This is a genomic window from Kribbella sp. NPDC050470, from assembly GCF_044458365.1.
Lineage (GTDB): Bacteria > Actinomycetota > Actinomycetes > Propionibacteriales > Kribbellaceae > Kribbella.
In genome coordinates, this window is record NZ_JBITHV010000018.1 from 55,784 (window position 1) to 110,362 (window position 54,579).

54 protein-coding genes and 1 pseudogene are annotated in these 54,579 nt (G+C 68.9%); 39 read left to right on the forward strand and 16 right to left on the reverse strand.

The features are described 5' to 3' along the window. Positions 1–95: 95 nt before the first annotated feature. The 4 genes and pseudogenes from ACIBGM_RS41555 (at position 96) to ACIBGM_RS41570 (ending at position 4,507) form a co-directional block, all read left to right on the forward strand. A complete protein-coding gene (locus tag ACIBGM_RS41555) occupies positions 96–887 on the forward strand; it encodes a class I SAM-dependent methyltransferase (protein WP_396388679.1) in 792 nt (263 codons plus the stop codon). Between the two features lie 168 nt (positions 888–1,055). Further along, positions 1,056–1,451: a hypothetical protein gene (locus ACIBGM_RS41560; protein ID WP_396388680.1), complete on the forward strand. Its 396-nt coding sequence runs from the start codon at positions 1,056–1,058 to the stop codon at positions 1,449–1,451. Between the two features lie 2 nt (positions 1,452–1,453). Next, complete coding sequence (locus ACIBGM_RS41565; RefSeq protein ID WP_396388681.1) at positions 1,454–3,904, forward strand: DUF4132 domain-containing protein; 2,451 nt, start codon at positions 1,454–1,456, stop codon at positions 3,902–3,904. 13 nt (positions 3,905–3,917) lie between these two features. Beyond that, positions 3,918–4,507, forward strand: a pseudogene (locus ACIBGM_RS41570) (DUF4259 domain-containing protein). 124 nt (positions 4,508–4,631) lie between these two features. On the opposite strand, the gene ACIBGM_RS41575 reads toward ACIBGM_RS41570, so the two are convergent. Beyond that, positions 4,632–5,594 carry an NmrA/HSCARG family protein gene (locus ACIBGM_RS41575; RefSeq protein WP_396388682.1) on the reverse strand — a complete coding sequence of 321 codons (963 nt, stop codon included), beginning with the start codon at positions 5,592–5,594 and terminating at the stop codon, positions 4,632–4,634. Between the two features lie 93 nt (positions 5,595–5,687). Here ACIBGM_RS41575 and ACIBGM_RS41580 point away from each other — a divergent pair, with 93 nt between their 5' ends. Continuing rightward, the gene (locus tag ACIBGM_RS41580; protein WP_360530962.1) at positions 5,688–6,179 is read left to right on the forward strand and encodes a MarR family transcriptional regulator; all 492 of its coding nucleotides are present in this window, start codon (positions 5,688–5,690) and stop codon (positions 6,177–6,179) included. A gap of 9 nt (positions 6,180–6,188) precedes the next feature. Here the strand turns inward: ACIBGM_RS41580 and ACIBGM_RS41585 are convergent, their stop codons facing one another. Further along, entirely contained in the window at positions 6,189–6,557 is a 369-nt protein-coding gene (locus ACIBGM_RS41585; RefSeq protein WP_396388683.1) for a hypothetical protein, read from the reverse strand. Between the two features lie 24 nt (positions 6,558–6,581). On the opposite strand from ACIBGM_RS41585, the gene ACIBGM_RS41590 reads away from it, so the two are divergent. The 4 genes from ACIBGM_RS41590 to ACIBGM_RS41605 all read left to right on the forward strand — a co-directional run bounded on the left by ACIBGM_RS41590 (position 6,582) and on the right by ACIBGM_RS41605 (position 13,178). Beyond that, positions 6,582–7,268, forward strand: coding sequence for an NADH-ubiquinone oxidoreductase-F iron-sulfur binding region domain-containing protein (locus ACIBGM_RS41590; RefSeq protein ID WP_396388684.1), 687 nt, complete (start codon positions 6,582–6,584; stop codon positions 7,266–7,268). Then, positions 7,265–7,474 (forward strand): ferredoxin, encoded by a 210-nt coding sequence (locus tag ACIBGM_RS41595; RefSeq protein WP_360530977.1) that lies wholly within the window; start codon positions 7,265–7,267, stop codon positions 7,472–7,474. The genes ACIBGM_RS41590 and ACIBGM_RS41595 overlap by 4 nt, the downstream gene beginning before the upstream one ends. Positions 7,475–7,601: 127 nt before the next feature. Next, positions 7,602–12,467, forward strand: a complete 4,866-nt coding sequence (locus tag ACIBGM_RS41600) for an NAD-glutamate dehydrogenase (RefSeq protein WP_396388685.1) — start codon at positions 7,602–7,604, stop codon at positions 12,465–12,467. A 36-nt stretch (positions 12,468–12,503) separates the two neighbouring features. Beyond that, positions 12,504–13,178 carry an IMP cyclohydrolase gene (locus ACIBGM_RS41605; RefSeq protein ID WP_396388686.1) on the forward strand — a complete coding sequence of 225 codons (675 nt, stop codon included), beginning with the start codon at positions 12,504–12,506 and terminating at the stop codon, positions 13,176–13,178. On the opposite strand, the gene ACIBGM_RS41610 is transcribed toward ACIBGM_RS41605, so the two are convergent. After that, the gene (locus ACIBGM_RS41610; RefSeq protein ID WP_360530989.1) at positions 13,167–13,910 is read right to left on the reverse strand and encodes a GntR family transcriptional regulator; all 744 of its coding nucleotides are present in this window, start codon (positions 13,908–13,910) and stop codon (positions 13,167–13,169) included. The genes ACIBGM_RS41605 and ACIBGM_RS41610 overlap by 12 nt on opposite strands. A gap of 291 nt (positions 13,911–14,201) precedes the next feature. Here ACIBGM_RS41610 and ACIBGM_RS41615 point away from each other — a divergent pair, with 291 nt between their 5' ends. The 12 genes from ACIBGM_RS41615 to ACIBGM_RS41670 all read left to right on the forward strand — a co-directional run bounded on the left by ACIBGM_RS41615 (position 14,202) and on the right by ACIBGM_RS41670 (position 27,568). Then, the gene (locus ACIBGM_RS41615; RefSeq protein WP_360524539.1) at positions 14,202–15,188 is read left to right on the forward strand and encodes a Gfo/Idh/MocA family oxidoreductase; all 987 of its coding nucleotides are present in this window, start codon (positions 14,202–14,204) and stop codon (positions 15,186–15,188) included. Between the two features lie 29 nt (positions 15,189–15,217). Beyond that, positions 15,218–16,102, forward strand: coding sequence for a sugar phosphate isomerase/epimerase (locus ACIBGM_RS41620; protein ID WP_360524536.1), 885 nt, complete (start codon positions 15,218–15,220; stop codon positions 16,100–16,102). After that, on the forward strand, positions 16,099–17,079 hold the full coding sequence (iolC, locus tag ACIBGM_RS41625; protein WP_396388687.1) for a 5-dehydro-2-deoxygluconokinase: 981 nt from the start codon (positions 16,099–16,101) through the stop codon (positions 17,077–17,079). The genes ACIBGM_RS41620 and iolC overlap by 4 nt, the downstream gene beginning before the upstream one ends. Beyond that, on the forward strand, positions 17,076–18,038 hold the full coding sequence (locus ACIBGM_RS41630) for a deoxyribose-phosphate aldolase (protein WP_360524530.1): 963 nt from the start codon (positions 17,076–17,078) through the stop codon (positions 18,036–18,038). Before iolC ends, ACIBGM_RS41630 begins: the two co-directional genes overlap by 4 nt. Beyond that, positions 18,035–18,928 carry a 5-deoxy-glucuronate isomerase gene (iolB, locus tag ACIBGM_RS41635; RefSeq protein WP_396388688.1) on the forward strand — a complete coding sequence of 298 codons (894 nt, stop codon included), beginning with the start codon at positions 18,035–18,037 and terminating at the stop codon, positions 18,926–18,928. The genes ACIBGM_RS41630 and iolB overlap by 4 nt, the downstream gene beginning before the upstream one ends. A gap of 63 nt (positions 18,929–18,991) precedes the next feature. Further along, positions 18,992–20,905, forward strand: a complete 1,914-nt coding sequence (gene iolD / locus ACIBGM_RS41640; RefSeq protein WP_360524524.1) for a 3D-(3,5/4)-trihydroxycyclohexane-1,2-dione acylhydrolase (decyclizing) — start codon at positions 18,992–18,994, stop codon at positions 20,903–20,905. 1 nt (position 20,906) lies between these two features. Further along, a complete protein-coding gene (locus tag ACIBGM_RS41645) occupies positions 20,907–21,803 on the forward strand; it encodes a TIM barrel protein (RefSeq protein WP_360524521.1) in 897 nt (298 codons plus the stop codon). Between the two features lie 82 nt (positions 21,804–21,885). Next, complete coding sequence (locus tag ACIBGM_RS41650) at positions 21,886–22,881, forward strand: sugar ABC transporter substrate-binding protein (RefSeq protein WP_360524518.1); 996 nt, start codon at positions 21,886–21,888, stop codon at positions 22,879–22,881. Between the two features lie 9 nt (positions 22,882–22,890). Then, positions 22,891–23,934 carry an ABC transporter permease gene (locus tag ACIBGM_RS41655; protein ID WP_360524515.1) on the forward strand — a complete coding sequence of 348 codons (1,044 nt, stop codon included), beginning with the start codon at positions 22,891–22,893 and terminating at the stop codon, positions 23,932–23,934. Beyond that, a complete protein-coding gene (locus tag ACIBGM_RS41660; protein ID WP_360524512.1) occupies positions 23,931–24,788 on the forward strand; it encodes an ATP-binding cassette domain-containing protein in 858 nt (285 codons plus the stop codon). Before ACIBGM_RS41655 ends, ACIBGM_RS41660 begins: the two co-directional genes overlap by 4 nt. A 217-nt stretch (positions 24,789–25,005) precedes the next feature. Then, positions 25,006–26,016, forward strand: a complete 1,011-nt coding sequence (locus tag ACIBGM_RS41665; RefSeq protein ID WP_396388689.1) for a Gfo/Idh/MocA family protein — start codon at positions 25,006–25,008, stop codon at positions 26,014–26,016. Between the two features lie 55 nt (positions 26,017–26,071). Further along, entirely contained in the window at positions 26,072–27,568 is a 1,497-nt protein-coding gene (locus tag ACIBGM_RS41670) for a CoA-acylating methylmalonate-semialdehyde dehydrogenase (RefSeq protein WP_360524506.1), read from the forward strand. 27 nt (positions 27,569–27,595) lie between these two features. Here ACIBGM_RS41670 and ACIBGM_RS41675 read toward each other — a convergent pair whose 3' ends face one another. Then, positions 27,596–28,477, reverse strand: coding sequence for a LysR family transcriptional regulator (locus ACIBGM_RS41675; protein WP_396388690.1), 882 nt, complete (start codon positions 28,475–28,477; stop codon positions 27,596–27,598). 75 nt (positions 28,478–28,552) lie between these two features. On the opposite strand from ACIBGM_RS41675, the gene ACIBGM_RS41680 reads away from it, so the two are divergent. After that, complete coding sequence (locus ACIBGM_RS41680; RefSeq protein WP_396388691.1) at positions 28,553–29,311, forward strand: hypothetical protein; 759 nt, start codon at positions 28,553–28,555, stop codon at positions 29,309–29,311. Here ACIBGM_RS41680 and ACIBGM_RS41685 read toward each other — a convergent pair. Continuing rightward, entirely contained in the window at positions 29,266–30,267 is a 1,002-nt protein-coding gene (locus ACIBGM_RS41685; RefSeq protein ID WP_360524497.1) for a Gfo/Idh/MocA family oxidoreductase, read from the reverse strand. The two genes, ACIBGM_RS41680 and ACIBGM_RS41685, sit on opposite strands and share 46 nt — an antisense overlap. A gap of 217 nt (positions 30,268–30,484) precedes the next feature. Then, positions 30,485–31,618 carry a phytanoyl-CoA dioxygenase family protein gene (locus tag ACIBGM_RS41690; RefSeq protein WP_396388692.1) on the reverse strand — a complete coding sequence of 378 codons (1,134 nt, stop codon included), beginning with the start codon at positions 31,616–31,618 and terminating at the stop codon, positions 30,485–30,487. 116 nt (positions 31,619–31,734) lie between these two features. Here ACIBGM_RS41690 and ACIBGM_RS41695 point away from each other — a divergent pair, with 116 nt between their 5' ends. Then, entirely contained in the window at positions 31,735–32,748 is a 1,014-nt protein-coding gene (locus ACIBGM_RS41695; protein WP_360524491.1) for a LacI family DNA-binding transcriptional regulator, read from the forward strand. Here ACIBGM_RS41695 and ACIBGM_RS41700 read toward each other — a convergent pair. Next, positions 32,745–33,707 carry a LacI family DNA-binding transcriptional regulator gene (locus ACIBGM_RS41700; RefSeq protein ID WP_360524488.1) on the reverse strand — a complete coding sequence of 321 codons (963 nt, stop codon included), beginning with the start codon at positions 33,705–33,707 and terminating at the stop codon, positions 32,745–32,747. The genes ACIBGM_RS41695 and ACIBGM_RS41700 overlap by 4 nt on opposite strands. Positions 33,708–33,808: 101 nt before the next feature. Between ACIBGM_RS41700 and ACIBGM_RS41705 the strand changes: the two genes are divergently transcribed. The 12 genes from ACIBGM_RS41705 to ACIBGM_RS41760 all read left to right on the forward strand — a co-directional run bounded on the left by ACIBGM_RS41705 (position 33,809) and on the right by ACIBGM_RS41760 (position 43,077). Continuing rightward, positions 33,809–34,846: a Gfo/Idh/MocA family oxidoreductase gene (locus ACIBGM_RS41705; RefSeq protein ID WP_360524485.1), complete on the forward strand. Its 1,038-nt coding sequence runs from the start codon at positions 33,809–33,811 to the stop codon at positions 34,844–34,846. Continuing rightward, positions 34,843–35,616, forward strand: coding sequence for a TIM barrel protein (locus ACIBGM_RS41710; protein ID WP_396388693.1), 774 nt, complete (start codon positions 34,843–34,845; stop codon positions 35,614–35,616). The genes ACIBGM_RS41705 and ACIBGM_RS41710 overlap by 4 nt, the downstream gene beginning before the upstream one ends. A gap of 53 nt (positions 35,617–35,669) precedes the next feature. Continuing rightward, the gene (locus ACIBGM_RS41715; protein WP_360524479.1) at positions 35,670–36,413 is read left to right on the forward strand and encodes a GntR family transcriptional regulator; all 744 of its coding nucleotides are present in this window, start codon (positions 35,670–35,672) and stop codon (positions 36,411–36,413) included. Positions 36,414–36,522: 109 nt separating this feature from the next. Further along, positions 36,523–37,800, forward strand: coding sequence for a CpaF family protein (locus ACIBGM_RS41720; protein WP_396388694.1), 1,278 nt, complete (start codon positions 36,523–36,525; stop codon positions 37,798–37,800). Further along, positions 37,800–38,660, forward strand: coding sequence for a type II secretion system F family protein (locus ACIBGM_RS41725; RefSeq protein WP_360524473.1), 861 nt, complete (start codon positions 37,800–37,802; stop codon positions 38,658–38,660). Before ACIBGM_RS41720 ends, ACIBGM_RS41725 begins: the two co-directional genes overlap by 1 nt. A gap of 28 nt (positions 38,661–38,688) precedes the next feature. Continuing rightward, positions 38,689–39,618: a type II secretion system F family protein gene (locus ACIBGM_RS41730; protein ID WP_396388723.1), complete on the forward strand. Its 930-nt coding sequence runs from the start codon at positions 38,689–38,691 to the stop codon at positions 39,616–39,618. Positions 39,619–39,632: 14 nt separating this feature from the next. After that, on the forward strand, positions 39,633–39,830 hold the full coding sequence (locus tag ACIBGM_RS41735) for a hypothetical protein (RefSeq protein ID WP_360524470.1): 198 nt from the start codon (positions 39,633–39,635) through the stop codon (positions 39,828–39,830). A 44-nt stretch (positions 39,831–39,874) separates the two neighbouring features. Continuing rightward, positions 39,875–40,225 carry a TadE family protein gene (locus ACIBGM_RS41740; protein ID WP_396388695.1) on the forward strand — a complete coding sequence of 117 codons (351 nt, stop codon included), beginning with the start codon at positions 39,875–39,877 and terminating at the stop codon, positions 40,223–40,225. Beyond that, on the forward strand, positions 40,222–40,686 hold the full coding sequence (locus ACIBGM_RS41745) for a hypothetical protein (RefSeq protein ID WP_396388696.1): 465 nt from the start codon (positions 40,222–40,224) through the stop codon (positions 40,684–40,686). Before ACIBGM_RS41740 ends, ACIBGM_RS41745 begins: the two co-directional genes overlap by 4 nt. Then, the gene (locus tag ACIBGM_RS41750) at positions 40,683–41,105 is read left to right on the forward strand and encodes a pilus assembly protein TadG-related protein (protein WP_396388697.1); all 423 of its coding nucleotides are present in this window, start codon (positions 40,683–40,685) and stop codon (positions 41,103–41,105) included. Before ACIBGM_RS41745 ends, ACIBGM_RS41750 begins: the two co-directional genes overlap by 4 nt. 93 nt (positions 41,106–41,198) lie before the next feature. Then, positions 41,199–42,320 (forward strand): peptide chain release factor 2, encoded by a 1,122-nt coding sequence (gene prfB / locus ACIBGM_RS41755; RefSeq protein ID WP_360524458.1) that lies wholly within the window; start codon positions 41,199–41,201, stop codon positions 42,318–42,320. Then, positions 42,304–43,077 carry a pentapeptide repeat-containing protein gene (locus tag ACIBGM_RS41760; RefSeq protein ID WP_396388698.1) on the forward strand — a complete coding sequence of 258 codons (774 nt, stop codon included), beginning with the start codon at positions 42,304–42,306 and terminating at the stop codon, positions 43,075–43,077. Before prfB ends, ACIBGM_RS41760 begins: the two co-directional genes overlap by 17 nt. On the opposite strand, the gene ACIBGM_RS41765 is transcribed toward ACIBGM_RS41760, so the two are convergent. The 4 genes from ACIBGM_RS41765 to ACIBGM_RS41780 form a co-directional block, all read right to left on the reverse strand. Continuing rightward, complete coding sequence (locus ACIBGM_RS41765; protein ID WP_396388699.1) at positions 43,055–43,540, reverse strand: hypothetical protein; 486 nt, start codon at positions 43,538–43,540, stop codon at positions 43,055–43,057. The genes ACIBGM_RS41760 and ACIBGM_RS41765 overlap by 23 nt on opposite strands. A 24-nt stretch (positions 43,541–43,564) precedes the next feature. Further along, a complete protein-coding gene (locus ACIBGM_RS41770) occupies positions 43,565–43,933 on the reverse strand; it encodes a hypothetical protein (RefSeq protein ID WP_396388700.1) in 369 nt (122 codons plus the stop codon). A 63-nt stretch (positions 43,934–43,996) separates the two neighbouring features. Next, on the reverse strand, positions 43,997–45,520 hold the full coding sequence (locus ACIBGM_RS41775) for a cellulase family glycosylhydrolase (protein ID WP_396388701.1): 1,524 nt from the start codon (positions 45,518–45,520) through the stop codon (positions 43,997–43,999). Positions 45,521–45,669: 149 nt separating this feature from the next. Beyond that, a complete protein-coding gene (locus ACIBGM_RS41780) occupies positions 45,670–46,578 on the reverse strand; it encodes a LysR family transcriptional regulator (protein WP_360524440.1) in 909 nt (302 codons plus the stop codon). A 73-nt stretch (positions 46,579–46,651) separates the two neighbouring features. Between ACIBGM_RS41780 and ACIBGM_RS41785 the strand changes: the two genes are divergently transcribed. Next, positions 46,652–47,554, forward strand: a complete 903-nt coding sequence (locus tag ACIBGM_RS41785) for an EamA family transporter (protein ID WP_396388702.1) — start codon at positions 46,652–46,654, stop codon at positions 47,552–47,554. Here the strand turns inward: ACIBGM_RS41785 and ACIBGM_RS41790 are convergent. Next, complete coding sequence (locus ACIBGM_RS41790) at positions 47,540–48,175, reverse strand: flavin reductase family protein (protein WP_360524434.1); 636 nt, start codon at positions 48,173–48,175, stop codon at positions 47,540–47,542. The two genes, ACIBGM_RS41785 and ACIBGM_RS41790, sit on opposite strands and share 15 nt — an antisense overlap. 33 nt (positions 48,176–48,208) lie before the next feature. Between ACIBGM_RS41790 and ACIBGM_RS41795 the strand changes: the two genes are divergently transcribed. Both ACIBGM_RS41795 and ACIBGM_RS41800 read left to right on the forward strand, forming a co-directional pair. Further along, a complete protein-coding gene (locus ACIBGM_RS41795) occupies positions 48,209–49,306 on the forward strand; it encodes a serpin family protein (protein WP_396388703.1) in 1,098 nt (365 codons plus the stop codon). A 16-nt stretch (positions 49,307–49,322) separates the two neighbouring features. After that, positions 49,323–50,426, forward strand: a complete 1,104-nt coding sequence (locus tag ACIBGM_RS41800; protein WP_396388704.1) for a serpin family protein — start codon at positions 49,323–49,325, stop codon at positions 50,424–50,426. Here ACIBGM_RS41800 and ACIBGM_RS41805 read toward each other — a convergent pair. Next, entirely contained in the window at positions 50,410–51,114 is a 705-nt protein-coding gene (locus ACIBGM_RS41805) for a TIGR03943 family putative permease subunit (protein WP_396388705.1), read from the reverse strand. The genes ACIBGM_RS41800 and ACIBGM_RS41805 overlap by 17 nt on opposite strands. Beyond that, positions 51,111–52,136 carry a permease gene (locus ACIBGM_RS41810; protein WP_360524422.1) on the reverse strand — a complete coding sequence of 342 codons (1,026 nt, stop codon included), beginning with the start codon at positions 52,134–52,136 and terminating at the stop codon, positions 51,111–51,113. Before ACIBGM_RS41810 ends, ACIBGM_RS41805 begins: the two co-directional genes overlap by 4 nt. 195 nt (positions 52,137–52,331) lie before the next feature. Here ACIBGM_RS41810 and ACIBGM_RS41815 point away from each other — a divergent pair, with 195 nt between their 5' ends. Continuing rightward, the gene (locus ACIBGM_RS41815) at positions 52,332–53,519 is read left to right on the forward strand and encodes a serpin family protein (protein WP_396388706.1); all 1,188 of its coding nucleotides are present in this window, start codon (positions 52,332–52,334) and stop codon (positions 53,517–53,519) included. On the opposite strand, the gene ACIBGM_RS41820 is transcribed toward ACIBGM_RS41815, so the two are convergent. Then, positions 53,500–54,048, reverse strand: coding sequence for a TetR/AcrR family transcriptional regulator (locus ACIBGM_RS41820; protein ID WP_396388707.1), 549 nt, complete (start codon positions 54,046–54,048; stop codon positions 53,500–53,502). The genes ACIBGM_RS41815 and ACIBGM_RS41820 overlap by 20 nt on opposite strands. 66 nt (positions 54,049–54,114) lie before the next feature. Next, positions 54,115–54,534, reverse strand: coding sequence for an SRPBCC family protein (locus tag ACIBGM_RS41825; RefSeq protein ID WP_360524413.1), 420 nt, complete (start codon positions 54,532–54,534; stop codon positions 54,115–54,117). Positions 54,535–54,579 lie beyond the last annotated feature (45 nt).

Genomic DNA, 54,579 nt, shown 5'->3' on the forward strand with positions numbered 1-54,579 from the left:
AACGATCAGCGGTCACCTTCCAGAACGGCCGACAGGCGTTATGCCGGTGGCAGAAGCCCTGTCGGATCATCGACGTGAGGAGGCATTCTGAGACGATGGATCTGGGGTTCGGCGGCGAGGTTGCTGATCTGTATCGCCGATACCGCCGCGGTTATCCGTCAGGGTTGATCCGCGCGTGCGTCGATGCGTTCTCGTTAAAGGGCGACGATCTCGTGATCGATCTCGGTTGTGGCACGGGGCAACTGGCGACACCGATCGCCCCGCATGTTCGGGCCGTGATAGGGGTCGATCCCGAACCAGACATGCTGGCCCACGCCCGCTCAGCCGCCCAGGACCAGGGTGTCACGAATGTGGCGTGGATGGTCGGCAGCGACTCCGACCTTCCGCTGCTGCGATCGCTGTTGGCTGAACAGTCGGTTGGTGCTGTGACGATCGGGCAAGCACTGCACTGGATGGACCATGAGGCGCTGTTTGCCGCGGTCGGTCCGCTCCTAGGTCCTGGAGGTGGTGTCATGGTCGTGGCCAACGGGATCCCGCTGTGGCTGCAGGACTCGGACTGGTCACGGGCGTTACGCGAATGGCTGTCCGACTGGTTGGGCGCGCGTCCAGCCAACAGCTGCGGCACCGACAACGCAACGCAACAGCGCTATCGCCAGAGCCTGACGGCCAATGGCTTCGAGGTCAGCAAGGTCGAGCTCGACTATGCCGACGAGCTCGACTTCGATCACCTACTCGGCGGGATCTACAGCGCGCTACCGGTCGACCGCCTTCCCTCGCCCAAGGAGCGTCCACAGATCGCAGCGGAGCTCCGGGAAGTGCTTCATCCCTATCGGCCGTACATCGAGCAGGTCCCGGTGCGAGCCCTCCTCGGCACGAAGGTCGCGTGAGCAACCAACCAGCCATCTCCTCCCATGGATATCTCGTCGGCTCCGCCAACTGGACATCTCCGCATCAGGTGCCCGGGCGTGACGAGCCCATTTGCAGCAAGTTGCATCTGCCGAGTTCACTGACCGTGGCGCGGGGTGGGTGAACGGTTGGGTGGCTATGCTGCCGCGATGTCGATCACCGTGAAGATCATCGATGTGTCGGGGGCGGGGCGGGTCGGTGCGACGACGCTACTGGAAGGTGTGGCTAGTAGCATCACGCTTCGCGATCTGGTGCGAACGCGCGTGCGGGACGAGGTGGCGCGCTTCAACGTCGTTCCACAGGAAGTGTTCCAGGGGCTGGTGATGCCCGAAGGTGCGCTGCCGACCGCGGCGGGGTTCCGGCTGCCGAAGCAGCGGCGCCTCGACTGGGAACAGCAGGCCGATCGTGCGGTCGAAGCGTTCGGGCGCAACGGCTTCTTCGTGCTTGTCGACGACCGCCAGGTGACCGACCTTGACGAGGAGCTCGCGTTGACCGCGGACTCCGACATCCGTTTCGTCCGGCTCGTGCAGTTGGTCGGAGGCTGAGCGTGGACCAGGCAAGTGACACCGCATCCGGCCAGGTCGACGACGTGGCGTCCCTGCTGGACGCAGCGATGCGCGCGATTCAGGGCCGATCTTGGATCGGGGACAGCGACGCACGGACGCTCCCGCAGGTTCGGGCCATCACCCAGGCCCCGGAAGACGTACGCCGCGAGTGCATCCTGAGGGCCTCCGAGCGGGTCGACAGCCACTACTGGGTCGACTTGATCTCGATCACCGCGCGCAAACGCGTCAAGTTCTCGGCGGACGACATCGACCGACTGCTGACGCTGCGCCTTGGCGTCTCCGATGACCTCAACTTCTGGTGGAACAGTGAGGCGCTCCGTGCCGTCAGCCGCCAGATCGAGCACACCTTCCCCACCTTGACCGATGCGGAACAAGCACGACTCGAGCCTCTCCTCCTGCAAGCCGTCGACAGGGCGCGAGACGCAGCCACCGCTACCAGGCTTCGGCAGCTCGTCACCACCGCCGACGGCATCCGGCTCGACCTGATCGACGCAGGCGATGCCATCGGTCCGCGACTGCGTGCCGCGTTCGAGCAGGCAGACGACCAGGTCGACAAGCTTGCGACAACGCTCGACCTCCTGGCGGCGTATCCCACCAAAGGCCGGCCCTCGAAGAAGTGGCTCACCGAGACCGAACAGATCATCAGCCGGCTGTCCCGGCCCGCGGAGCTGATCGGCGCTCTCCTCGACGCGGCCCTCGACGCCGAGGACAGCGAGGCCTCGTACACCCACAACGACCGCACCCACACCTACCCGCGCTACATCACCAGCAGCAACGAAGGATTCCTCGGCGGCACAGTCGCGGCCGCTGGACTCCTGCGCGACTCAGCACTGCTGCCGCGGCTGCGACGCCTCGCGACCAAGACCGTGACGGTCATCGGAGGACAGTTTGGCAACCCACGCAGCCTGCGTCTGGCCAACCTGTCGACACAGGCGATGGCCGATATCGGCGCCCCGGCATCGATCACCGAGTTGCTCGCACTCGAGCGATCCGTCCGGCATGGGACGTTGCTGAAGCAGGTCCGCAAGGCCATCGAAGCGCTGGCCTCCGCGCAGGGCATGACGCGGGACCAGTTGCTGGAGCGCGCGGTCGAGACGCACGACCTCGACCCGGACGGAATTCGCACGCAACCTCTGTCGAGGGGATCCGCCCAGATCGTCGTGGACGGACGAGCCGCAGCCCTTCTATACGTCGACGAGAAAGGCACGGCACGCAAGTCCATCCCCGCTGACGTGAAGCAGGCTGACGCCGACGTACTCGTTGCGGTCCGCAACGACCTCAAAGCCGTCCGGAAGACGATCGCCGGCGAGCGCGTACGGCTGGACGGCCTGATGGCCCTTGAGCGCAGCTGGCAGCTCGACGAGTGGCGCACCTGGTACCTCGACCACCCGATCACCGGCCGACTGGCACGGACACTCGTGTGGGCCTTCGAAACCCAGCACACGCCGGTGGTGGTCGGCCTGCCGCTGGACAGCACGACCGCGATCACGGCTTCGGGGCAACACGTCGGGATTCCGCCGGATGCGCGAGCGCGTCTTTGGCACCCCGTCCACGCGACCAGTGACGAGGTCCGGGCCTGGCGGCAATGTCTGCTCGACCAGCAGATCGTTCAGCCCTTCAAGCAGGCGTTCCGCGAGATCTATCTGCTCACGCCCGCCGAGGAACAGACCCGCGAGTACTCCAACCGGTTCGCCGGCCACGTCTTCGGGCAGGTCCAGGCCCGCGCCCTGATGAAAGGGCGAGGCTGGGCACCGGTCGCCGTCGCGTGGTGGGACGACGGCATCGACCAGGGCATCGCCCGGCGAACGTTCGACTCGGCCGGGATCCGCGCCGAGTTCTACTACGACCCGATCCTCGAACAGGAGCCAACGGCCAGCGACCTCTACCCGTACTGCACCAGCGACCAACTCCGGTTCGTCGACGCCACCAGCGACGAGACGATCGCATTGGCCGACGTACCGCCGCTCGTCCTCACCGAGGCCCTGCGCGATGTCGACCTGTTCATCGGGGTCACCTCGATCGGCGCAGACCCTGAGTGGCTCGACCGCGGCACCCAGCGCCAATTCGACACCTACTGGCACACCTACGGCTTCGGTGAACTGTCCGCAGCCGGACAGATCCGCCGCGACATACTCTCTCAGCTCGTCCCACGCCTGGCCATCGCCGACCGATGCGAACTCGATGACCGCTACCTCACCGTGCGCGGAGACCTCCGCACCTACCGCATCCACCTCGGCAGCGGCAACATCCTCATGTCACCCAACGACCAGTACCTCTGCATCGTCGCCGCCCGCAACGGACAATCCCAGAAGCTCTTCCTACCCTTCGACGACGACCCCGTCCTCAGCCTCATCCTCAGCAAAGCGTTCCTACTCGCCGACGACACCGCCATCAAGGACCCCACCATCAGCGCCCAGATCAACCGTCGCTGAATCTCCGTCAACGGTGTTCGGAAACGACGATGCAGCCGACTGGGCTGGGAACCTGGTCGACGCCGATCAAGAGCAGTTGATCGCTGATGCGCTGGAGCGCGCGACCGGCTCAGCTGGAGTTGAGTACTTGGAGGCCCCGAGGGCGCCGAGGCGCTGGCTGCAGCTGAGATCGCCGCAGCCGCAGCCGCAGCCGGGGCCCCAATTGATGCAAATGCCTCCACCGAGCGAGCGCTCGCATGGGCGTCTGCCCGCGCCGGGTTGGCCGAGTTGATCCCGGTCGCGATCCGCGCGGTCGACCGGGTGGTCGCGGACGACTCCGAGCTGTGGACCGAGGGAGACGATCTGGCTTGGTTGAAGGCCACCGACGATCTACGGACACGGCTACGGAGCAGGGCTGAAGCTGGACGGCGGCCGGCGTGGCCGCCGCGCCAGCTTGCGACTCCCGTCACTCCAACACCCGGTGGTACCAGTCTCGTGTGTTCGGATGTGCCGCCTGGTGCTTTCCCGGGCGAGGCGCGGACGGCTCCGAAGGACGCGGCCAGCCGGTATTTCAGCGGGGTTGCACGGCAAGTCAGCGGGCTGGGTCAGGCCTCCCGGTACTGAGCATGCGACCGGTTTGCTCCGTCACTGCTCCGTGGGGAGCGCTAAACGATGGTCGTTGTAGCGAAATTGTGATCACAGATGCAAGTTTGGGCGGCGGATCGGTGGGGCCGATCCGCTGTACAGATCACTTGATGGAGATGGCGTCTTTGTGCTTGGTGAGCCAGTCGGTGAAGGACTGGAGGGATGGGTTCAGCTTGCGCACCTGGTCGAGGTCGCGGTCGCCGGTGAACTGTTCGTGGTTCTCGGCGTAGTACTGGAACATGTTCGAGAACTCGACGGCGTAGGGGAAGCCGAGGGTGCGGTAGGTGGGCCAGGGGAGGGGGCGGTAGGCAACCTTCTCGCCGAGGGCTTCGGTGAGGGCGGCGGCGTACTCGTCGCCGGTCAGGTGGTCGCCCGCGATGCTGAGGGTGGTCCCGATCAGGCCGGCGTCCTTGAAGACGGCCAGGGCGGTACGGCCGATGTCGTCGGCGGCGATGCCGGACAACGGCTTGTCGGCCATCGGCATCGAGATCGTCAGCGTGCCGTCCTCGCCGCGGACCGGTTCCATCCCGCCGGCGAACGCGTCGAAGTAGAACGTCGTGCGCAGGAAGGTCGTCGGTACGGCGTACTTCGTGAACAGCTCGTCCGCCTCGGCCTTGGCGTCGAAGTGCGGGACGGTGTAGCGGTCGTCGTCCAGCCACGGCACGTCGTCACGCCCCTCGAAGAACGGGCGGGTGTCGTCGAGCGTCGACCAGACGACATGCTGTACGGCGGCATCGCGAGCGGCCCGCGCTGCGGTCTCGGCCTGGAACAGCTCCATCTCCGCGGCCGTCCGCGCGGCCTCCTCCTCGGGGCTGCGCGGAGCCCAGTAGTTCGTCACGACGAAAGCGCCGTACGTGCCCTCGAAGGCCGCGCGCACGCTCGCCTCGTCGTCCAGGTCGGCGGCGACCACCTCGGCGCCGGCCGCCGCGAGGGCCTGCGCCTTGGCGGACCGCGGGTCCCGGGTCAGCGCGCGGACGGCGAACTCGCCGTCCGCCAGGATCGCCCGGGCGAGCCCGCCGCCCTGTGCTCCGGTGGCGCCGACGACTGCGATCAGCTTCTTGCTCATATCACTCACTCCACGATTTCGGTTGATGTGTCAACTCGCGGCCAGCTTAGCGCGCTAGGTTGATGTGTCAACCAATGCAGGTAGGATGGGTGCGTGAGCAAGGGACCGTGGCTCGACGACGACGAGCAGACCGCATGGCGCAGCTACCTGCTGATGAACAAGACGCTGACGACGCACCTGGAGCGTCACCTGCAGCGGGAGTTCGGCCTGTCCAGCTCCGACTTCGAGATCCTGGTCAACCTGTCCGAGTCGGAGTCCGGCCGGATGCGCGCCTTCGAGCTGGGCCGGGCGACGCAGTGGGAGAAGAGCCGGATGTCGCACCACCTGACCCGGATGGAGAAGCGCGGCCTGATCCGCCGCGAGGCCTGTGACTCCCGCTACCCGGAGATCGTGATCACCGAGGACGGCATGGCCGCGATCAAGGCCTGTGCCCCGGCACACGCCGCGCGGGTCCGCGAGTTCTTCGTCGACGTCCTCGGCCCCGACCGCATGGTCGCCCTCGGCGAAGCCTCGGACGAGATCCTCGAAACCATCGGCAAGCACTGCGGCACCGACTGCCCGCCGGAGGTCAGCGGCCTGGGCTGAGAAGGGTTCTCAGAGAGCTTTCAGGAGAACTTGATCGTCGCTTGACGTTCTCTTGGAGTGCGGCTGAGGAGCCTCCCGGGAGGCTTGCAGCATGGTCACCACAGATGCGTTCGAAGCGTCCCACTCCTTCCGCCGGCGCCGGCTGCGCCGGGCCTCGGCGGCTGCGATCGCGACGGCGGTGCTCGGGATCGGCGGCACCGGGTTGTCGGTCGCCGTCGTGTCCGCCCGGCAGGCCGACTCCGGCAGCAGCGGCACCACGGTGAGCTCCACGAGCTCCGACGACTCGGGCTCCAGCAGCTCAGGCAGCAGCAGTTCCAGCAGCTCGAGCTCGGACGATTCGGGCAGCAGCGGTCTCGGGTCGGCGTCGTCGGGTTCCACCTCGCAGGGTGGGAGCAACGGATCATGAGCGCGTTCCGGACCTGGACCGCCTGGAGTTGCACGGTCCGGCTGACCGTCGATGACCCCGCCGTACTCGGCGCCGCCTGTGGTGAGCTGAAGGCGCTGATGGACCGGGTCGACAAGGCCGGGCTGATCAGTGAGCCGGGGACGCAGTTGCTGACGATCGACGGGGCTGTGCAGCGACCAGGCGTGATCGAGACGCCGATCGGCGTACCGCTGGAGGCCGTACTGCGGTTTGCCGGTGCCGAGGCCGGGCCGGTGCTGCTCGGTGGGTATCACGGCCGCTGGCTGCCGCATGGCGGCGGTGTGGTCCTCAAGCGACCGGAGGTGTCCGCCGGCATCATCCTGGCGCTCGGCACGGACACCTGCCCGCTCGGTGAGGTGCACCGGGTCTCGCAGTGGCTCGCAAGCCAGTCGGCCGGGCAGTGCGGTCCGTGCGTGTTCGGGCTGGCGTCGCTGGTCGACGACTTCGACAGGCTGGCCAAGGGCGACCCATCCGGGTGGCATGACGCTCAGCGGCACCTCGGTCTGGTCCCGGGGCGAGGGGCGTGCGCCCACCCCGACGGCTCGGCGCGTTTTCTTGCCTCGGCGCTCGAGGTGTTCGGCGAGGACGTGCGGCTCCACCTCGCCGGCGGCGGGTGCGGGCGACAGGTCAGAGGTGTGTTGCCGGTGCCAGGAGGTTCGTGGTGAACAAGGTAGAGATCGACTGGACCCGGTGCGACGGCCACGGCCTCTGCGCCACCCTGCTGCCGGACGACGTGGCCCTCGACGAGTGGGGTTTTCCGGTCCTGCGAGGCCGTGAGATCACCGCGGGTGAGCTGCCGCATGCGCGCCGCGCAGTACTGGCCTGCCCGGCTCTGGCACTGCGTCTCGACGCACCTGTCGAACGTGATTGATCAGCCTGCGGACAGGCCCGTCCCGACAGCACACCAGTGACCAAGGTGGACTAGTCTCTGAGTTGTCGCACAACGTCGTGCGGCCGGTGCGAACAGCGCCGTTGGCACGCGTTGGAGACGGTGGGGAATGCAGAGCAAGCTGGACGTCCAGAAGGCGGAAGTGCTCGCCAAGGCGGTGGCCGCCGGAACTCAGGGGCACGACAAGTCGATCGATCCGTCCAGGCTGAAGACCTTCCTCGAGCGGTACTACCGGCACGTCGCGGCGGAGGACGTCGCCGAGCGGGAGCCGACCGACTGCCTGGGCGCCGCGAAGCACCACTACAAGTCCGCAATGGCGCGGCCGCAGGGTACGGCGAAGGTGCACGTCTTCACGCCGACGCCGGAGGACCACGGCTGGTCCGCGAACGGCCGGACCGTGGTGGAGATCGTCATCGACGACATGCCGTTCCTGGTGGACAGCGCCGCGATGGTGATCAACGAGCACAACCTCGAGCTGCAGCTGCTGGTGCACCCGCAGTTCGTGGTCCGCCGGGACATGGCCGGCACCCTGCAGGAGGTCCTGGACGACACCGCTACCTCGGACGAGCACGACCTCGTCCGGGAGAGCTGGATGCACCTCGAGATCGAGCGGATCCCCGACGTCGCCGAGCAGCGCGCGCTGGAGGACGAGCTGCAGCGGGTGCTGCACGACGTCCGGGTCGCGGTCGAGGACTGGCCGAAGATGCACGAGAAGGCCGTCACCATCGCCGAGGGCCTGGACGCCGACCGGCTGCCGGTCGGCGAGCACGAGGTGGAGGAGGCCCGGGAGCTGCTCGAGTGGCTCGCCGACGAGCACTTCACCTTCCTCGGCTACCGCGAGTACGACTTCACCATGGAGGGCACCCAGGGCATCCTCCGCGGCCGGGCCGGCTCCGGCCTGGGCATCCTGCGGGCCGACCCGAAGCCGAGCTCGGGCAAGCTGCCGCCGGAGGTGAGCGCGAAGGCGCAGGAGCGCAAGCTGCTCATCCTGACCAAGGCGAACTCACGGTCCACCGTGCACCGGTCGGCGTACCTGGACTACGTCGGCATCAAGCAGTTCGACGAGACCGGTGAGCCGGTCGCGGAGTGCAGGTTCATCGGCCTGCTCTCGTCGACGGCGTACACCGAGAGCGTCATGCAGGTGCCGGTGCTGCGCCGCAAGGCGCTGGAGCTGTTCCGGCTGACGGGCTTCGACCCGAACAGCCACAGTGGCAAGGGTCTGCTCGACGTACTGGAGACCTACCCGCGCGACGAGCTGCTGCAGGCGCCGGTCGAGGACCTGCTGCCGATCGTGCAGTCTGTGCTGCACATGCAGGAGCGGCGCGCCGTCAAGCTGTTCGTACGGCGTGACGTCTACAACCGCTACCTGTCCTGCTTGGTGTACCTGCCGCGTGACCGCTACACCACAGCGGTCCGGCTGCGGATGCAGCAGATCCTCAAGGACGCCATCGGCGCCGAGACCGTCACCTACGCCGCCTACGTGACCGAGTCCGTGCTCGCCCGGGTGCACTTCGTCGTCCGGATGAAGCAGGGCGAGACAGTCGGTGAGTACGACGCCGACCTGCTCGAGCACATGGTGGTCGCGTCGACCCGGGCCTGGGTGGACGACTTCACCGCCGCGCTGCATGCCAAGGGCGGCGACGGTGCGGTCACCCAGCTGGCCCGCAAGTACGCCGACGCCTTCCCGGAGGCGTACAAGGAGGACTTCGACCCGCGCGTCGCGGTCAACGACGTCAACGTGCTGGAGAGCCTGCCGCCGGACAACGGCCTGGCCATGTCGCTCTACACCCCGATCGACGAGGAGTGGGAGGGTGAGCGCCGGTTCAAGGTCTACCGGACCGGCTCGTCGCTCTCGCTGTCCCAGGTGCTGCCGCACCTGACCCACATGGGTGTCGAGGTCATCGACGAGCGCCCGTACGAGATCCGGCCGGGCGGTGGCGCGGCGGCGTACATCTACGACTTCGGGCTCAAGGTGCCGGCCGACACCGACGAGCGCGACGAGTTGCGCACGCTGTTCTCCGACACCTTCCACGCGGTCTGGCAGGGCCGGGCCGAGTCCGACAGGCTGAACGCGCTGGTGCTGCGCGGCAACCTCAGCTGGCGGCAGGTGTCGATCCTGCGGGCGTACCACAAGTACATTCGGCAAGGCGGTACGCCGTTCAGCCAGGCCTACATCCAGGAGACCTTCCTCAACCACGTGGACGTGGCGAGGCTGCTGGTGCAGCTGTTCGAGACCAGCTTCGACCCGGCCCGCGGCGCCGCCGACGACCCGGACCGGCTCAACCACGCGGCCCAGCTGGAGAAGGAGATCCTGGCCGCGCTGGACACGGTGCAGAGCCTGGACGAGGACCGGATCCTGCGCTCCTACCTGACCGTGATCAAGGCGACGCTGCGGACGAACTTCTTCCAGCCGGCGATCGCCGACGGGTCGCCGCGGCCGTACGTCTCGCTGAAGCTCGAGCCGAAGGCGATCCCGGACCTGCCGCAACCGCGGCCGGCGTACGAGATCTTCGTGTACTCGCCGCAGGTCGAAGGTGTGCACCTGCGCTTCGGCGCGGTCGCCCGCGGCGGCCTGCGCTGGTCGGACCGCCGGGAGGACTTCCGGACCGAGGTGCTCGGCCTGGTCAAGGCGCAGATGGTGAAGAACTCGGTGATCGTGCCGGTCGGCGCGAAGGGCGGGTTCTACGCCAAGCAGCTGCCGGACCCGTCGGTGGACCGGGACGCGTGGCTGGCCGAGGGGGTCGCGTCGTACAAGACCTTCATCTCCGGGCTGCTCGACATCACCGACAACATCGTGGCCGGCGAGATCGTCCCGCCCCGCGACGTGGTCCGGTACGACGGTGACGACGCCTACCTGGTCGTTGCCGCCGACAAGGGCACGGCGACCTTCTCGGACATCGCGAACGGAGTGGCCAAGCAGTACGGCTTCTGGCTCGGTGACGCGTTCGCCTCGGGTGGCTCGGTCGGGTACGACCACAAGGCGATGGGCATCACCGCGCGCGGTGCGTGGGAGTCGGTCAAGCGGCACTTCCGCGAGCTCGGGCACGACTGCCAGAACCAGGACTTCACCGTCGTCGGTGTCGGCGACATGTCCGGTGACGTGTTCGGCAACGGGATGCTGCTGTCGGAGCACATTCGGCTGGTCGCGGCGTTCGACCACCGGCACATCTTCCTGGACCCGTCGCCGGACGCGGCGAAGTCCTTCGCCGAGCGGCGCCGGCTGTTCGAGCTGCCCCGGTCCTCGTGGGCGGACTACGACGCCGCGCTGATCTCGCCCGGCGGTGGCGTGTACCCGCGCACGGACAAGGCGATCCCGGTCTCGCCGGAGGTCCGCGCCGTTCTCGGGATCGAGGGGTCCGCGGCCACGCTGACCCCGGCCGAGCTGATGAACGCGATCCTCAAGGCGCCGGTCGACCTGTTCTGGAACGGCGGCATCGGCACCTACGTGAAGTCGTCGGCCGAGACCAACGCCGACGTCGGCGACAAGGCGAACGACGCGATCCGGATCAACGGCGCGGAGCTGCGCGCCCGGGCGGTCGGCGAGGGCGGCAACCTCGGCTTCACCCAGCTCGGCCGGATCGAGTACGCGTCGAGCGGCGGCCGGATCAACACCGACTTCATCGACAACGTGGCCGGCGTGGACACCTCCGACCACGAGGTGAACATCAAGATCCTGCTGGACACCGTGGTCGCCGACGGCGACCTGACCGAGAAGCAGCGCAACGACATCATCGCGTCGATGACCGACGAGGTGGCCGGGCTGGTGCTGAAGAGCAACTACCGGCAGAACATCGCGCTGGCGAACGCGACCGCGCAGGCCCCGGCCCTGATGCACGTCCACCAGGACTGGGTACGGCGGCTGGAGAAGCAGCGACTGCTGGACCGGGAGCTGGAGTTCCTGCCGAGCGTGGCCGAGTTCAAGCGCCGCAAGGCCGAGGGACGCGGCCTGTCGTCGCCGGAGCTCTCGGTGCTGATCGCCTACACCAAGATCGTGCTCGAGTCCGACCTGCTGAAGACGTCGCTGCCGGACGACCCGTTCCTGGCGCACAAGCTGGCCAGCTACTTCCCGAAGCCGATGCAGAAGCGGTTCGCCGACCAGATCCAGCACCACCAGCTGCGTCGCGAGATCATCACCACCCAGGTGGTGAACGAGTTCGTGAACACCTCCGGCATCACGGCGTACCACCGGCTCTCGCTGGAGACCGGCGGCACGGTCGAGGACGTCGTCCGGGCGAACCTCGCCGCGTCCCGGATCTTCGCCCAGCCGGAGCTGCTGGCGCGCAACGCCGAGCTGGACAACGTCGTCGACGCCGCGACCCAGACCCACATGAGGCTGGAGACCCGGACCCTCGTCGAGCGGGCGACCCGCTGGCTGGTCAGCAACCGGCGGCCACCGGTCGACATCGAGGAGCTGATCGAGTTCTTCAGCCCGGGCATCACCAAGCTCACCACCGCGCTGCCCGACGTGCTGCGCGGCCGTGAGCTGGCGTTGTTCGAGCAGCGCCGCGAAGCCCTGGTGAACAAGGGGGTTCCGGCCGACTTCGCGTCCAGGATCGCCGTGCTGCCCCCGGCGTACGCGGGCCTCGGCATCATCGAGACCGCGTCGCACGGCGACCTCGACCTGCTCGAGGTTGCGAAGGTGCACTTCGCCCTTGGCGAGCGGCTGCAGCTCGGCCGCTTCCTGGAACGGATCATCGGCCTGCCGCGCACCGACCGGTGGCAGACGATGGCCCGGGCCGCCCTCCGCGACGACCTGCACGCCGTGCATGCAGGCCTCACCGCTCAGGTCCTGAAGGCCACCGACGCGTCCGCCGAGCCCGAGCAGCGTGTCATCACCTGGCAGGACCAGAACGAGGCAGCCCTGTCCCGCGCCGCCACCATGCTCGAGGAGATCGTCGAAACCGAAGGCCCCGAGCTGGCCCACCTCTCCGTAGGCCTCCGTCTGGTCCGCACCCTGCTGGCCAACCAGGCCTGAGTGCTCACCCCCGCGAGCCGTCGATAGGCTCGCGGGGTGAGGTCACTTGAGGATGCTGCTGGGGCGGTCGAGTATCCGGGCCGTGGGTTGGTGATCGGGCGCGATGAGGGTGGAGTGCCGTTCGTCGGGTACTGGCTGACCGGGCGGAGTCCGGCGTCGAAGCGGCGGCGGCTGGTGGTTGGCGAGTGGGAGATCGTGGTCGAGGACACCTCGGGCGGTGCGAGGGACAACCTGCGGCACTACACCGCGGCCGTTCGGGCGAGTGACTGGGTTGTGGTGGGCAATGGAACGCAGGTGAGCGAGTTGGCCGCTGCCCGCCGGTCCGGTACCGACCTGCAGTTGGCACTGCGCGAGCACGCTTACGAACCTGATCCGCCGATCCGTACGCCGCGGATCTTCGCCACCGCCGCGACCGACGGGACCGGGGTCGTGATCGGATCCGCCCGCGCCGTTCCGGGGGCCGTGGACCTGGTCCAGCACCCGTCGGTCTACCTTGCGCAGTTGCCAGTGGCAACGGCTGTCACGGTGAAGACCTACGCTGGAAACAGGACGGCCCCGGTAGTCGACGGTGTCCCGGAAATCGTGTCCTGGAAGGATTCCTGGCGTTCGGTCGCCGGTCTCTGGTACGTGCTCGACTCGTCCTTGCGCGTCGGCCTCTTCGTCGTACCGCTGAATGCTGCGAGCTTCGAGCCGGCTGTCCTAGCGTTCTGACACGACCACGTCGACCGAGTACTGGTCGGCGCGGTAGCAGTGGTCGCCGAACTCGACCGGCCGGCCGTCGGCGGCGTACGCGGACCGGGTCATGGTGACCAGCGGCTCGGCCTTGGACATGTGCAGGGTACGGCGTTCCTCGGCGGTCGCGTTCCGGGCGCCGATCCGCTGCCGGGCGACCGTCGGCCGGATCCCGCGAGCCCGCAGTACGGCGTACAGGCCGGAGCCGGTGAGCTGCTCCAGGGTGAGGTCGTTGAGGGTCGGCGGCAACCAGTTGCGCATGATCGCGAGCGGGATGTCGTCGGCGTACCGGAGCCGCACGATCGCCACCAGCGGGGTCCCGGGCGGGAGCTCGAGGACCGCGGCGGCGCGGTCGTCCTGGGCCTCGCAGTCCAGCGAGAGCACCTCGGTTCGGGGTGTGCGGCCCTCGCGTTCGAGGTCGTCGTACAGGCTGGTGAGCTCGGCCTTGCGGTGCACCATCTGGTTCGCGACCGTGGTGCCGATGCCGCGGCGGCGGACCAGCAGGCCCTGGTTGACCAGCTCCGAGATGGCCCGGCGGACGGTCGGCCGGGACAGGTTGAGCCGGTCGGACATGCCGATCTCGTTCTCGAACGGGTCGCCCGGGCGCAGCCGGCCCTCGGTGATGGCAGCGGTCAGCTGCTCGGCGAGCTGGTGGTACAGCGGCACCGGGCTCGACCGATCGAGCTGAATCGGCAACGCGGCGCCGGTCATGGGGCCTCCCGGCCTGGACTGAGGAACGGAGGGAGCGAAGCGACCGGAGAGACGAGGGAAGGCCGGGAGTTCCAGCCCCATGACCCGCCGCGCCGAAGGCGTGGCATCAGTACCGTCATGGCGGGATGTTACAACAGGGAGGTATGTATGTCTCTACGTGAAAATGTGTTAACAAACTATTGACACGTCTGGCGCGGGCCGGAAAGCTGGCGGTCAATCGGCGCGCCGCCCGGCAGGACTCGGCGCGCCTGTGGGGTGGATGGTTCCGGTGTCGAGGAGAGGGCTGCGCGGATGCGGATCGGGTTGGTCGGGGTCGGGCGGATCGGGGCGTTCCACGCCGCGACCTTGAAGGGGTTGCCGGCGGTGGACCAGGTGGTGGTCGCGGATGCCGACCCGAGCCGGGCCGAGCTGGTCGCCAAGGACCTCGGGCTGGAGTACGCGCCGGACGTGGACGCGTTGCTGGCGAGCCGGCTGGACGGTTTCGTGATCGCGGCCGCGACCTCGGCGCACGCGGACCTGATCGCGGCCGGTGTCGCGGCCCGGATCCCGACCTTCTGCGAGAAGCCGGTCGCGATCGACCTGGACGAGACCCTGCGCGTCGTCGAGCTGGTCGAGGCGTCCGACGTACCGGTGCACATCGGGTTCCAGCGCCGCTTCGACGCCGGGTACCAGGCGGCCGCGGCCGCGGTCCGGGGCGGCGAGCTCGGGTTCGTCCACCACATCCGGGCGAACACCAACGACGCATTCCCGCCGCCGGCTGAGTACATCCCGACCAGCGGCGGCTTCTTCCGCGACTGCACGGTGCACGACTTCGACATCCTCCGGTTCGTCACCGGCCGCGAGGTGGTCAGCGTGTTCGCCACCGGCGCGAACCGCGGCGAGTCCTTCTTCGGCGAGTACGGCGACGTCGACGCGGCGGCCGCGTTGCTCACCCTCGACGACAACACGTTCGTCTCGGTCAGCGGCACCCGGTACAACGCGGCCGGGCACGACGTCCGGATGGAGATCCTCGGCAGCCTCGGCTCGCTCGCGGTCGGCCTGGACGAGCACACCGCGCTGCGGTCGACCGAGGCCGGGGTGACCTTCCCCGGCGGCCAGCCGCACGCCACCTTCATGGACCGGTTCCGGCCGGCGTACGTCGCCGAGCTGACCGCGTTCACCGAGGTCGCGGCCGGGACCCGCGAGGTCCCGTGCACGGTCCGGGACGCCTACCAGGCCTTCCGGATCGCCGACGCCTGCGAACTGTCCCGCCGCGAGCACCGGCTCGTCCAGCTGTGAAGCCTTCGACAACAGAGGAGATTGGCCCGATGACTGACCTTGCACTCCGGATCGCCGGCGCTCCGATCTCCTGGGGTGTCTGCGAAGTCCCCGGGTGGGGCTGGCAGTACGACCCGGAGACAGTGCTCGCCGAGATGCGCGACGTCGGCATCGCGGCGACCGAGTTCGGGCCGGACGGCTTCCTGCCGGCCGACCCGGCGGAGAAGGCGAAGACACTGGCCGATGTCGGACTCCGCGCGGTCGGCGGGTTCGTGCCCGTCGTACTGCACGATCCGGCGTACGACCCCACGCCAGAGGTCGCCGCCGCGCTCGAAGGCTTCGTCGCAGCCGGCGCGACCACGCTCGTCCTCGCCGCCGCGACCGGGCAGGACGGGTACGACGACCGCCCGGTGCTCGACGAGACAGGTTGGACGACGCTGCTCGGCAACCTCGACAAGCTGTCCTCGCTGGCGGCCGAGCGCGGCGTGCTGGCAACCATCCACCCGCACGTCGGGACGATGGTCGAGAACGCCGACGACGTCGACCGGGTCCTGCGCGGGTCGTCGATCGGACTCACCCTCGACACGGGCCACCTGCTGATCGGCGGTGTCGACCCGGTCGCGCTGACGGTGGAGCACGCTGCGCGGATCAAGCACACGCACCTGAAGGACGTCGACGCCGCGTGGGCCGCGAAGGTCCAGGCCGGTGAGGTCAGCTACACCGACGCAGTCCGCGAAGGCATGTACCGCCCACTGGGCGCCGGCGACATCGACCTGACCACGATCGTCGCCACTCTGGAGAGCTCGGGTTACCGCGGCTGGTACGTCCTCGAGCAGGACACCATCCTCGGGTCCCGTCCCAACGGCGACGGCCCGCTCACCGATGTCCGCGCCAGCATCGCCCACCTGCACACCATCGCGGAGAACCTCTCATGAGCCAGGTAGCCGAGACCCAGAACGCCTCCGTGAACCCGCCCGACGAGGTTCTGACCATCGGGCGGATCGGGGTGGACCTGTATCCGTTGCAGGTCGGCACGCATCTGGAGGATGTCGAGAGCTTCGGCAAGTTCCTGGGCGGCAGCGCGACGAACGTCGCGGTCGCGGCCGCCCGGCACGGCCGGCGCTCGGCGGTGATCAGCCGGACCGGCAACGACCCGTTCGGGACCTTCATCCACCGCACACTGCGCGAGCTCGGAGTCGACGACCGGTTCGTGACCCCGGTCGACAACCTGCCGACACCGGTCACCTTCTGCGAGATCTTCCCGCCGGACAACTTCCCGCTGTACTTCTACCGGTTCCCCAAGGCCCCTGACCTCGAGATCTACCCGTCCGAGCTGGACCTGATCGCGATCCGGGACGCGAGCATCTACTGGTCCACCGTCACCGGCCTGTCCGCCGAGCCCAGCCGATCCGCGCACTTCGTCGCCTGGGAGGCGCGCGAACGCCGCCCGCTGACCGTGCTCGACCTCGACTACCGGCCGATGTTCTGGGCCGACCCGAGTGAGGCGCACGACCAGGTCAGCCGCGCGCTCGAGCACTGCACGGTTGCCGTCGGCAACCGTGAGGAGTGTGAGGTGGCGGTCGGCGAGACCGATCCGGACAAGGCCGCCCAGGCATTGCTGGACCGCGGTCTGGACCTGGCGATCGTCAAGCAGGGGCCGAAGGGAACGCTGGCCCGCACCCGCGACGAGCGGGTCGAGGTGCCGCCGTTCCCGGTCGAGGTGGTGAACGGCCTCGGCGCCGGCGACGGCTTCGGCGGCGCGCTCTGCCACGGACTGCTCGCGGGCTGGCCGCTGGAAAGAGTGATCCGGTTCGCGAACACGGCCGGCGCGATCGTCGCCTCCCGGCTCGAGTGCTCGACCGCGATGCCGACCGAGACCGAGGTCCTGAACCTGCTGGGTGAGGAAGCATGAGCGACCCGGGCACGCAGCAGACTCTCGCCCCGACCGGCGCCGGCGAACCCAACACTCGCGGTGTCGGCCGACCGGTACGGCGACTCGACCAGCTGACCGACCTGCGGGTGCGGCATCCGGAGCGGATCACCGAGGCCTGGCAGCAGCGTCGTCGCCGTGAGCTCGTCGGCGCCGACGGTCGGCTCCTGATCGTCGCGGCCGACCACCCCGCGCGAGGTGCGCTCGGCGTCCGCGGTGACCGGATGGCGATGGCCAGTCGGCCGGCGTTGATCGACCGCCTGATGACCGCGCTGGAGCGCCCGGGTGTCGACGGTGTGCTCGCGACTCCCGACGTACTCGAAGATCTGCTGATGCTCGGGGCGCTTGAGGGCAAGGTCGTCATCGGCTCGATGAACCGCGGTGGACTGCAGGGCGCCGCGTTCGAGTTGGACGACCGGTTCACGGCGTACCGGACGGCCGAGGAGATCGCCGCTCGCCGGTTGGACGGCGGCAAGATGCTGACCCGGATCGACCTGGCCGACCCGGGCACGGTCGCGACGCTGGAGAGCAGCGCGGCCGCGGTCACCGGACTGGCCGAGCACAAGCTGATGGCGATGGTCGAGCCGTTCTGGTCGACGCGCACCGACGGGCGGGTGACGAACCTGCTCGATCCGGACTCGGTGATCAAGTCGATCCAGATCGCCGCCGGACTCGGCGCCACCAGCGCGTACACCTGGCTCAAGCTGCCGGTCGTCGACGACCTGGCGCGGGTGATGGACGCGACGACGTTGCCGACGCTGCTACTCGGTGGCGATCCCACCACTTCGCCCGAAGAGACGTATGCAGCGTGGGGCAAGGCGCTCAGCCTTCCTTCCGTTCGTGGTCTGGTCGTCGGTCGGGCCCTGCTCTTCCCGCCCGACGGCGATGTGGCCGCCGCCGTCGACCAGGCCGCCGCTCTCGTCCACGGAGGTGCCGCATGACCGAATGGTTCAGGCCTGCTGGTACGACTGCACGCGACGGCTTCGAGGTGGTCGTGCGACCCGGTGAGCAGGACTGGCATCACACCGGCCTGTCGATCTGCACGCTGCTTCCGGGCCAGTCGGTCCAGATCGACACCGGCGACTGCGAGTACCTGGTCCTGCCGTTGAGCGGATCGGCCGAGGTGATCGTGGACGGCGAGACCGTCCCGCTCGGCGGCCGCGCCGACGTCTTCGCCGGCCCGACCGACCTCGCCTACGTCCCCCGCGGTACGACGATGGCCGTGGTCAGCGCCGGTGGTGCGCGCATCGCGTTCCCGCACGCCAGGGCGGCGAGCGACTACCCGTTCCGGCGGATCGGCGTCGAGCAGGTCGAGACCGAGCTACGCGGCGCGGGTGTCGCGTCCCGCCAGGTGCGGAACTTCGGCACCCCGGCCGTCCTCGACGCCGACTCGATCATCGCCTGCGAGGTGCTCACCCCGGCCGGCAACTGGTCGTCATACCCGCCGCACAAGCACGACGAGCACAAGCCGGGCGAGGAGAGCGAGCTCGAGGAGATCTACTACTTCGAGCTGCAGCTGTCCGAGGACGCACCCGAAGGGGCCAAGGGCAACGACCCGATCGGGTACCAGCGGGTGTACGGCACCGAGGACCGCCCGATCGACGTCCTCGCGGAAGTCCGCAGCGGCGATCTGGTGCTCGTGCCTCATGGGTGGCATGGTCCTGCGATGGCGCCTCCTGGTTACGACATGTACTACCTGAACGTGATGGCCGGTCCGGGGACCGAACGCGCGTGGCTGATCAGCGACGACCCCCGCCACGCCTGGGTCCGCGACCTCTGGACTACCCAGCGCATCGACCCCCGCCTCCCTCTCGGGACGAGCCATGAGTGAACGAACCGATGGACCAACTGCAGTGACGAGGAACCTGTTGATGGTGTGTGGAGGAGGACGGCGATGACGGTTCGGCTCACGGTCGCGCAGGCGTTGGTGCGGTTCCTGAGCGTCCAGTACTCGGAGCGCGACGGCCGGCGGCAGCGGCTGTTCGCCGGGTGCCTGGGCATCTTCGGGCACGGCAACGTGGCCGGCGTCGGTCAGGCGCTGCTGCAGGCCGAGCTCGAGGATCCGACGGCGCTGCCGTACATCCTGGCCCGCAACGAGCAGGCCATGGTGCACACCGCGTCCGCCTTCGCCCGCACCCGTGACCGGCTCCAGACCTACGCCTGCACGGCAAGCATCGGCCCGGGCTCGACCAACATGGTGACCGGCGCGGCCCTGGCGACGATCAACCGCCTTCCTGTTCTGCTCCTCCCTTCGGACGTGTTCGCAACCCGGGTGGCGACCCCCGTGCTGCAGGAGCTGGAGAGCTTCGGCGCCGGCGACGTCTCCGTCAACGACGCGTTCCGCCCGGTGTCGAAGTACTTCGACCGCGTCTGGCGCCCCGAGCAACTGCCGTCGGCGCTACTCAACGCCATGCGCGTGCTGACCGACCCGGTCGAGACCGGTGCGGTGACCCTGGCCCTGCCGCAGGACGTCCAGGCCGAGGCCTACGACTGGCCCGAGGAGCTCCTCGCGGAGCGCACCTGGTATGTCGCGCGGCCGTTGCCGGAAGCATCAATTGTCGACAAGGCGGTAGATCTCCTACGGTCCGCGCAGCGGCCGCTGATCGTCGCCGGCGGCGGTGTGCACTACTCGGGTGCCGAGGAAGCGCTCCGCGAGTTCGCCGAGGCGACCGGCATCCCGGTCGCGGAATCCCAGGCAGGCAAGGGATCGCTGCGCTACGACCACCCGCAGTCGGTCGGCGCCGTCGGCTCGACCGGGACCACGGCAGCCAACACCCTCGCTCGCGACGCCGACGTCGTGATCGGCATCGGCACCCGGTACAGCGACTTCACGACGGCCTCGCGGACCGCGTTCCAGAACCCGGACGTGCGGTTCGTGAACATCAACGTGGCGCGTTTCGACGGTGGCAAGCATGCCGGCCTTCCTCTCGTCGCGGATGCCCGGGAAGCCCTTGTTTCGTTGGGATCCGCGCTTGGTGACTGGTCTGTGAGTGACCAGTACAGATCGTTGACGGCCATGCTCGCAACCCAGTGGGACGCGATTGTGGAAAACACCTACAACCCACCCGCCGAGGTGACCGCGAAACTCGCCGAAGGCCTGCTGACACAGGGCGAAGTACTAGGTGCCGTGAACGAATTGTCGGCGCCGTCTGATGTGGTGGTGTGCGCAGCCGGTTCGATGCCGGGTGACCTCCACAAGTTGTGGCGGACGCGCGACCCGAAGGGATACCACGTCGAGTATGGCTACTCCTGCATGGGATACGAGATCGCCGGCGGGATCGGCGTCCGCCTCGGCGCGCCCGACCGGGACGTGTTCGTCATGGTCGGCGACGGGTCGTACCTGATGATGTCGACCGAGCTTGTCACCGCGGTCCAGGAGAACGTGAAGGTCGTCGTCGTCCTGGTCCAGAACCACGGCTTCGCGTCGATCGGCGCGTTGTCGGAGTCGCTGGGATCCCAGCGGTTCGGGACGGCGTACCGGCGCCGCAGCGGGGACGGACGCCTCGACGGCGACTACCTGCCGGTCGACCTGGCGGCGAACGTCCGCAGCCTCGGCGTCGACGTGATCGAGGTGCACGACCGCGCCGAGCTCGAGAAGGCGATCTTCACGGCGAAGGCCGCGGACGGCCCGATCGCGATCCACGTGAGCACGGACCCGCTGATCGGCGCCCCGGACAGCGAGTCCTGGTGGGACGTCCCGGTCAGCCAGGTGTCCGCTCTCGACTCCACGCAGGCGGCGTCGGCGTCGTACGAAGAGGCCAAGAAGGGCCAGCGCCCGTACTTGGCTCCCACCGAGGGGGATCGCTGACATGGGCAAGGTGAACGTCGGCAGCGCGCCCGACTCGTGGGGTGTCTGGTTCGCGGACGACCCGCAGCAGACGCCGTGGGAGAGGTTTCTCGACGAGGTCGCCGCTGCCGGGTACACCCGGATCGAGCTCGGACCGTACGGCTATCTCCCGACCGACCCGTCCCGGCTGAAGGCGGAGCTCGACAAGCGCGGCCTGACGATGACGGCCGGTACGACGTTCGAGCACCTGCACCGGCCGGATTCGTGGGAGTCGACCTGGCGTGACGTGGCCAGGACCGCTGAGCTGACCGCGGCGATGGGCGCCAAGCATCTGGTCGTCATCCCGTCGATGTGGCGGGACGGAAGCACCGGAGAAATCACCGAGCCCCGGCTCGACCGCGCAGGCCAGGCCGAGCACGGCCGGCAGGTCACGGAGCTCGGTCGCCGGCTCGCCGAGGAGTTCGGGCTGAAGACGCAGTACCACCCGCACGCGGACGGCCACGTGGACACCCAGGACACCGTTGATGCCTTTCTCGAGGACACCGACGGGGCGTACGTGAACCTGTGCCTGGACACCGGTCACATCAGCTACTGCGGCGGCGACAACCTCAAGCTGATCCAGGACTACCCGGACCGGATCGGCTATGTGCACCTCAAGCAGGTCGACCCTGCGATCCTGGCCGCCGTCGAGGCCGACGGGGTCGGCTTCGGCGAGGCGGTCAAGCGCGGCGTGATGTGTGAGCCGCCCAACGGCGTCCCCGAGTTCACCCCGCTGCTGGACGCGCTGGCGGGACTCGAGGTGGACCTGTTCGCGATCGTCGAACAGGACATGTATCCCTGTCTGCCCGACGTCCCGCTGCCGATCGCGGAGCGGACGTTGTCTTATCTGAGATCCCACGGGAGTGGCGTATCGATCTGACGGCCAGCAGAGTGTGCACTCTCTGGTCCCACGCAACACCGCGGAGTAATCCCGCGGATCGTCTGAAAGGCTGGTTGTAGTCATGGTTCGGTGGCAGAAGAAGTCGGCGGCGGTGGGGGCTGCGTTCGTGCTGGTCGCGGCGCTGGTCGCCTGCAGTTCGTCCGGCGGCAAGCAGGAGGAACAGAGCTCTGGTGGCTCCGGCGGCAACGTGGCCGACACTCCGCGGATGAAGGTCGCGTTCATCACGCACGCGGCGCCTGGTGACACCTTCTGGGACCTGGTCCGCAGAGGTGCCGAGGCCGCGGCGAAGAAGGACAACGTCGAACTGCAGTACACCGGCGCGCCGGAGGGAGCCGACCAGGCCAACCTGGTGCAGACCGCGATCGACTCGAAGGTCGACGGGATCGCCGTCACCCTCGCGAAGGCCGACGCGATGCAGGCGAACGTGAAGAAGGCGGCCGACAGCGGCATTCCGGTGGTGGCTCTGAACGGCGGTATCGATGCGTGGAAGCAGGCCGGCGCGCTCGGGTACTTCGGTCAGGACGAGCGGATCGCGGGCCAGGCGGCCGGTGAGAAGCTGACCCAGCTGGGTGCGAAGAAGGCGGTCTGCGTGATCCAGGAACAGGGTCACGTCGGACTCGAGGCCCGGTGCCAGGGTGTGAAGGACAAGTTCCCGAACTCCGAGAAGATCTACATCACCGGCACCGACATGCCGGGCAGCACCACGACCATGACGTCGAAGCTGCAGCAGGACAAGAGCATCGACTACGTCGTCACGCTCGGCGCGCCGTTCGCGCTGGCCGCGGTCCAGTCGGTCAAGGACGCCGGTTCCAGCGCGAAGGTCGGCACCTTCGACACAAACAAGGACCTGGTCACCGCGATCAAGGACGGCTCGGTGCAGTGGGCCGTCGACCAGCAGCCGTACCTGCAGGGCTACCTGGCCGTCGACAGCCTGTGGCTCTACAAGACGAACGGCAACACCATCGGCGGTGGGCAGGCGACGCTGACCGGGCCGGCCTTCATCGACAAGGACAACGTGGCCTCGGTGGAGAAGTTCGCCGCCGGCGGGACGCGCTGAGGACCGGTCATGGCTTCCACACTGACGGCGCCGACGTCGGTTGACGACCGGGTCTCGCGCCGCTCGCTCGCAGCCCGCCTGCTCAGCCGGCCCGAGGTCGGATCGCTGGTCGGCGCCGCGGTCATCCTGGTGTTCTTCCTGATCATGGCCGAGCCGTTCCGCAGTCCGGCCAACATCGGGACGGTCCTCTACCAGGCCGCGCTGATCGGCGTCATGGCCGTACCGGTGGCGCTGTTGATGATCGGTGGCGAGTTCGACCTGTCGGCCGGCGTCGCGGTGACAACCTCCGGGCTGTTCGCCGGCCTGTTCGCCTACCAGTTCAGCGTCAACGTCTGGGTGGGCGTGCTGGTCGCGCTGGTGGCGGCGCTCGCCGTCGGAGCCTTCAACGGCTGGCTGCTGATGCGGACCGGCCTGCCCAGCTTCCTGGTCACCCTCGGGACCTTCTTCATCCTGCAGGGCCTGAACCTCGCGATCACCCGGCTGCTGTCCGGCCAGGTCTCGTCGAACTCGATCAGCGACATGGACGGGTTCGAGTCGGCGAAGGCACTGTTCGCGTCCGAGTTCTCGATCGGCTCGGTCACCATCAAGATCCTCGTCGTCTGGTGGATCCTGTTCGTGATCGCCGGCAGTTGGGTGCTGCTGAAGACGAAGATCGGCAACTGGATCTTCGCCGTCGGCGGTGACGCGGCCGCGGCCCGGGCCGTCGGTGTGCCGGTGAAGCGGGTCAAGATCGGGCTGTTCATGACGGTCGGCTTCTTCGCCTGGTTCTCGGGGATGCACCTGCTCTTCACCCAGAGCAGCGTGCAGTCCGGTGAGGGGGTCGGCAAGGAGTTCATCTACATCATCGCGGCGGTGGTCGGTGGTTGCCTGCTGACCGGCGGCTACGGGTCCGTGGTCGGATCGGCGATCGGTGCACTGATCTTCGCCATGACCCAGCTCGGTGTCGTGTACGCCGGCTGGAATGCGGACTGGTTCAAGGCGTTCCTGGGCGTGATGTTGCTCCTCGCAACGATCGTGAACCTGGTCGTGAAGAGAAGGGCGGACATGCGATGACCACCACCGACAAGTTCGCTGAAGAAGCCGCCACCAGCCCGAACACCCCGGTGGTGCACCTGGAGGACGTCGGCAAGAGCTACGGCAACGTGCACGCGTTGCGTGGAGTCTCGCTGGCGGTCCGCCAAGGTGAGATCACCTGTGTGCTGGGGGACAACGGTGCGGGCAAGTCGACGCTGATCAAGATCATCGCCGGCCTGCACGAGCACACCGACGGGACGCTGTCGGTGAACGGCGAGGAGCGCCGGTTCAGCTCACCGCGGGAGTCGCTGGACAGCGGGATCGCCACGGTCTACCAGGACCTGGCGCTCGCCCCGTTGATGTCGGTGTGGCGGAACTTCTTCCTCGGCAACGAGATCACCAAGCGGCCGTTCGGCCGGCTGGACGACCGCAAGATGAAGCGGATCGCCGACGAGGAACTGACCAAGATGGGGATCTCGATCCCGAACCTGGAACAGCCGGTCGGCATGCTGTCCGGCGGTCAGCGCCAATGCATCGCGATCGCCCGGGCGATCTACTTCGGCGCCAAAGTGCTGATCCTGGACGAGCCGACCGCCGCGCTCGGCGTGAAGCAGTCCGGGGTGGTGCTGAAGTACATCGTCAAGGCGCGGGACGCCGGGCTGGGGGTCGTGTTCATCACCCACAACCCGCACCACGCCTACCTGGTGGGCAATCACTTCGTGGTGCTGAAGCTGGGCCGGGTCGCGCTCGACACGCATCGGGCCGACATCACGCTGGCGCAGCTGACCAACGAGATGGCCGGTGGTTCGGAGCTGGAGGCGCTCAGCCACGAGCTCCGCGGTGTCGACCCGGAGCTCGTCGCCGAGCCCCACGACCGCCCAGGAGGAATCTGACCACGCGAACGACGCAGGGGCCGGCGCCGACCGGCCCCTGCACCCGCCCGTACGACGAACCCACAGGCGATCGCCGCACGGCGGCAACCAACGCAGCTCGCCGGACGGCGTGAGGTGGTGGGAGGTCGTCGGGTGGTTGGGAAAGGTGGTAGGTCGTCGGGCGGGGAGGCGGCGGGAGGGTGTTGTGCAGGGTAGTGGTGAGTGAGAGAAGGTGGAGATGCGGGATTTGAGGGTCGGGATCGTTGGGGTCGGGATGATGGGTGCGGACCATGCCGAGCGGGTGGCGCGCCGGATCTCCGGCGCCCGCCTGGTCGCGGTGTCGGACCCGGACACGGATCGGGCCGGCGCGCTGGCCGCGTCGTTCGACGGGGTCCGGGTGATCGACGACCCGCTGGCGCTGATCGGCGACGCCGAGGTCGACGCGGTGATCATCGCGTCCCCCGGGTTCGCCCACGCCGAGCAGCTGACGGCCTGCCTGGAGCACGCCAAGCCGGTGCTGTGCGAGAAGCCGCTGACCATGGACGCGGAGTCGTCGCTGCGCGTGGTCGAGGCGGAGCACAAGCTCGGCAAGCAGCTGATTCAGGTCGGTTTCATGCGCCGCTTCGACCCGGAGTACGCCGCGCTGAAGGAGCTGCTCGACTCCGGTGAGCTCGGTCGCACGCTGCTGCTGCACAACGTGCACCGGAACAAGACGGTCCCGGCGACGTTCCGCAGCGAGATGATCGTCCGCGACTCGCTGGTGCACGAGGTCGACGTCGCGCGCTGGCTGTTCGACGACGAGATCGCCCGGATCACCGTGCACGCGCCGAGGCCGAGCGGGCTGGTCGGCGAAGGGGTGCAGGATCCGCAGTTCGCGGTGTTCGAGATGGCGAACGGCGCGATGGCCGACGTCGAGGTGTTCGTGAACTGCCAGGTCGGGTACGAGGTCCGGTGTGAGGCGGTCGCCGAGAAGGGCAACGCGACGATCGGCCTCGGGGTCGACGTGCTCACCAGGCGGGCCGGACACTGGGGTGGTGCGGTGCCGGACGACTTCCGGGTCCGGTTCGGGCTCGCGTACGACCTGGAGCTGCAGCGCTGGGTGGACGCGGTGGCGAAGGGCACGATCGACGGCCCGGCGGCCTGGGACGGGTACGCCGCCGCCGCGGTCTGCACCGCCGGCGTCCGCTCCCTGCAGGAGGGCCGCCCGGTGGAGGTGGACATGGTTCCGAGAAGCGAGGTGCTCGGGTGACACAGCGCCACACCGAGCAAGTCCAGCGGGGATATCAACGAACGAGGGATGCAGTGTGAGTACTGAGCGAATCACCCATTTGGTCGGTGGGGCTCCGTGGACCGGGGTCTCGGAGCGCACCAGCAAGGTCTACAACCCGGCGACGGGTGCGGTCACCGGCGAGCTGGACCTGGCCTCGGCGGCGACGGTCGACGAGGTGGTCAAGGTCGCCCACGACGCCTCCAAGGCCTGGGGCCGGACGTCGCTGACCAAGCGCGCCCAGGTGCTGTTCGCGTTCCGTGAGCTGCTGAACGCGAACAAGGAGAAGGTCGCCGCGCTGATCACCGCCGAGCACGGCAAGGTGCTCTCGGACGCGCTCGGCGAGGTGACCCGCGGCCAGGAGGTGGTGGAGTTCGCCTGCGGCATCCCGCACCTGCTGAAGGGCGGCTTCAGCGAGAACGTGTCGACCAACGTCGACGTGTACTCGATCCGCCAGTCGCTCGGCGCGGTCGCGGTGATCTCGCCGTTCAACTTCCCGGCCATGGTGCCGCTCTGGTTCGTCCCGATCGCGGTTGCCTGTGGCAACAGCGTGGTGATCAAGCCTTCCGAGAAGGATCCGTCCGCGGTCAACGCGGTCGCCGCGCTGTGGAAGGAGGCCGGCCTGCCGGACGGCGTCGTGAACGTCGTGCACGGCGACAAGGAGGCGGTCGACCGGCTGCTCGAGCACCCCGACATCAAGGCGGTCTCGTTCGTCGGCTCGACCCCGATCGCGAAGTACGTCTACGAGAACGGCACGAAGAACGGCAAGCGGGTGCAGGCGCTGGGCGGCGCGAAGAACCACATGGTTGTGCTTCCGGACGCCGATCTCGACCTGACCGCCGACGCCGCGGTCAACGCCGGCTTCGGCTCGGCGGGTGAGCGCTGCATGGCGATCTCCGCGCTGATCGCGGTCGAGCCGGTCGCCGACGACCTGATCGGCAAGATCAAGGAGCGGATGGCCCAGCTGCGCACCGGCGATGGGACGCGCGGCTGCGACATGGGCCCGCTGGTCACCGGCGAGCACCGCGCCAAGGTCGTCGGGTACGTCGAGGCCGGGGTCGAGGCCGGTGCCGAGCTGACGGTGGATGGTCGCGAAGGCCCGTTCGACGGCGCCGACGACGGCTTCTGGCTGGGCCCGACGCTGTTCGACAAGGTCACCCCGGACATGTCGATCTACACCGACGAGATCTTCGGCCCGGTGCTGTCGGTCGTTCGGGTCCCGTCGTACGACGCCGCGCTCGACCTGGTGAACTCGAACCCGTACGGCAACGGGACCGCGATCTTCACCAACGACGGTGGCGCCGCCCGGCGGTACCAGACCGAGGTCGAGGTCGGCATGGTCGGCGTGAACGTGCCGATCCCGGTGCCGATGGCCTACTACTCGTTCGGCGGCTGGAAGAACTCGCTGTTCGGCGACACCCACGCCCACGGCGCCGAAGGCGTCCACTTCTTCACCCGCGGCAAGGTCGTCACCTCGCGGTGGCTCGACCCGTCGCACGGCGGCCTGAACCTGGGCTTCCCGACCCACGACTGAGATCCACGACTGACCAGATCGAGCGGGTCAGCCCTCGTCGAGCAACTCGGCGAGGGCTGACGCGGCTGTGGAGCCGAGGTGGCCGTGGAGGAGTTCGACGCGGTGCACGAGGCGCGGGGCATCGACAGGCACGGCGCGTACGCCGTCCGGCACCGGGACGGATGCGGGCAGTACGGCGAGGCCGTGGCCGGCGGCGACGAGTTCGAGCAGGGTGAGTAGGTCGGCGCCGGTGTAGGTGAGGGCTGCCCGGAGGCTGTCGGTTTCGACGGCGGCGCGCAGTTCGTCGAGTGGTGCGCTGACCGCGGGAGCGTCGATCCAGCGGGCGTCGACCAGCGCTGGCAAGCCAAGCCGTTTGCGACCGGCCAGCGGATGGTCGGCCGGCAGGACGACGGCGAGCCTCTCCTGCGCGACTGCCGACGTACTGAGCAGACCGACGTCGGGTAGGCGCAACGGGTCGCTCGGTGCGGCGATCCCGTCGATCAGGCCAAGGTGGTACGTCCCGGACGCCACGCCGCGGGCGACTTCGTCCCGGCCGACCACCTCGAAGGTGACAGCGATCCCGGGTCGGTCCTGCCTGAGCTGGGTCAGCGCCCGCGCGACCCGGGTCGTCCCGGCCAGGGGAGTGGCGGCGAACATGATCGATCCGGGCGGCTCACCGACCAACCGCCGTACGTCGGCCTGGGCGGCCTCGATGCGGAGCAGGATCGCGCCGGCGTGTTCGAGCAGCCGCTCACCTGCGGGGGTAGGTGCCACCGGGCGGCGCGTCAGGAGCGCGGCGCCGACCGAGTTCTCCAGCGCCGCGATGTGCTGCGAGACGGCCGACTGGGTGTAGCCGAGCTCGGCCGCCGCAGCCGAGAAGGAGCCGCTCGTCGCCACCGCGATGAACGTGCGGAGCAGATGCGGATCCACGAGATCAGTATCGCTTATCGACCGTGCAGAGATCATCGTTGGTGCTGATCGGGGTCACCGGAGCAGGATGAAGCCATGACGCACGCATACTCAGCCCGGATCGCCCTGGTCGGCGATCGCTCGCCGCACGTCCGTTCTCATCAACGCGTGCCGGTGGTGCTCGACCGGCTGCGCGAGCGGGAAGGGCTGGACCTGGACGTGTACTGGGTGCCCACCGACGAGGTCGACGCGATGGAGGCGTTCGACGGGATCTGGGTCCTGCCAGGCAGCCCGTACCGCAGCGAGGCCGGCGCGGTCAGCGCGATCCAGACGGCCAGGGTGCAGGACATCCCGTTCCTGGGGACCTGTGGCGGCTTCCAGCACGCGATGCTCGAGTACGCGCGCAACGTCTGCGGCGCGACCGCCGTACAGCACGCTGAGAACGAGCCGGATGCCGACGACCTGCTGATCGTCCCGCTGGCCTGCTCGCTCGACGGCCACGAGGCCACGGTCGAGGTCCGGCCCGGCACGTTGGCCGGTCGGCTCCTGGGCGCGGAGCGGTCCATCGAGCGCTACCACTGCTCGTACGGGCTCGATCCGTCCCGGCAGAGCCTGCTCGAGGAGCACGGGCTCGTCTTCAGCGCGCACGACGTCGACGGCGCGCCGCGGATTGCCGAGCTACCTCAGCACCCGTTCTTCCTGGTGACACTGTTCCAGCCGGAGCTGTCCGGCGACGGCACACGACCGCACCCGTTCATCCAGGCGTTCGCCCATGCCGCCGCCAAGCGAGCTCAACTGTCCGACCGCGGTCAGATCTCCGAGACAGGCCGCGGCAGCATCCCGGCGTCGCGGTAGCAGGCGTCGATCAGCTCCATCGTCGCCAGCGCGTCGTCCGCGTCGGTCAGCACAGGCGCCCCATTGCGGATCGCCCCCGCGAACGCCTCCAACTGGTACGTGTACGACGTACGCGTGCCGAGGTGCTCGACCCAGGTGTCTTCCTTGGTCGTCACGATCACCCGGTCGTCGTTCTGCGGCAGCACGAAGAACGGCGCGAACGCCTCACCACGACTGCCGACCACCTTGAGGCTGAAGTCGAGGTTCTCCGCCGCCATGCTGGTCCGGACCGCTCCGGTCGCCCCGCTCGGGAACTCCAGGTCGGCGTTGAGCCACTCGTCCACCCCCGGCAGCCGCTTGCGCTCACCGGCCCGGGCGCTGATCAGCTTCGGCGCACCACCGGCGTACGGCGCCAGCATCCGCTGCGCATGGATCGCGTAGCAGCCGACGTCCATCACCGCGCCACCCGCGAGCGGCAGCGACCAGCGTGGGTCGGCGTCCGGCGGCGGGGGCATCACCATGGTCGCCTCGACGTGCTGCAGGTCGCCGAGCTCACCCTTGGCGAGCAGCTCCTGCAGCCGGCGCATCACCGGGTGGTAGGCGTAGTGGAACGCCTCCATGAAGACGACGCCGTGCTCGCGGACCGCGTTCCGGACCTGGACCGCCTCGGCCGCGTTGCTGGCCGACGGCTTCTCGGTGAGCACGTGTTTGCCCGCGGCAATCGCCCGCAGGTTCCACGGTCCGTGCAGGCCGTTGGCGAGCGGGTTGTAGATCGCGTCGACCTCGGGGTCGTCCAGCACGTCCTGGTACGACGCGTGCACCCGTTCGACCTGGTGTTCCGCCGCGAACGCCTCGGCCCGGTCGCCGTCCCGGGCGGCCACCGCGACCAGCCGGGCGCCGGTCAGCCGGGCCGGCTCGACGATCGCCCGGCCGGCGATCCGGGCAGCCCCGAGAATCCCGATACGCAGCGGTTCCATGCCTTCTCCTTCGATGGGCGGCCGTACGGGCGGCGTACAGCAGGTCGGCTGAGTGGCGCGTTCCGCCGGTAAGGGTAGCCTTCGGCACGCCCGGCGAACGCGCCATCCTGCCTGACGACCACGTGCCAGCGACAGCACCTGCCCGTGATCCGGACCGCGTTCATCCAACATTCACCTATCTGATATCGGGTCAGTCGGTCAACCGATCCGACAGCGGTCAGGTGGTCGACCTCCGGGTGTGGTGGTCGGCCAGGGCCTGGTCCAGGCGCTCGGGTGTCCACGCCTCGGTCACGGCCTGGCGCAGTACGTCGGCCTGGGACAGCGGAGCGAGGCCGCCGATCGGCTGGTCGCGATCCAGGTTGGTCGGGAAGGCGTAGCCCTCGGCGGTCGCGGCGATGACGTTGCCGGCGCCCTCCGGATCCTGCTTCGCCATTCGAAGTAGGGCGGGGTAGACCGCCGACGCCATCTGGGTCCGGTCGATGCTCTCCATCGCGCGGCCGAAGGCGGACGAGATCTGCAGCAGGTTCGCCATCCGCTTGATGTCTGTCGAGTGGTTGCTGCCGGCCGCGTGGAAGAGCGCGGGGTTGAAGAACACGGCGTCGCCCTTCTCCAACGGCAGTTGCACGTGGTTCGCCACGAAGTAGTCGGAGAACTCGGGCCGCCGGTACGCCAGGTAGCCGAGCTCGTACTTCTGCGAGTGCGGCAGGTACAGCGTCGGCCCGGACTCCACCGGCATGTCGCAGTGCGCCACCGCGCCCTGCAGCGTGAGCACGGATGACAGCCGATGCACATGAGCCGGGTACTGCGCCGCCACCTCGTCGGACTGGAATCCGAGGTGGTAGTCGCGGTGGACGGTCTGCCCCTCGCCGCCCGGGTTCACCACGTTCACCTGCGAGGTCACCTGGTACGCCGGTCCGAGCCAAGCCGTCGCGACCAGCGCAAGCAGGTCGTTGGCGTAGTAGGCGGCGAACACCACGGGCGCACCGACGGCCAGCTTCTCCAGCGCGTTCCAGACCCGGTCGTTGGCGCCCGGCTTGGCGAAGTGGTCGCCGGCCGCGGCGCCCGACCTGTGCTGCTCGTCGATCAGGCGGTTGAACTCGGCCGTCGTCGCGTCGACCACCTCGTTGCCAAAGGCACCCTTCAGGACGACGATGCCGGGCCCGGTACCGAATGCGGTCGCGAACTCAGACTGCACGGCCCGCGGCTCCGCGCTCCGGATCCGGGCCGCGTCGTACACCGGAACCTGGTGCTCGATCCGGGTCGCGTGCGGGTAGTCGGCGGCGTCGGTCGGCTCCTTGAGGACGGTCAGCAGGTCGTCCAGCCGGACGTCGTCGGGGTTCAGCCAGTTCATCGGGGTGACTCCTTCTCCTGCTCGCCGGTGTTGTTCTAGCGTGGTGGTTTCCTGACAGGTTCGGAATCCCCTGAATCCGTCAAAAACCCGTCATTTCAGGCTGCCGGAGGACCGTGATGGCACGTGAGCACCGGGTCCGCGACATCGCGGTCCAGGCCGGGCTGAGCGAGACGACCGTCGACCGGGTCCTGAACGCCCGGGCCGGGGTCAGCGCCCGCGCCCGCCGGCAGGTCGAGCAGGCGATGCACGACCTGGACCGGCAGGCCACCCAGATCCGGCTCGGCGGCCGCACGCTGGTGATCGACCTCGTCATGCAGGCGCCCAGCCGGTTCTCCGGCGCGGTCCGTACGGCGCTCGAGGCCGCGCTGGCCGGTCTCCGTCCGGCCGTCCTGCGCGCCCGGTTCGACCTCAGCGAGACCGCCTCCGCCGCCGACCTGATCGCGTCACTGGAGAAGGTTCGCAAGCGGGGTTCGCAGGGCCTGGTCCTGAAGGCGCCGGACGACCCCGAGGTGGTCGAGGCCGTCGACAAGCTGGTTGCCGCCGGCATTCCGGTCGTCACGCTCGTCACCGACCTGCCGAGCAGCCGCCGCCTCGCGTACGTCGGCATCGACAACCGGGCCGCCGGTGCGACAGCGGCGTACTTCCTGACCCAGTGGCTGGGCGACGGTCCGGGGAGTGTGCTCGTCACGCTGAGCCGTGGGTCGTTCCGCGGCGAGGAGGAGCGCGAGATGGGCTTCCGCTCCACGCTTCGGCGACTGGCGCCCGGGCGCGCGGTCGTCGAGCTGGCCGAGACGGACGGGCTCGACACCACCATCCACGGGCAGGCGCTGGCGGCGCTGACCGCCGACGCGAGCATCAACGCGGTCTACTCCATCGGCGGCGGCAACCGGGCCATCGTCCAGGCGTTCGCCGATCTCGAGCGACCGTACCGCTGCTTCGTTGCCCACGACCTCGACGCCGACAACCTGGCGCTGCTCCGGTCCGGTGCGCTGTCCGTCGTACTGCATCACGACCTGCCCACTGACCTGCACCGCGCGTGTCAGCACCTCCTGCATGCGCACCGGCTGCTGCCCAGCGTCCCGAGTACGCCGAGTAACCTGCAGCCGATCACGCCGTACAACGTCCCCTAGGTCGTCTTGCGCGTGAGCAGGTCGGGGCTGGTGATGACCTCCTGGGGTGACTCGCGGTCTGTTTGCGTCGCGAGGTCGAGTGCAGCGGCTGCGAGCCGGTCAGCGTTCTGGGCGATGGTCGACAGTTGGATGTGGTCGAGGCGGGACGGCGTGGAGTCGTCGTACCCGATCAGCGCAATGTCCTCCGGAACCTGGCGATCGCTCTCTCGCAGTGCGTGCAGGAGGCCGATCGCACACGCGTCGTTGAACGCGGCAACCGCAGTGACGTCCTGCGGCAGCTCCTGGACCGCGGTAGCGCCAGCAGCCTCGGTCAGCCCTCCAGGAATCACTACAGGGGTCAGGCCGGCCCGTCGCATGGTCTGCACATAGGCAGTACGGCGCTCCGCCGCGCCAGGCGCCCGTGCGCCGTCCACATGTGCAATGCGGGTGTGCCCGAGGGACAGCAGATGCTCCACTGCCAGACGTGAGCCCGCAGCGTCGTCGGTGCGCACGACGTGCACTCCAGCGGCTCGCACCTTGCGGGCGAGTACAACAGTCGGCTGCGCCTCAGCCAGCGCGCTCAGTGCGGCAGGCGATGAGGTAGGGCCGAGCAGGACCAGTGACTCGCAGCGGTAGTCCAGCAGCGACTGCACCGCAGCCTTCTCGCCCCGGCTACCGGTGACGGCGCTCAGCGTGAGGCTGTAGCCCAGTGACTCGGCCGCTGGGTACAACGCCTCGACCAGGTCGCCGTGGAAGGGATAGCGGACGTCGAAGGCCACACCGATGAGCCGGGTGCGCTGCCTGCTGCCGAGCAGTCGCGCCCGGTGGTCGGGGCGGTAGCCGAGCTCGTCGCCGGCTGCGAACACCCGGGCTCTGGTCTCGTCGCTCGCCCCCGGCACGTTCCGGTAGACGATCGAGACGAGGGCGCGGGACACCCCGGCGCGGGCCGCGACGTCCTCCATCGTCGGTCGGGGGCTCATCTCACCTGCTCTCGTGGGGACTTGACCCCGACCATCAAAGCAGTGTTCGCTATGTCCTGACTAGAGCGCTCTAGTATCAGCGTCGGCTGAAGGGGTGGAACATGCGCAACGACCATGGGCTGCGGGTGGTGCGGCTCGGCCTGATCGGCGCCGGCCGGATCGGGACGATGCATGCCGGGAACATCGCCCGGCACGTCCCCGGAGCCGAGCTCACCGCGGTCGCCGACACCAGACCGGAGGCGGCCCAGCGGCTGGCCGGCAGGTACGACGCCGATGCCCGCGACGTCGACGGGCTGATCAAGGACCCCGAGATCGACGGTGTCGTGATCACCTCGATCGCGGCCGTGCACGAGGAGCTGATCGTGCGCGCGGCCGAGGCGGGCAAACCGGTCTGGTGCGAGAAGCCGGCCTCGCTGACGCTGGCGGAGATGGACCGCGCGATCGCCGCGACCGAGCAGGCCGGGGTCGCCCTCCAGGTCGGCTTCAACCGGCGCTTCGCCCGCGACTTCGCCGCGGCGCGCGCGACGATCGAGGCCGGCGGGATCGGCACACCGCAGCTGATGCGGTCGGTCACTCGCGACCCGGGCCGGCCGGAAGGTATGGGTGACGCGGCCGCCGGGATCAAGCCGTGGACGATCTTCCGCGAGACGCTGATCCACGACTTCGACACGCTGCTCTGGCTCAACCCGGGCGCGCAGCCGGTCGAGGTCTACACGAAGGCGGATGCGCTTGTCGCCCCGCAGTACAAGGAGAACGGGCTGCTCGACACCGCGGTCGTGGTGATCACGTTCGACAACGGCGCGATCGCGACGGCCGAGGCGAACTTCTCCGCGCTGTACGGGTACGACGTCCGCGGTGAGGTGTTCGGCAGCAAGGGCATGGTGGTGACCGGCCGGCACGCGAGCACACCGATGGTGCAGTACGACGTGAGCGGATTGCACCAGGCCACGCTGCGCAGTGACGAGGAGATGTTCCGGGACGCGTATGTCCAGGAGCTCGCCGAATTCGCCGAGGTCGTCCGCGGGAACGCCGTACCTCCGGTGACCGGCGCGGATGCGCGGAATGCGTTGCGGGTCGCGCTGGCAGCGATGGCGTCGTACCAGGAAAACCGTCCGGTGCGGGTCGGGGAGATCGGATGAGGCTCGCCGTCTGCGCCGAAATGGTGTTCACCGAGCTGCCGTTCCTGGAGCGGGTGGAACGCATTCACGCGGCCGGGTTCGACGTCGAGCTCTGGAACTGGACGACCAAGGACATCGCGGCGCTGCAGAAGACCGGCGCGGTTTTCTCGTCGATGACCGGATATGTCGGCGGGTCGCTCACACACGATCAGGACCGGCTGCTGGAAACCGCGGAACAGTCCATCCGGGTCGCGCTCGAGCTCGGGTGTCCCAGGCTCAATCTGCACGGCACCGAGCTCGACGATCGCGGGCTGCCGGTGCGGCCGCAGTACGAGGTGAGCGGGGAGATGTGGCTGACGGCAGCGCGGACGCTGGAAAGGCTGGCGGACCTCGCGCAGCGGTACGACGTGACGTTCGTGCTGGAGAATCTGAACGCCGAGGTCGACCATCCCGGCGTGCCGTTCGGGAAAGCCGCGGACACGCTCGCCCTGGTGAAAGCCGTCGACCATCCGCGGCTGCGGCTGATGCTCGACCTGTACCACGCGCAGATCGGCGAGGGAAACCTGATCGAACTGATCGGCAAGGCGTTTCCGTACCTCGGCGAGATTCAGGTCGCCGACGTTCCCGGACGGTGCGAACCGGGAACCGGCGAGATGAACTATCCGGCGATCGCGGCGGCGTTGCGAAAGCACGGATATCAGGGCACGGTCGGATTGGAGGCGTTCGCGTCGGCGGACAGCGAGCTCGCGCTGCGGCGTTTCCGGGACGCGTTCACAAACGCAGAGATCTGATCAAATCAGGGTGGTAGCTCGACGGATCAGAGGGAAGCCTTCAGGATGTGCGCATGAGTACCGTGCAGGTCCAGGTGGATCGGAGTAGTCGCACGCCGTTGCACGTGCAGCTGGCGCAGCAACTGGAGGCGGCGATTCAGAGTGGGGAGTTGCCGGTCGGATCGCGGCTGAGCAACGAGGTGGACCTGGCAGAGTCGTACGGGCTGAGCCGGCCGACGGTGCGGCAGGCGATCGCGCGACTGGTCGACCAGGGGCTGCTCGTGCGCAAGCGCGGCGTCGGCACGCAGGTGGTGGGGAACTCAGGTCAGGTACGGCGCTCCCTCGAGCTGACCAGCCTGTACGACGACTTGGCCGCAGCCCATCGCAAGCCGGCGACCGACGTACTGCGGTTCGGTATCGCTCCCGCGACCGCAGAGGTCGCCACAGCGCTGCAGATCGAGCAGGGCGATCGAGTGCTGCGGCTGGAGCGCCTGCGGCGAGCGGATGGCGAGCCGCTCGCGCTGATGCGCAACTGGCTGCCTCCGGAGCTCCTGGAGACCGACCCGGCCACGCTGGCCGAGCGCGGTCTGTACTCGCTGCTGCGTGCGGAGGGCGTGCGGCTGAAGGTGGCGCACCAGACCATCTCCGCGCTGCCCGCCACGCCCGAGCAGGCGCGGCTGCTGGGCGAGGAGCCGGGCGTCCCGTTGCTGGCGACCACCAGGATCACGTACGACGACCACGGTCAGCCGGTCGAGTACGGGTCGCACCTGTTCCGCGCCAGCCGCTACGCGTTCGAGCACACGCTGGTTCATCGCTGAAAGTTATCCACAGGCCGTAGCTCCTGAGTGGCGCGGGGTGCTCCCCGATTGAAAGTATGGTCGCGCATGGTGATCGAGTGGTTGCCAGACGGGACATACGGGGAGACCGATGACAGCCGACAGACTCGCCACGCGCCGGTCGGGCTGGGACGGCGTCGTCGAGGTGATCGACGCCCAGGTGCGCGACGTCGTACGCCGCGAAGGCATCGATCCGCTTCGTGACCCGGCCGCGGTCGACCGCATCGTCGCGACGGTGGTCCGGGAGTACGACGAACGCAGCCTGACCGGTGTGGTCCCACCGATCGGCGACCTGGAGGCGGTCAGCCGGGAGGTGCACGACCGGGTCGCCGGATTCGGCCCGCTGCAGCGCTACTTGGACGACCCGGCCGTCGAAGAGATCTGGATCAACGAGCCGTCGCGGGTGTTCATCGCCCGGGACGGCCGGCACGAGCTGACCACGACCGTGCTGACCGAGGAGGAGGTCAGCGACCTGGTCGAGCGGATGCTGAAGTCGACCGGGCGGCGGATCGACGTGTCACAGCCGTTCACGGATGCGCGGTTGCCGGACGGGAGCCGGGTGCACGTGGTGCTGGGCGGCATCACCCACAGACATGCGGCGATCAACATCCGGAAGTTCACGGTCCGGGCAACCCGGTTGAGCGACCTGGTCGCGCTCGGGTCGCTGACCCCGCACGCGGCCGCCGTTCTGGACGCCGCGGTCGCAGTCGGGCTGAACATCCTGGTCTCGGGCGGGACGCAGGCCGGCAAGACGACGATGCTGAACGCGTTGGCCGGGTCGATCCCGGGCAGCGAGCGGGTGATCAGCTGCGAAGAGGTCTTCGAGATCAAGCTGCCGATTCCCGACTGGGTGTCGATGCAGACCCGGCAGGCCGGTCTCGAGGGGACCGGTGAGGTGCGCCTGCGCGACCTGGTCAAGGAGTCGCTGCGGATGCGGCCGTCCCGGGTGATCGTCGGCGAGGTGCGTGGTGAGGAGTGCCTGGATCTGTTGCTCGCTCTGAACAGCGGGCTGCCCGGGATGTGCACGATCCACGCGAACTCGGCGCGGGAGGCGCTCACGAAGATGTGCACGCTGCCGCTGCTGGCCGGCGAGAACATCGGCAGTCGCTTCGTGCTGCCGACCGTGGCTGGGTGCGTGGATCTCGTCGTACATCTGGGCATCGGGGCGGACGGGCAGCGGCGGGTGCGGGAGATCGTGGCGGTCAGCGGGCGGATCGAGGAGCAGGCGATCGAGACGGAGACGTTGTTCGGGACGTACGAGGGGACGTTGCGGCGGGCCGAGGGGCATCTGCCGCATCCGGAGCGGTTCCAGCAGGCCGGGTACAACGTGGCCGGGTTGCTCACCGAGTTGCCGCGTGGGGTGAGCTGATGGGGCTGCTGCTGGGGTTGTTCTTCGGGATCGGCCTGTTGCTGATCATCTGGACGTTCGTGGCGCCTGCGGACGAGGAGTCGGCCGGCGAAGGGCGGCTGATCTCGCGCAGCCGGGAGCTGCTTGCGAGTGCCGGCGTCGAGGGTGTCACGCCTGGTGCGTTCATCGGTGCGTGCGTGATCACTGGGGTGGTCGGCGGCGTGCTGATGTTCGTGGTGTCGGGTGCTTGGCCGGTCGGCGCGGTGTTCGGGTTGATGGCGGGCTGGCTGCCGGTCGCGCTGTTGCGGAGCCGGGCGCGGAGGCGGCTTGCCGAGTTCCGTGAGCTGTGGCCGGACGTGGTGGACAACATCGCGTCCGCGGTGCGTGCCGGGTTGTCGCTGGCGGAGGCGCTGGCCCAGGTGGGTGAGCGCGGGCCGTTGCCGTTGCGCGAACCGTTCCGGCGTTTTGGTGCGGACTACGCGTCGACTGGACGGTTCGCGGACTCGCTGGACCGGTTGAAGGCGCGGTTGGCGGATCCGGTCGGCGACCGTGTCGTCGAGGCGCTGCGGATCGCCCGCGAGGTAGGCGGTGGTGATCTCGGCCGGTTGTTGCGTTCGCTGTCGACCTTCCTGCGCGACGACGCTCGTACCAGGTCCGAGCTGGAGTCCCGACAGTCCTGGTCCGTCAACGGCGCTCGCGTTGCCGTCGCTGCGCCCTGGCTGGTCTTGGCCCTGCTGTCTTTCCAGGGGGACGTCATCCAGCGCTACAACACCCCGGTCGGCGCCCTCATCATCGCCACCGGCGCTCTGGTCTGCCTCGTCGCGTACCGCGTGATGCTCCGCATCGCTCGCCTTCCCACGCCCGAAAGGGTCCTCCGATGAACAGTGGACGGTGGTTGCCGTGAGCCCGATGGTCTTGGGGGCTGTGCTCGGTGGGGTGTTCGGGCTGGGGCTGCTGGTGGTCGCGCGGCGGTTGCCGTTCTTGCGGAAGCCTTCGGTGGATGAGCGGGTCGGGCCTTACCTTCGGGACCTCGGCGGCGGCGAGGTGTTTCTCGGGGTGGCCGACTCCGGGTCGCCGTTCTACGCGATCCTGCGCTTGTTCGGACCGACCCTGCGGGCGGGCGCGACGCGACTGGAGCGACTGCTCGGTGGGGCAGCGTCCATCCGCCGTCGGCTGTCGCGTGCCGGGATCGACCGGACGGTCGAGGAGTTCCGGATCGAGCAACTGCTGTGGGGGACCGCCTGCTTCGGCGCCGGGCTCGTGGTCTCGATCGTCGCGCTCTCCGTGGGCGCCGGGAACCCGGTCGGCATGCTTCTGTTCTGCGCCCTGCTCGGCGTCATCGGAGTGCTTGCCCGCGACACCTATCTGACCACGCAGGTACGGCGACGCGAGCGGCGACTGCTCGAGGAGCTGCCGACCGTGGCCGAGTTGCTGGCGTTGTCGGTGGCCGCGGGTGAGGGACCCGCGGCTGCGCTCGACCGGGTCGCGCGGTCCTGCCGTGGAGAGCTCGCCGAGGAGCTGAAACGTGTCCTCGGCGAGACCCGTGCAGGTGAGACGCTCGTCCGCGCGCTCGACGGACTCGCGGACCGGACCGGCCTGCTGGCGTTGTCGCGGTTCGCGGACGGGCTTGCCGTCGCACTCGAGCGCGGTACCCCGCTGGCCGACGTACTGCGGGCCCAGGCGGGCGACATCCGTGAGGCCGGGCGACGGGAGCTGATCGAGTCCGGCGCCCGCCGCGAGGTCGCCATGATGATCCCGGTGGTGTTCCTGGTGCTGCCGGTGACGATCGCTTTCGCCTTCTACCCAGGCGCTGTCGGAATCCGGCTGATCGCCGGATGAACTGAGGAGAGTTGATGCAGTCACTGCTGACGAAACTGTTCGTGGCGCTGGTCCTGACCCCGCGCCCCGCCCGCAAGGAACGCGGCGACGTCCCCGGCTGGGTGCTCATCACCGTGATGACCGCCGGCCTCGTCGTCGCCATCTGGGCGGTCGCCGGTCCCCAGCTGTCCAAGATGCTCCAAGACGCCCTGAGCTCAGTCACGAACAAGTGACCGCCTCCAAACCTCGCCGGCGGGATGAGCGGGGGAGTGCGGTGGTGGAGTTCGTGCTGGTCTCGATGCTCGTGGTGCCACTGTTCCTCGGCGTACTGCAGGTCGGGCTGTACTTGTACGTGCGGAACACCGTGGCGGCTGCGGCGTCGGAGGGCGCGCACTATGCCGCCGTGCTGAACCGGGAGCCGGCCGACGGTGAAGCCCACACGCGGGAGCTGGTCGACGGGGTGGTGAACGACCAGCTGATCGACGCCGTGACGGCCGAGGAGGTCGACGTCGACGGGCAGCCGGGCGTACGAGTCGTGGTGGAGGCACACATGCCACCACTCGGGCTGTGGGGACCCGGCATGAGCTTCACCATCGAGGGTCACGCGGTCAAGGAGACCGGCGAATGACGCTCCGGCGGACGTTGGCCTCGCGGGATCAGCGCGGGAGTGCCGTGGTGGAGTTCTCGTGGCTGGCGCTGTTGCTGATGGTGCCGCTGGTCTACGTGATGCTGGCGGTGTTCGACGTACAGCGGGCGTCGTACGGGGCGACCGCGGCGACCCGGGCTGCGGGGCGTGCGTTCGTCATCGTGCCGGCCGGGCTGTCGGAGGACGAGGCGCGCGGGCGGGCGTTCGAGGCGGCGCGGCTCGCGATGAAGGACCAAGGCATGGAGTTGAGCTCCGACGAGTTGTCCATCACCTGCAATCCCGCCTGCTTGGAGCCCGGCTCGACCGTCACGGTCACGCTCGACACCGCCGTGCGACTGCCTCTGATCCCCGACGCGCTCGGTGGCGAGCCGCCCGCCGTACACATCAGCGCCTCCCACACCGAGCCGTACGGCGACTACCGCGAAGCCAAGGGCGACGGATGAAGCGCGACGAGCAGGGCCAGGTGACCGTCCTGATCATCGGCTTCATGGCCGTCATCCTGCTGATGATCGTCGTGGTGACCGACATCTCGAAGGTCTTCCTGGTACGGCGGGACCTCGATGCGACCGCGGACGGCGCAGTACTGGCGGCGGCGAACGGTTTGGCCGCGATCTACTCCCAGCCCGCGGCCGGCGGGAACGCCGAGCTCGACCCGGACCAGGCGCGCCGGCTGACCGCGGAGTACCTCGACCAGGTGGCCGCCGGCAACAGATTCGACGACCTCGACTGGTCCGCCGACGTCACCGGCACCACAGTCACCGTCCGCCTCACCTCGACCGTCGACCTCCCCTTCGAGCCCCCAGACTGGCAAGGCTCAGCCGACATCGCCGCCGAGGCCTCCGCCATCGTTCCCCTCCGCTGACTGGACGGAGTGGCCGGCCGAGTACGCTCCGTGGCGGTCCTGCGTGGCGGCCTTTTAACGGCAAGCAGCGACTAGCGGGTAGTCTGCTTGGTTGTGGCTGGACTGGATTTTGACGCTGAGCTCAAGCAGCTCGACGCGACGCTGACCTCGATCGAGAAGGTGCTCGATCTCGACGCCCTGCGCAAAGAGATCGCCGACCTCGGCGAGCAGGTCGCCGCGCCCGACCTGTGGGACGACCAGGCGAACGCGCAGAAGGTGACCTCGCGGCTGTCCAGCCTGCAGGCCGACCTGGAGCGGGTGACCGCGCTGCGCAGCCGGATCGACGACCTCGACGTGCTGGTCGAGCTGGGCCGCGAGGAGAACGACGCGGACAGCCTGGCCGAGGCCGAGAAGGAGATCGGCTCGCTGGCCAAGGCGATCCAGTCCCTGGAGGTCCGCACGCTGCTGTCCGGTGAGTACGACGAGCGCGAGGCGCTGGTCACGATCCGTTCCGGCGCGGGCGGTGTGGACGCGGCGGACTTCGCCGAGATGCTCCAGCGGATGTACCTGCGCTGGGCCGAGCGGCACGGATACGGCACCGAGGTCTACGACACGTCGTACGCCGAAGAGGCCGGGATCAAGTCGACCACGTTCGCGGTCAAGGCGCCGTACGCCTACGGCACGCTGAGTGTGGAGTCGGGCACGCACCGGCTGGTCCGGATCTCGCCGTTCGACAACCAGGGCCGCCGGCAGACCTCGTTCGCCGCGGTCGAGGTGGTCCCGGTGCTGGAGCAGACCGACGAGATCGACGTCCCCGAGGAAGAGCTGCGGATCGACGTGTACCGGTCGTCCGGTCCGGGTGGCCAGAGCGTCAACACCACCGACTCCGCGGTCCGGATCACCCACATCCCGACCGGGACCGTGGTGTCCTGCCAGAACGAGAAGTCCCAGCTGCAGAACAAGGCCAGCGCGATGGTCATCCTGAAGGCGAAGCTGCTCGCGCTGAAGAAGGCCGAGGAGCGGGCCCAGCTGGACGCGCTGCGCGGCGACGTGGCCGGCTCGTGGGGTGACCAGATGCGGTCGTACGTGCTGCACCCGTACCAGATGGTGAAGGACCTGCGGACGCAGTACGAGTCCGGCAACACCTCCGGTGTCTTCGACGGTGAGATCGACGAGTTCATCGAGGCCGGCATCCGCTGGCGCCGGACCGGCCAGACGGTTGCCGAGCAGAACTGACCTTCGGGCCGACTGCAGCAACTGCTTCGGCCTCTGCTGCGTCGCGCTGACGTTCAGCAAGTCGGCGGATTTCGCGATCGACAAGCCCGCCGGTGACCCGTGCCCGAATCTCAGCGAGGACTTCCGCTGCTCGATCCACAGCAAGCTGCGGCCCGCGGGCTTCCCGGGTTGCACCGTGTACGACTGCTTCGGCGCGGGCCAGGAGATCTCCCGCCGCGCGGGCAAGAGCTGGCGGGAGCAGCCGGGGCAGGAGATGTTCGCGGCCCTGCCCATCCTGCGCCAGCTCCACGAGCTGCTCTGGTACCTCACGGAAGCCCTTGAGTACAAGGTCTTTGAAGCAGACGTGCGTACGGCGATCGCCCGCCTCGAGGAGGTCCGTCGTACGGCGGACCTCACCACGGTCGACGTGGCCGCAGAACGCGCAGCCGTCAACGAGATCCTGCTGAAGACGAGCCAGCGCGTCCGCGGGAAGCAGAGCAAGAAGAAGGAACGCCGCGGCGCGGACCTGATCGGCGCCCGCCTCCGCGGCGCCGACCTGCGCAAGGCCAACCTGCGCGGCGCCTACCTGATCGGCGCCGACCTCCGCGACGCCGACCTCCGCCAGGCCGACCTGATCGGCGCCGACCTCCGCGACGCCGACCTCCGAGGCGCCGACCTCACCGGTGCGCTGTTCCTCACCCAGTCCCAACTCAACGCCGCCCGCGGCAATCACTCGACCATGCTGCCGACGGCAGTCACTCGCCCGTCGCACTGGTGACTGCCCGCCGGCGTGTCCGGACGAGCCGCCACCCACGCCATGCTCGCCATCCACGCCAACCTCGCCAGCTGAGGTAGCCGGCCGCTCCGAGGCCGAGCGCCGCAACGAACACCCACTCGTTCGAGTCGGACCCGTGGATCGACGGCCGGTCTGCCGTGCCGACGTACTGGGCAGGCACGTTCTCGCCGACCTCACCGGAGTCGCCTTCGAACGGCACGTCGGTCAGGCGAACCTTGCCGTCACTGCTCGTGAAGTCGCCGAAGGAGGTACAACCACCGCCCTTCGCCCACCATGGCCGGCACTCTTTGCGGATCGTGGTGAACGTGCCGGGGAGGCCTTCGTTGCGCGCTGCCCGCAGGCTGTCAGGGAGGTCGGCGACTGCGAGGCCGAGGAGGAACACAGCCATCACGAGATACATCAGGCTGAGTGCGGCAGAGCCGACCCTGGACAGCACGCGCCGCATGGGCGGATCTTACGTGACCGGCGGTCAGTCGCGTGTGTTGCGCAGTTGGTCGGTCACTGGGGTCATCAGGAGGGAGATCGCGGTGATGGTCAGGGCGGTGGCGCTGCTCGCGGGTGTCGGCGTCACCTGGTACACCTGGCTCGAGCAGGGTCGCGACATCAACGTGTCGGCGCAGGTGCTGGAGGCGGTCTCGAGCACGCTTGCACCCTCGACCGGCAGGAGCGTAACCACCTCTACACGCTGGCCGGCGTCAGGCTCGGCCCGGCGCCCGGCGAGTGCGTGGGCACTGCCCTGGGCGATCCAGAAGATGCTCGACGCCGTCTCGCCGTACCCGGCTGTCGTGCTGAACTCTCCGGCTACCGGGCCGCGCTCGCGGACCACTTGGGCGAGCACGACTGGACGAGGACACGGAGCCCAAGCTCCGTGCCCTCGTCGGTCCCAGCAGTTGAGGGGCGGTCAGCTGACTGGGATGCCCGGGTTGGTGAGCGCGCGGCCCCCGGTGACCGTGTTGCTGCGGTCGATGGTCACCTTGCAGGTGGAGGCGTTGTAGTTGGTGATGTTGAACGCGTACCGGCCGCTGCCGGTCGCGCCGGTCAGGTCCGACCTGTTGCCGCGGAACACCGTGCCGCAGCCCCAGCCGGACTGCTGGGTGTGGGTCTCGAAACCGTTGTTCGTGGTGTTCTTCCCGGTGTTGTTCTCGATCACGTAGTTGTTGCCCTTGACATCGATCCAGCTGTCGTCGTAGTTCGCGCCGGTCAGCCCGCGGCCGTCGAGCGTGATCGGCGCGGACGACGTGCCGGCGACCGTGGTCTTGAAGTTGCCGATGTAGGTGCCGTCGGCAAGCTTGATGGTGTCACCGGGCTTGGCGCTGGTCAGCGCGGACTTCAGCTCGGCCGCCGTGTCCACGTCGATCGTCCCCGCGGGGCTCTCGAAGGCGTCCGGGGTGCGGATCCGGTCCCGGACCCAGACGCCGGCCGGCTTCAGGACCGACGTACCGGTGAAGGTGTTGCCCGCGCAGACGTTCTGCTTGAAGACCGCGCCGGAGCGGAAGTCGTCGGAGAAGTTCCAGTTGGTCCAGCCGATCTTCTTGCTGGCCAGGAAGTCGAGGTACTTCTGCGACCAGGTGAAGTCGTTGCCGCCGTCACCGGTGTAGGTCTGGGTGCCGAACTCGGTGACGAACAGCGGGATCTTGTCCGCGGCCCGGGACAGGGCGTCGAAGTACTCCTGCTTGTGCGACGCCGCGTAGAAGTGGAACGTGTACATCAGGTTCGACGCATTCACCGGGTTGTTGACGATGTCGGTCTCGCTGCGGCCGTCGGAGACCCCGAGCGAGGCCCAGCCGTGGGTGCCGACGAAGATCACGCCGTCGGGGTCCTTGGCCCGGATCACCGGCACCATCTGCTCGGCGTACGACTTGATCCCGGCCCAGCTGACGTTGTTCGGCTCGTTGGCGATGTCGTAGATGATGTTGTTCTTGTTCTTGTGCCGGTCGGCGATCTCGGTGAAGAAGGTCCTGGCCCGGGACAGGTTGTAGTTCGGGTCGCCCGGGTCGAGCTGGTGCCAGTCGACCAGCGCGTACATCCCGCGCCGGGTCGCCTCCTCGATGTAGTTGTGCACCATGTCGGTGAACCTGCGCGGGTCGGTCTCGTAGCCGCCTTCCTGCACGTACAGCGAGATGCGCAGGATGTCGGCGTTCCAGTCGTAGGCGAGCGCGTCGAGGGACGCGGTCTTGACGCACTGGGAGTACCACTGGATGCCGTGCGTGCTCATGCCACGCAGCTGGACCGGCTGGCCGTGCTGGTTGCAGAGCTTGGTGCCGCAGACACGCAGCTGCCCGTTGATCGAGACCGGGGTGTCAGCGGCTGGTACGGCGTCCACGGGGACGACGGCCCTCGGTACGGCGGGGGCCGCGGACGCCGGCGTGGTCGGGAGAAGGGCTGATGCGGCCAGCAGAACGCCGGCCGCCAGGGAGCGGATCATGAACTGCCTCCTACTGCGTCGGGGCGGGGACGGAGCAAGGATGGTTAGGAAGGTTTCCTATTAGTTCACCGGAACGTAGCGTCTGGCGCGGAGCGCTGTCAACCGGTCGCGCGATGTGATCACAACCGATCACGGGTCACGCCCGCGGGTCAAGCGGTGGTTCGGTGCGGCCAGGTGGATTTCAGGGTGGCAAGCGTGACGGTGATGGCCGGGCGGCGGGAGGTGGTGGTGCGCCAGACGGCGTACAGGCGGCGGCTCGGGGCGGGTTGCAGCGGGATGACGACGACGCCGTCCGGGATCGCGCCCCGGCCGAGCCGGGGCAGCAGGCCGATGCCGATGCCGCGGGCAAGCATCGCGAGCTGGGTCTGGTACTCGGCGACCGAGTAGGCGACATCCGGCTCGACATCGGCCCGGCGCATCGTGCGCATCAGCCACTCGTGGCAGATCGAGCCGGCCGGCTGGCAGATCCAGCGCTCGCCGACCAGGTCCTCCGCCCGGACGAACTCCTTGCCGGCCAGCCGATGCGTCGCCGGGACCAGCACGTCCGCCGGGTCGGAGCCGAGCTTCACCCGCGACAACCCCTCGGGCAGGCTGAGCGGCGTGTTGTGCCAGTCGTGCACGACCGCGATGTCGAGCTCTCCACGGTTGACCGCGGCAACGGCTTCGAACGGATCCGTCTCCGTGACCCGGATGTCCAGCCCCGGATGCTCGTGCACCAACTGGGCCAACGCGTTCGGCAGCAGCCCGCGCGCGGCGGTCGGAAAGGCCGCCAGCCGCAGCGTCCCGATCGCCTGGCCGCGCTGCTCCTCCAGCGTCAGCTCGGCGTCCTCGACCAACTCGAGGATCCGCGCGGCGGTCGCGGCCAGCTGGACGGCGGCATCGGTGAGCACGATCCCGCGCCCACGCCGCTCGACCAGCACGGTCCGCGTCTCCCGCTCCAGCTTCGCCAGCTGCTGCGAGACCGCGGACGGCGTGTACCCGAGCACCTCGGCCGCGCGGTTGACCGACCCGTACTGCGACACGGCATGCAGCGCCCGGAGCCGGCCCAGATCGATCATGTAGCACTCCTACAGTGAACCCCGTACGAATCGGTGCTGGTCCTTAAGTGTAGTCCCACCAAGACTGGATCGTGTGAAACCTCGTGACCTGCTCCTCGCCCTGGCCATCGTCCTTGTCTGGGGTGTGAACTTCGTCGTCATCGAGGTCGCCCTGGAAAGCTTCCCGCCGCTGTTCTTCTCCGCGCTGCGGTTCTTCTTCGCCGCGGTCCCGGCGATCTTCCTGCTCGGCCGGCCGCCGGTACCGTGGCGCTACGTCATCGGCGTCGGGCTAGCCCTCGGTGTCGCCAAGTTCGGCCTGCTGTTCATCGCGATGGACCACGGCGTCCCGGCCGGGCTGGCGTCGCTGGTGCTGCAATGCCAGGTGATCTTCACGGTCCTGTTCGCGATCGCCGTACTGCGGGAACGGCCGCGGCCGGCGCAGATCGCCGGGATCACGATCGCGTGCGGCGGGATGGCGCTGATCATGCTGGACCGCGGGCTGTCCGCGCCGCTGGGCGCACTGTTCCTGGTGATCGTGGCCGGCGCCTCCTGGGGTGTCTCGAACACGATCACGCGCTACGCGAAGCCGCAGGACACGTTGCGCTTCATGATCTGGGTCAGCGCGGTGGCCGTCGTACCGCTGCTCGTGCTGTCGCTGCTCACCGAAGGGGTGGACGCCGACCTGCATGCCTTGGCAACGATCGACCTGACCGGGATCGGTGCCATCGGCTACCTCGCCTACGTCGCGACGCTGTTCGGCTTCGGCGTGTGGGGCTACCTGCTGCGCCAGTACGACGCCAGCACAGTGGCGCCGTTCTCGCTGCTGGTGCCCATCGTCGCGATGGCCGCAGCGTGGATGCTGCGCGGCGAGGAGGTCGGTGTGCAGCAGGCGATCGCGACGGTCCTGGTCATCGGCGGCATGGCCTGCACGGTCGTCCGCCGGACCCCGCGCAAGGCAGCGGAGTCCGGCGAGCAACTCGAGCTAGTGAGTCGGTAGCGCCATCGGCGGCATCTGCCAGCCGCGCGCCAGCGAGGACGCGTACGCCGGTGCGCCGCCGGCGAAGTACTCCGTGAACTTCATGATCAGCGGGTCCCAGCGCAGCGGGTCGATGTAGCGGTCGTTGCTCATCAGCAGGTCCTCGCGAACCTGCACCCGCTCGACCTTCATCTCCAGCGCGACCAGGTGTGAGTCCGGTCCGCCGATGTCGTGGATCGCCTCGATCCGGCCCTCCAGGTTGATCGGACTCTCCTGTACGGCGTCGACGTCGACCAGCGAACCCGGGTCCGGGGTCAGTCCGGCGGCGGCGAACTTGTCCGGCTCGTAGCGGTAGCCGCGAGCCCGCTTGGCGTCGGACATCTGCTGCGACCCGGTCAGCAGCGCGATGCGGTCGAGTGCCGCGACCATGGCCGGGTCGACCAGGTTGAGGATGCATTCCGGGCGCTCGGTGAGGTTCTTGACCGTCTGGGAGCTGGTGGCCATGCCGAGCATCGCGGTGTACCCGAGCCACCAGGCGGACGACATCGGGCCGAGGTTCGTGGTTCCGTCCGGGTTGCTGGAGCTGATCAGGACGACCGGTGTGCCGAAGTAGAGGACCTTGGGTTCAACAGTGCGCTTCACGAAGATGGAACGTCGATGGGCCAGGATGTGTGAGTGGACGCACGCCAAGTCAGTCGCCTGACCGCTCGCTGGATCGAGACGCTCTCCGGCGAGGACAGCACTGTCATCTCCGGGCTCGGCGTCCGGCCGCTGCTCGCGATCCTCGCCGAGCTGGCCGACGGCCCGGCCCGCGACGAACTGATCGAAGCGGCCGGCGGGCCGTACGGCGGTCTGCTGCAGACTCCCGAGCTCCGGATGGCCCTCGGGCTGTGGACCCGGCCGGAGATCCCGCTACAGCCCGGTGTGGACCGGCTGCTGCCGCCGGAGGTCCGCGGTCAGCTGACGGATCAGGAGGCCCTCGACGCCTGGGTGGTCGAACAGACCGGTGGTCTGTTGAAGCGGATGCCGATCCAGCTCAGCGACGATGTACTACTCGTGCTCGCCTCCGCGCTCGCGTTGCAGACCAAGTGGAGGCTGCCGTTCAACGAGTACCCGCGCGGTGACCGGCGCTGGCTCAGCCGCGCCGACCACGACCTCGACAGCCTCCAGGTGTACGACGGCCCGACCGGCCCGCTGACCGTGGTCACGGTCGTGGGGACAGGCGAGTTCGACGTACGACTCGTCGCAGGCGAGCCCGGTAGCGGGCGAGGCGCCGTACTGGCTGCTGCGCTTGAACTCACCGGTGACGGCGTGAGCGGGGCCGAGTTGCTGGCCGATGCGCCGTCCTCGCGGTGGAAGCGCCTGTTCTCGCGGGAGCGGCCGGCGCCGGCGGTCGAGGTGATCGACTCGATGTCGCCGGTGCCGACCGTGGTGCTGTCGATGCCGTACTTCGAGATCGACGCCGAGCACGACCTGCTCGAGCACCCCGAGGTGTTCGGCCTGACGTCGGCGATGGACACGTCGACCGGGCACTTCCCCGGGCTGAGTCCGTTCCCGCTCGCGGTCAGTCAGGCCAAGCAGGCCGTGATGGCGCGATTCTCCGCGACCGGCTTCGAGGCGGCCGCGGTCACCGCGATGGCGATGGCCGCCGGGTCCGCGCCGATGCCGGGCGGCAAGGCCCTGAAGGTGTCCCTGGACCAGCCCTTCGGCTTCATCGCCGTCCACCGCCCGACCGGGATCCCGGTCGTCGCGGGGTGGGTGAACTACTCCTAGGCGCGACCATGGAACCGTGGACGCTCACCAAGTCGGTCGGCTGACCGCACGCTGGATCGAGAAACTGCCCGGGGAAGACAGCACGGTCGTCTCCGGTCTCGGTGTCTGGCCCCTGCTCGCGATCCTCGCCGAGGTCGCCAACGAGCCCGCCCGCACCGAGCTCGCCGAGGCCGCCGGCGGCCCGTACGACGGCCTGCTGCAGACACCCGAACTCCGGATGGCCCTGGGGCTCTGGACCCGCGCGGGACTCCCGCTCCAGCCGGATCTCGACCACCTGATCCCGCCGGAGGTCCGTCGTACCCTGACCGACCAGGCCGCTTTGGACGACTGGGTGGCCGAACAGACCGGCGGTCTGCTCCAGCGCATGCCGATCGAGCTGACGACGGACCTGCTGCTGCTCCTCGCGTCCGCGCTCGCCCTGGAGATGGCGTGGGTCCGCCCGTTCCTGGACCGCTCGCACCCGGTGGGCGGTACGCAGAGGCGCTGGTTGAGCCGCTCGGATCCCGATCTGGACACGATCGGCCGGTTCGACACCGCCGCCGGTCCGCTGACCATCGTGACCGTGCGAGGCACCGGCGAGTTCGACGTCCGGCTGTCTGTCGGTCAACCTGACCGCCCGCGGGCAGCGGTACTAGCTGCCGCTCTCCAGTTGACCGGCGAGGGCGTCGGGGCTGCAGACCTGTTCCAAGGGGTGCAGGCGCCCGCGGTGACGGTGATCGAGACGACCACGCCCGAACCGACCGTGCAGCTCTCCCTGCCGTACTTCGAGATCACCGCAACGCACAATCTGCTGGAGCAAGCGGAGACGTTCGGACTGGCGACCGCAACGGACGGTAGGAGGGGACACTTCCCCGGTCTGAGCCCGGTGCCGTTGAGCGTGTCGGACGCGAAGCAAGCAGTCATGGCGGAGTTCTCGGCGCGCGGCTTCAAGGCGGCCGCCGTCACCGCGGTCGCGATGGCACTGTCCCGAAAGGCATTGGTCGGCCGGGCGTTGTTCGTGCAGCTCGACCGGCCCTTCGGCTTCATCGCAGTCCACCGCCCGACGGGCATTCCGGTGGTCGCCGGGTGGGTGGCGGCCGACGCCTACCGGGAGGCCGTACGACCTACTCGTAGGGGTTAGCCGGTGCGGTCACCGGGCTGACCGTCTCGACCGTGAGGGCGGCGACGTCGCCGTCGGCGCGTTTGGTCGGCTCGGCCCACTGGCCGGTGACGGTCACCCACTGGTTCTTCGGTGGGGCGGCCTGGCCGCGCGCCTCGACCATGAACGCCGTACCGTCGGCGACGCAACAGGTCAGGCCGATGCGGGTCACGTACCAGGTGCCGTTCTTCGCCGGGGTGACGAAGCCGGTCAGCTGGAACGCGCGGCCCTTCATGCTCTCCTTCTCCCACACCGCCCAGACCGCGTAGTCGCGGACCGCGAGCGCCACCGGGGCGTTGCCCTGGGAGTTGTTCGACAGCCACGAGTTGCTCTTCGGATCAGCCGGTTTGGCCGCGACCGGAGACTGCCGCTGCGCCGCGTCCGCGCCGAGCGCCGGCGGGTCGACGACGAGCAACGCGAAGATCGGGATCAGCAGCAGCCAGGCCGCCTGAGGCAGACCGTGATGGCCATGCCCGTCGTCCACCGGCTTCTTCTTCCGCGTGTCCGCGAGTACGTCGAACACCGCGAGCGCGATCAGGATCAGCCCGGCCGCCAGCAACATCCAGCGCATCCCCGGCTTCACGTACCGCAGATAGGTGTTCGACGTCGCCAGTTGCACCACTGCGGCCCCGACGAACACGATCACCAGACCGGCAACGTTGCGCTTCACAGCAACCACCACCCCACGAGGAGACTGGCCAGGATTGCGACCACGAAGGTGGCCGGGGCGAACCGGGCGGCGAACCTCGGGCCGAAGGTTCCGGTCTGCAGGGCGATCAGCTTCACGTCGACGATCGGCCCGACCACCATGAAGGCGAGCCGCGCGGTCAGCGAGAACTGCGTCAGGCTGGCCGCCACGAACGCGTCCGCCTCGGAGCAGATCGCCAGCAGTACGGCGAGCAGCCCGAGCACGACCACGGACAGCAGCAGGTTGCCGGCCACGTGGTCGAGCCAGCTCCGCGGTACGACGACGTTCAGCGTGGCCGCCGCGGCCGCGCCGATGACCAGGAACCCGCCCGCGTGCAGGAAGTCGTGCAGCATCGCGGACCGGAACACGTCGAACTTGCCGGTGCCCTCCGCGTGCCGGTTCTTCGGCATCCGCAGCCACGACGCGCCCTTGCCGGTCGCCAGGAACAGCCAGCCGAGGATCATCGACACCCCGAGCGACGTCACCGCGCGAGCGACCACCACCTTCGGCTGCCCCGGGAACGCGACCGCGGTCGACGCGAGGACCACCGGATTGATCGCCGGCGCGGACAGCAGGAACGCGAGCGCCGCCGCCGGTGTGACCCCGCGGCTCATCAACGCCGCCGACACCGGCACCGACGCACACTCACAGCCCGGCAATACGACGCCCGACGCGCTGGCGACCGGTACGGCGAGGGCCGGGTGCTTGGGCAGTGCCTTCGCGAAGAACGACGCCGGGATGAACGCGGTCAGCGCGGCCGACAGCAGCACGCCGAGGACCAGGAACGGCATCGCCTGGACGGTGACCCCGACGAACATCGTCGCCCAGGTCCGGATCCCGTCGTCGGTGAACCAGCCGGCGAAGATCTTCCGCCCGAAGAGGGCCAGCACGACCAGCAGGACCAGCGTTGCGGTGAACGCGATCGAGGAGCCGGTGGACTCCTTGTTTTCCGCGTCAGGCGGCGGCGAGTCGACGGGGGGCGGGGCGGTCGGATTGGCCGTCATGGGCGGCATACTGACACACGCAGTGCGTCTGAACGAGGACTCACCGCACCTGCGAAATGAAAATCAGCGTCATTCCGGCAAATACTTGCGGACCTCCAGGCCATCACAATCGCCGCGCTCGCGCAGCCGCCCGCGGAGCGGGCCGGCGATCCGGGAATTGTGATGGCCCTGGCGTCCGCGTGGCAGGGTGGACGTATGGACACCGATGTGGTGCGCGCAGTGAACGACCTCACCGCCCGCTGGGCTCGCGAGCTCCCGCAGGGCAACACCGTGGCGTCGGGTCTCGGCCTGTGGCCGCTGCTCGCGATCCTCGCGACCGCCGCCGACGAACCAGGCCGCGCCGAGCTGGCCGCGGCCGCCGGGGTGGACGCTTCGGCAGGCTCCCAGCAGGCGCTCGAGCTGGTCCAGGCGATCGACGGCTCCGACGACCTGCACGCGGCGCTCGGCGTCTGGGTGAGCGAGCAACTGAAGCTCGCCGAGTCGTTCGACACCGTGATGCCGGCGCCGCTGGTCGGCGCCCTCACCGGCAACGCGTCCGTCGACAAGCCGAAGCTCGACGCCTGGGCCGCCGAGCACACCGACAACCTGATCCGCGAGATGCCGATCCAGGTCACCCCCGACCTGATGCTGGTCCTCGCGTCGGCGCTGTCGCTCAAGACCACCTGGGCCGCACCGTTCAAGGAGATGGTCCGGCGCTTCTACGACGGTCCCTGGTCCGGCGGTTCCTGGCGCTGGCTGGAGCGCGTCGACGGCGACCTGGACGCCGTACGGCGGTATGAGCACCCGGGTGCGGCGTGGTTGACGGTGGTCACGGTTCCTGGCGACGCGGATGTCGACGTGCTCCTGGGCATCGGGCAGCCGCAGGTGCCGCGGGCCGACGTGCTGGCTGCGTTGATCGAAACAGCTGCCCAGCCCACGGACGGCGTGCCGGGCTCCCAGCTGATCTTGCAGGGGGAGCCGGGATCTGACGTCGCGCCTGGCGTGACGGTCGGGGAGACCACTGCGCCGAGGGCGGATCTGAAGCTGTCGCTGCCGTCGTTCAACGTCGAGGCCGAGCACGACCTGCTGGAGTTGAGCGAGCTGTTCGGGCTGGGCGCAGTGACGACGGATCCTGGCGCGCACGGTCACTTCAGCGCGATCAGCCCGACGCCGCTCGCGGTCGGGCAGGCGAAGCAGAAGGTGCTGGCGCGGTTCTTCGCGACCGGGTTCGAGGCCGCGGCGGTGACGGCTGTCGGCTTGATGCGGACCGCGATGCCGACGAACCAGGCTCGCCGGCTCGAGGTGACGCTGGACCGGCCGTTCGGGTTCGTCGCCGTACTGCGGGAGTCGCGGCTGCCGATCGTGGCCGGCTGGGTCGAGACGCCTACCGAGCCGGGAGACTGAACAGCCGGTTGAGCAGCGCGGACGCCTCGTCGACCGCGTCCCGGTCGCCGGTCAGCAGCAGGTCGAACAGCAGACCGCGGGAGGCGGCCAGGCCCAGCCGCGCGTACGACGGTGCTTGCTCGGGCGGAATGCCCGCCCGCACACACAGCTCGATGACCGGTGGCAGCCAGACGTTGATCAGATCCGCCTTGAGCGCGGCGGTATGCGGCCGGTCCTGCATGGCGTGCGCGCTCAGCTCGAAGAACAGCGGTCCATAGATCAGCGTCGCCTCGGTGACGCGACGCCAGAACAGGTCGGCCTGCTCCTCCAGCGGCAGGTCGAGCGCCATCACCTCGGCCAGCAGGTCGCGTTGCTGCTGCTCCACGGTGCGAACCACCTCGGCCAGCAACCCCTCGCGGGAGCCGAAGTGGTAGATCAGCATCCGGTGGCTGGTGCCGATCGAGGTCGCGATACTCCGTAGGCTCGCGTCGCCGATGCCGTTCTTCGCAAAATGCTCGACGGCATCGACGAGCAGGCTGTGACGACTCACCCGCGTCCTCGCTTCGCTGCGGGCGCGGCTGAGTCGTCTGCGACGCTGTGCCTTCCGGTGAACTCGCTACGCTCGTTCACTGACCTGCTTCAGTTTCTCGGTCTCGGTGGCGATGTAGCGGCGGGTCAGGCCGGCGTACAGCTTGCCGAAGAGCCAGCCGAGCGGGCCCTCCTGGATGATCGTGGCCGTCGCGACCGTGCCCTCCGGGGTGCTGATCACCCGGTGACCGCCGGTGGTCTTGATCCCGGGAGCCTTCGAGACCCACTCGAAGTACTCGCCCTCCTTGAGCTCGGTCACCTCCCAGACCGCGACCGGGAGCTTCGGCTGCCGGATCCGGGTCTTGGACCCGACGTGGATGCGGCCCTCGTCGAGCCGCTCGACCGACTCGACCGTCGGAGTCCACTCAGGCCACCGCTCGACGTCGCTGAACACCTGCCACACCCGCTCGGGCGGGGCCTGGATCGTGCTGGAATGATCGAAGCGCATGTACCAAATGGTACACCCTCGGGAAGTTGACGGTGCAGGGATATC

What these genes read in the sequence shown, in the direction of transcription:
- ACIBGM_RS41555 (WP_396388679.1), top strand. Translation starts at nt 96, where the DNA reads ATGGATCTGGGGTTCGGCGGCGAGGTTGCTGATCTGTATCGCCGATAC.
- ACIBGM_RS41560 (WP_396388680.1), top strand. Translation starts at nt 1,056, where the DNA reads ATGTCGATCACCGTGAAGATCATCGATGTGTCGGGGGCGGGGCGGGTC.
- ACIBGM_RS41575 (WP_396388682.1), bottom strand. Translation starts at nt 5,594, where the DNA reads ATGAGCAAGAAGCTGATCGCAGTCGTCGGCGCCACCGGAGCACAGGGC.
- ACIBGM_RS41590 (WP_396388684.1), top strand. Translation starts at nt 6,582, where the DNA reads ATGAGCGCGTTCCGGACCTGGACCGCCTGGAGTTGCACGGTCCGGCTG.
- ACIBGM_RS41600 (WP_396388685.1), top strand. Translation starts at nt 7,602, where the DNA reads ATGCAGAGCAAGCTGGACGTCCAGAAGGCGGAAGTGCTCGCCAAGGCG.
- ACIBGM_RS41610 (WP_360530989.1), bottom strand. Translation starts at nt 13,910, where the DNA reads ATGACCGGCGCCGCGTTGCCGATTCAGCTCGATCGGTCGAGCCCGGTG.
- ACIBGM_RS41615 (WP_360524539.1), top strand. Translation starts at nt 14,202, where the DNA reads ATGCGGATCGGGTTGGTCGGGGTCGGGCGGATCGGGGCGTTCCACGCC.
- ACIBGM_RS41620 (WP_360524536.1), top strand. Translation starts at nt 15,218, where the DNA reads ATGACTGACCTTGCACTCCGGATCGCCGGCGCTCCGATCTCCTGGGGT.
- iolC (WP_396388687.1), top strand. Translation starts at nt 16,099, where the DNA reads ATGAGCCAGGTAGCCGAGACCCAGAACGCCTCCGTGAACCCGCCCGAC.
- ACIBGM_RS41630 (WP_360524530.1), top strand. Translation starts at nt 17,076, where the DNA reads ATGAGCGACCCGGGCACGCAGCAGACTCTCGCCCCGACCGGCGCCGGC.
- iolB (WP_396388688.1), top strand. Translation starts at nt 18,035, where the DNA reads ATGACCGAATGGTTCAGGCCTGCTGGTACGACTGCACGCGACGGCTTC.
- iolD (WP_360524524.1), top strand. Translation starts at nt 18,992, where the DNA reads ATGACGGTTCGGCTCACGGTCGCGCAGGCGTTGGTGCGGTTCCTGAGC.
- ACIBGM_RS41645 (WP_360524521.1), top strand. Translation starts at nt 20,907, where the DNA reads ATGGGCAAGGTGAACGTCGGCAGCGCGCCCGACTCGTGGGGTGTCTGG.
- ACIBGM_RS41650 (WP_360524518.1), top strand. Translation starts at nt 21,886, where the DNA reads ATGGTTCGGTGGCAGAAGAAGTCGGCGGCGGTGGGGGCTGCGTTCGTG.
- ACIBGM_RS41655 (WP_360524515.1), top strand. Translation starts at nt 22,891, where the DNA reads ATGGCTTCCACACTGACGGCGCCGACGTCGGTTGACGACCGGGTCTCG.
- ACIBGM_RS41660 (WP_360524512.1), top strand. Translation starts at nt 23,931, where the DNA reads ATGACCACCACCGACAAGTTCGCTGAAGAAGCCGCCACCAGCCCGAAC.
- ACIBGM_RS41665 (WP_396388689.1), top strand. Translation starts at nt 25,006, where the DNA reads ATGCGGGATTTGAGGGTCGGGATCGTTGGGGTCGGGATGATGGGTGCG.
- ACIBGM_RS41680 (WP_396388691.1), top strand. Translation starts at nt 28,553, where the DNA reads ATGACGCACGCATACTCAGCCCGGATCGCCCTGGTCGGCGATCGCTCG.
- ACIBGM_RS41685 (WP_360524497.1), bottom strand. Translation starts at nt 30,267, where the DNA reads ATGGAACCGCTGCGTATCGGGATTCTCGGGGCTGCCCGGATCGCCGGC.
- ACIBGM_RS41690 (WP_396388692.1), bottom strand. Translation starts at nt 31,618, where the DNA reads ATGAACTGGCTGAACCCCGACGACGTCCGGCTGGACGACCTGCTGACC.
- ACIBGM_RS41695 (WP_360524491.1), top strand. Translation starts at nt 31,735, where the DNA reads ATGGCACGTGAGCACCGGGTCCGCGACATCGCGGTCCAGGCCGGGCTG.
- ACIBGM_RS41700 (WP_360524488.1), bottom strand. Translation starts at nt 33,707, where the DNA reads ATGAGCCCCCGACCGACGATGGAGGACGTCGCGGCCCGCGCCGGGGTG.
- ACIBGM_RS41705 (WP_360524485.1), top strand. Translation starts at nt 33,809, where the DNA reads ATGCGCAACGACCATGGGCTGCGGGTGGTGCGGCTCGGCCTGATCGGC.
- ACIBGM_RS41710 (WP_396388693.1), top strand. Translation starts at nt 34,843, where the DNA reads ATGAGGCTCGCCGTCTGCGCCGAAATGGTGTTCACCGAGCTGCCGTTC.
- ACIBGM_RS41715 (WP_360524479.1), top strand. Translation starts at nt 35,670, where the DNA reads ATGAGTACCGTGCAGGTCCAGGTGGATCGGAGTAGTCGCACGCCGTTG.
- ACIBGM_RS41720 (WP_396388694.1), top strand. Translation starts at nt 36,523, where the DNA reads ATGACAGCCGACAGACTCGCCACGCGCCGGTCGGGCTGGGACGGCGTC.
- ACIBGM_RS41725 (WP_360524473.1), top strand. Translation starts at nt 37,800, where the DNA reads ATGGGGCTGCTGCTGGGGTTGTTCTTCGGGATCGGCCTGTTGCTGATC.
- ACIBGM_RS41730 (WP_396388723.1), top strand. Translation starts at nt 38,689, where the DNA reads ATGGTCTTGGGGGCTGTGCTCGGTGGGGTGTTCGGGCTGGGGCTGCTG.
- ACIBGM_RS41735 (WP_360524470.1), top strand. Translation starts at nt 39,633, where the DNA reads ATGCAGTCACTGCTGACGAAACTGTTCGTGGCGCTGGTCCTGACCCCG.
- ACIBGM_RS41745 (WP_396388696.1), top strand. Translation starts at nt 40,222, where the DNA reads ATGACGCTCCGGCGGACGTTGGCCTCGCGGGATCAGCGCGGGAGTGCC.
- ACIBGM_RS41750 (WP_396388697.1), top strand. Translation starts at nt 40,683, where the DNA reads ATGAAGCGCGACGAGCAGGGCCAGGTGACCGTCCTGATCATCGGCTTC.
- ACIBGM_RS41765 (WP_396388699.1), bottom strand. Translation starts at nt 43,540, where the DNA reads ATGCGGCGCGTGCTGTCCAGGGTCGGCTCTGCCGCACTCAGCCTGATG.
- ACIBGM_RS41775 (WP_396388701.1), bottom strand. Translation starts at nt 45,520, where the DNA reads ATGATCCGCTCCCTGGCGGCCGGCGTTCTGCTGGCCGCATCAGCCCTT.
- ACIBGM_RS41780 (WP_360524440.1), bottom strand. Translation starts at nt 46,578, where the DNA reads ATGATCGATCTGGGCCGGCTCCGGGCGCTGCATGCCGTGTCGCAGTAC.
- ACIBGM_RS41810 (WP_360524422.1), bottom strand. Translation starts at nt 52,136, where the DNA reads ATGACGGCCAATCCGACCGCCCCGCCCCCCGTCGACTCGCCGCCGCCT.
- ACIBGM_RS41815 (WP_396388706.1), top strand. Translation starts at nt 52,332, where the DNA reads ATGGACACCGATGTGGTGCGCGCAGTGAACGACCTCACCGCCCGCTGG.
- ACIBGM_RS41825 (WP_360524413.1), bottom strand. Translation starts at nt 54,534, where the DNA reads ATGCGCTTCGATCATTCCAGCACGATCCAGGCCCCGCCCGAGCGGGTG.